General features: G+C 43.2%; 46 protein-coding genes and 1 tRNA gene. 18 read left to right on the top strand and 29 right to left on the bottom strand.

Features of this window, described 5'->3' with window-relative positions; all coding sequences use genetic code 11:
- Window positions 1-149 precede the first annotated feature (149 nt).
- Both PN499_RS07675 and PN499_RS07680 read left to right on the top strand, forming a co-directional pair.
- Window positions 150-518: a hypothetical protein gene (locus PN499_RS07675; RefSeq protein ID WP_272031145.1), complete on the top strand. Its 369-nt coding sequence runs from the start codon at window positions 150-152 to the stop codon at window positions 516-518.
- Between the two features lie 9 nt (window positions 519-527).
- The gene (locus tag PN499_RS07680; RefSeq protein ID WP_272031146.1) at window positions 528-1,223 is read left to right on the top strand and encodes a haloacid dehalogenase type II; all 696 of its coding nucleotides are present in this window, start codon (window positions 528-530) and stop codon (window positions 1,221-1,223) included.
- A gap of 103 nt (window positions 1,224-1,326) precedes the next feature.
- Here PN499_RS07680 and PN499_RS07685 read toward each other — a convergent pair whose 3' ends face one another.
- The 13 genes from PN499_RS07685 to PN499_RS07745 form a co-directional block, all read right to left on the bottom strand.
- Window positions 1,327-2,613 carry a sensor histidine kinase gene (locus PN499_RS07685; protein ID WP_272031147.1) on the bottom strand — a complete coding sequence of 429 codons (1,287 nt, stop codon included), beginning with the start codon at window positions 2,611-2,613 and terminating at the stop codon, window positions 1,327-1,329.
- A 31-nt stretch (window positions 2,614-2,644) separates the two neighbouring features.
- Window positions 2,645-4,450: a sensor histidine kinase gene (locus tag PN499_RS07690; RefSeq protein WP_272031148.1), complete on the bottom strand. Its 1,806-nt coding sequence runs from the start codon at window positions 4,448-4,450 to the stop codon at window positions 2,645-2,647.
- 123 nt (window positions 4,451-4,573) lie between these two features.
- Window positions 4,574-4,903, bottom strand: a complete 330-nt coding sequence (locus PN499_RS07695; RefSeq protein ID WP_272031150.1) for a hypothetical protein — start codon at window positions 4,901-4,903, stop codon at window positions 4,574-4,576.
- Between the two features lie 46 nt (window positions 4,904-4,949).
- Window positions 4,950-6,365 carry an RNA-guided endonuclease InsQ/TnpB family protein gene (locus PN499_RS07700; protein WP_272031194.1) on the bottom strand — a complete coding sequence of 472 codons (1,416 nt, stop codon included), beginning with the start codon at window positions 6,363-6,365 and terminating at the stop codon, window positions 4,950-4,952.
- 321 nt (window positions 6,366-6,686) lie between these two features.
- Window positions 6,687-8,138 carry an IctB family putative bicarbonate transporter gene (locus PN499_RS07705; protein WP_272031151.1) on the bottom strand — a complete coding sequence of 484 codons (1,452 nt, stop codon included), beginning with the start codon at window positions 8,136-8,138 and terminating at the stop codon, window positions 6,687-6,689.
- Between the two features lie 164 nt (window positions 8,139-8,302).
- A complete protein-coding gene (locus tag PN499_RS07710) occupies window positions 8,303-9,199 on the bottom strand; it encodes a sensor histidine kinase (protein ID WP_272031152.1) in 897 nt (298 codons plus the stop codon).
- Window positions 9,200-9,260: 61 nt separating this feature from the next.
- Window positions 9,261-10,676 (bottom strand): 1-acyl-sn-glycerol-3-phosphate acyltransferase, encoded by a 1,416-nt coding sequence (locus tag PN499_RS07715; protein WP_272031153.1) that lies wholly within the window; start codon window positions 10,674-10,676, stop codon window positions 9,261-9,263.
- A gap of 276 nt (window positions 10,677-10,952) precedes the next feature.
- Window positions 10,953-11,888: an alpha/beta hydrolase gene (locus PN499_RS07720; RefSeq protein WP_272031155.1), complete on the bottom strand. Its 936-nt coding sequence runs from the start codon at window positions 11,886-11,888 to the stop codon at window positions 10,953-10,955.
- A gap of 74 nt (window positions 11,889-11,962) precedes the next feature.
- A complete protein-coding gene (locus PN499_RS07725) occupies window positions 11,963-13,975 on the bottom strand; it encodes a ribonuclease catalytic domain-containing protein (protein WP_272031156.1) in 2,013 nt (670 codons plus the stop codon).
- 189 nt (window positions 13,976-14,164) lie between these two features.
- Window positions 14,165-14,380: a 30S ribosomal protein S18 gene (gene rpsR, locus PN499_RS07730; RefSeq protein ID WP_007358575.1), complete on the bottom strand. Its 216-nt coding sequence runs from the start codon at window positions 14,378-14,380 to the stop codon at window positions 14,165-14,167.
- A gap of 96 nt (window positions 14,381-14,476) precedes the next feature.
- On the bottom strand, window positions 14,477-14,665 hold the full coding sequence (gene rpmG / locus PN499_RS07735) for a 50S ribosomal protein L33 (protein ID WP_071592493.1): 189 nt from the start codon (window positions 14,663-14,665) through the stop codon (window positions 14,477-14,479).
- A gap of 182 nt (window positions 14,666-14,847) precedes the next feature.
- Entirely contained in the window at window positions 14,848-15,378 is a 531-nt protein-coding gene (locus PN499_RS07740) for an RDD family protein (RefSeq protein WP_272031158.1), read from the bottom strand.
- Window positions 15,375-15,503, bottom strand: a complete 129-nt coding sequence (locus PN499_RS07745; RefSeq protein WP_272031159.1) for a hypothetical protein — start codon at window positions 15,501-15,503, stop codon at window positions 15,375-15,377. The genes PN499_RS07740 and PN499_RS07745 overlap by 4 nt, the downstream gene beginning before the upstream one ends.
- A 61-nt stretch (window positions 15,504-15,564) precedes the next feature.
- Here PN499_RS07745 and PN499_RS07750 point away from each other — a divergent pair, with 61 nt between their 5' ends.
- From PN499_RS07750 to PN499_RS07760, 3 genes are read left to right on the top strand one after another with little or no spacing between them, the layout of a single operon-like run.
- Window positions 15,565-18,621 (top strand): tetratricopeptide repeat protein, encoded by a 3,057-nt coding sequence (locus tag PN499_RS07750; protein ID WP_272031161.1) that lies wholly within the window; start codon window positions 15,565-15,567, stop codon window positions 18,619-18,621.
- Between the two features lie 27 nt (window positions 18,622-18,648).
- Window positions 18,649-18,900: a hypothetical protein gene (locus PN499_RS07755; RefSeq protein WP_272031163.1), complete on the top strand. Its 252-nt coding sequence runs from the start codon at window positions 18,649-18,651 to the stop codon at window positions 18,898-18,900.
- Window positions 18,897-19,244 (top strand): type II toxin-antitoxin system PemK/MazF family toxin, encoded by a 348-nt coding sequence (locus tag PN499_RS07760; RefSeq protein ID WP_272031164.1) that lies wholly within the window; start codon window positions 18,897-18,899, stop codon window positions 19,242-19,244. Before PN499_RS07755 ends, PN499_RS07760 begins: the two co-directional genes overlap by 4 nt.
- Before the next feature lie 84 nt (window positions 19,245-19,328).
- On the opposite strand, the gene PN499_RS07765 is transcribed toward PN499_RS07760, so the two are convergent.
- On the bottom strand, window positions 19,329-19,571 hold the full coding sequence (locus PN499_RS07765) for a DUF7219 family protein (RefSeq protein ID WP_007358571.1): 243 nt from the start codon (window positions 19,569-19,571) through the stop codon (window positions 19,329-19,331).
- A 238-nt stretch (window positions 19,572-19,809) separates the two neighbouring features.
- Between PN499_RS07765 and PN499_RS07770 the strand changes: the two genes are divergently transcribed.
- The 4 genes from PN499_RS07770 (at window position 19,810) to PN499_RS07785 (ending at window position 23,287) form a co-directional block, all read left to right on the top strand.
- Complete coding sequence (locus PN499_RS07770) at window positions 19,810-20,664, top strand: SGNH/GDSL hydrolase family protein (protein WP_272031165.1); 855 nt, start codon at window positions 19,810-19,812, stop codon at window positions 20,662-20,664.
- 117 nt (window positions 20,665-20,781) lie between these two features.
- The gene (locus tag PN499_RS07775; RefSeq protein ID WP_272031167.1) at window positions 20,782-22,524 is read left to right on the top strand and encodes a pentapeptide repeat-containing protein; all 1,743 of its coding nucleotides are present in this window, start codon (window positions 20,782-20,784) and stop codon (window positions 22,522-22,524) included.
- Between the two features lie 159 nt (window positions 22,525-22,683).
- Entirely contained in the window at window positions 22,684-22,905 is a 222-nt protein-coding gene (vapB, locus tag PN499_RS07780; RefSeq protein WP_007358568.1) for a type II toxin-antitoxin system VapB family antitoxin, read from the top strand.
- A 1-nt stretch (window position 22,906) separates the two neighbouring features.
- Window positions 22,907-23,287: a type II toxin-antitoxin system VapC family toxin gene (locus tag PN499_RS07785; protein ID WP_007358567.1), complete on the top strand. Its 381-nt coding sequence runs from the start codon at window positions 22,907-22,909 to the stop codon at window positions 23,285-23,287.
- Between the two features lie 82 nt (window positions 23,288-23,369).
- Here the strand turns inward: PN499_RS07785 and ribE are convergent, their stop codons facing one another.
- Window positions 23,370-24,089, bottom strand: a complete 720-nt coding sequence (gene ribE / locus PN499_RS07790) for a riboflavin synthase (RefSeq protein WP_272031170.1) — start codon at window positions 24,087-24,089, stop codon at window positions 23,370-23,372.
- Window positions 24,090-24,222: 133 nt separating this feature from the next.
- On the opposite strand from ribE, the gene PN499_RS07795 reads away from it, so the two are divergent.
- The 3 genes from PN499_RS07795 to PN499_RS07805 all read left to right on the top strand — a co-directional run bounded on the left by PN499_RS07795 (window position 24,223) and on the right by PN499_RS07805 (window position 26,910).
- A complete protein-coding gene (locus PN499_RS07795) occupies window positions 24,223-24,729 on the top strand; it encodes a bifunctional nuclease family protein (protein WP_272031196.1) in 507 nt (168 codons plus the stop codon).
- 144 nt (window positions 24,730-24,873) lie between these two features.
- A complete protein-coding gene (locus tag PN499_RS07800; RefSeq protein WP_272031171.1) occupies window positions 24,874-25,995 on the top strand; it encodes an aldo/keto reductase in 1,122 nt (373 codons plus the stop codon).
- A gap of 417 nt (window positions 25,996-26,412) precedes the next feature.
- Window positions 26,413-26,910, top strand: a complete 498-nt coding sequence (locus tag PN499_RS07805; RefSeq protein WP_272031172.1) for a hypothetical protein — start codon at window positions 26,413-26,415, stop codon at window positions 26,908-26,910.
- A gap of 123 nt (window positions 26,911-27,033) precedes the next feature.
- Here PN499_RS07805 and PN499_RS07810 read toward each other — a convergent pair whose 3' ends face one another.
- Window positions 27,034-27,660: a 4Fe-4S single cluster domain-containing protein gene (locus PN499_RS07810; protein WP_272031173.1), complete on the bottom strand. Its 627-nt coding sequence runs from the start codon at window positions 27,658-27,660 to the stop codon at window positions 27,034-27,036.
- A 749-nt stretch (window positions 27,661-28,409) separates the two neighbouring features.
- On the bottom strand, window positions 28,410-29,573 hold the full coding sequence (locus PN499_RS07815) for a GuaB3 family IMP dehydrogenase-related protein (protein ID WP_272031174.1): 1,164 nt from the start codon (window positions 29,571-29,573) through the stop codon (window positions 28,410-28,412).
- An 86-nt stretch (window positions 29,574-29,659) separates the two neighbouring features.
- On the opposite strand from PN499_RS07815, the gene PN499_RS07820 reads away from it, so the two are divergent.
- The 3 genes from PN499_RS07820 (at window position 29,660) to PN499_RS07835 (ending at window position 36,411) form a co-directional block, all read left to right on the top strand.
- Entirely contained in the window at window positions 29,660-29,797 is a 138-nt protein-coding gene (locus PN499_RS07820) for a hypothetical protein (RefSeq protein ID WP_272031176.1), read from the top strand.
- A 130-nt stretch (window positions 29,798-29,927) separates the two neighbouring features.
- The gene (locus PN499_RS07830) at window positions 29,928-35,882 is read left to right on the top strand and encodes a trifunctional serine/threonine-protein kinase/ATP-binding protein/sensor histidine kinase (protein WP_272031177.1); all 5,955 of its coding nucleotides are present in this window, start codon (window positions 29,928-29,930) and stop codon (window positions 35,880-35,882) included.
- Between the two features lie 175 nt (window positions 35,883-36,057).
- Window positions 36,058-36,411, top strand: coding sequence for a VOC family protein (locus tag PN499_RS07835; protein ID WP_272031178.1), 354 nt, complete (start codon window positions 36,058-36,060; stop codon window positions 36,409-36,411).
- 3 nt (window positions 36,412-36,414) lie between these two features.
- Here the strand turns inward: PN499_RS07835 and PN499_RS07840 are convergent, their stop codons facing one another.
- Both PN499_RS07840 and PN499_RS07845 read right to left on the bottom strand, forming a co-directional pair.
- Complete coding sequence (locus PN499_RS07840; protein ID WP_272031180.1) at window positions 36,415-37,329, bottom strand: YihY/virulence factor BrkB family protein; 915 nt, start codon at window positions 37,327-37,329, stop codon at window positions 36,415-36,417.
- 363 nt (window positions 37,330-37,692) lie between these two features.
- Window positions 37,693-38,268 carry an alpha/beta hydrolase gene (locus PN499_RS07845; protein WP_272031181.1) on the bottom strand — a complete coding sequence of 192 codons (576 nt, stop codon included), beginning with the start codon at window positions 38,266-38,268 and terminating at the stop codon, window positions 37,693-37,695.
- A gap of 155 nt (window positions 38,269-38,423) precedes the next feature.
- Here PN499_RS07845 and PN499_RS07850 point away from each other — a divergent pair, with 155 nt between their 5' ends.
- On the top strand, window positions 38,424-39,449 hold the full coding sequence (locus PN499_RS07850) for a DUF1565 domain-containing protein (RefSeq protein WP_272031182.1): 1,026 nt from the start codon (window positions 38,424-38,426) through the stop codon (window positions 39,447-39,449).
- A 284-nt stretch (window positions 39,450-39,733) separates the two neighbouring features.
- Here the strand turns inward: PN499_RS07850 and PN499_RS07855 are convergent, their stop codons facing one another.
- A complete protein-coding gene (locus PN499_RS07855; RefSeq protein WP_272031198.1) occupies window positions 39,734-40,018 on the bottom strand; it encodes a DUF3493 domain-containing protein in 285 nt (94 codons plus the stop codon).
- A gap of 504 nt (window positions 40,019-40,522) precedes the next feature.
- On the opposite strand from PN499_RS07855, the gene PN499_RS07860 reads away from it, so the two are divergent.
- Window positions 40,523-41,809, top strand: coding sequence for a Glu/Leu/Phe/Val family dehydrogenase (locus PN499_RS07860; RefSeq protein ID WP_272031183.1), 1,287 nt, complete (start codon window positions 40,523-40,525; stop codon window positions 41,807-41,809).
- A gap of 121 nt (window positions 41,810-41,930) precedes the next feature.
- Here PN499_RS07860 and PN499_RS07865 read toward each other — a convergent pair whose 3' ends face one another.
- The 7 genes from PN499_RS07865 to PN499_RS07890 all read right to left on the bottom strand — a co-directional run bounded on the left by PN499_RS07865 (window position 41,931) and on the right by PN499_RS07890 (window position 52,675).
- Entirely contained in the window at window positions 41,931-43,049 is a 1,119-nt protein-coding gene (locus PN499_RS07865; protein ID WP_272031184.1) for a hypothetical protein, read from the bottom strand.
- Between the two features lie 87 nt (window positions 43,050-43,136).
- The gene (locus PN499_RS29655) at window positions 43,137-43,307 is read right to left on the bottom strand and encodes a GIY-YIG nuclease family protein (protein ID WP_417063869.1); all 171 of its coding nucleotides are present in this window, start codon (window positions 43,305-43,307) and stop codon (window positions 43,137-43,139) included.
- A gap of 85 nt (window positions 43,308-43,392) precedes the next feature.
- Window positions 43,393-47,799, bottom strand: coding sequence for a ribonucleoside-triphosphate reductase, adenosylcobalamin-dependent (gene nrdJ / locus PN499_RS07870; protein ID WP_272031185.1), 4,407 nt, complete (start codon window positions 47,797-47,799; stop codon window positions 43,393-43,395).
- 145 nt (window positions 47,800-47,944) lie between these two features.
- Entirely contained in the window at window positions 47,945-48,229 is a 285-nt protein-coding gene (locus tag PN499_RS07875) for a hypothetical protein (RefSeq protein WP_272031186.1), read from the bottom strand.
- Between the two features lie 231 nt (window positions 48,230-48,460).
- On the bottom strand, window positions 48,461-50,614 hold the full coding sequence (locus PN499_RS07880) for a DUF4394 domain-containing protein (protein ID WP_272031187.1): 2,154 nt from the start codon (window positions 50,612-50,614) through the stop codon (window positions 48,461-48,463).
- Window positions 50,615-50,730: 116 nt separating this feature from the next.
- The gene (locus PN499_RS07885; protein WP_272031188.1) at window positions 50,731-51,771 is read right to left on the bottom strand and encodes an ABC transporter permease; all 1,041 of its coding nucleotides are present in this window, start codon (window positions 51,769-51,771) and stop codon (window positions 50,731-50,733) included.
- A 391-nt stretch (window positions 51,772-52,162) separates the two neighbouring features.
- Complete coding sequence (locus PN499_RS07890; RefSeq protein WP_272031189.1) at window positions 52,163-52,675, bottom strand: adenine phosphoribosyltransferase; 513 nt, start codon at window positions 52,673-52,675, stop codon at window positions 52,163-52,165.
- Between the two features lie 286 nt (window positions 52,676-52,961).
- Between PN499_RS07890 and PN499_RS07895 the strand changes: the two genes are divergently transcribed.
- Window positions 52,962-53,084, top strand: coding sequence for a hypothetical protein (locus PN499_RS07895; protein ID WP_272031190.1), 123 nt, complete (start codon window positions 52,962-52,964; stop codon window positions 53,082-53,084).
- A 31-nt stretch (window positions 53,085-53,115) separates the two neighbouring features.
- Here the strand turns inward: PN499_RS07895 and PN499_RS07900 are convergent.
- Window positions 53,116-53,187 (bottom strand) — tRNA-Thr (locus PN499_RS07900).
- Between the two features lie 95 nt (window positions 53,188-53,282).
- Entirely contained in the window at window positions 53,283-55,427 is a 2,145-nt protein-coding gene (locus PN499_RS07905) for a serine/threonine protein kinase (RefSeq protein WP_272031192.1), read from the bottom strand.
- Window positions 55,428-55,541 lie beyond the last annotated feature (114 nt).

The following is a 55,541-nucleotide window of genomic DNA, read 5'->3' on the forward strand; positions in this document are numbered from 1 at the left end:
AGATGGGGAAGATGGGGAGGATGGGTGATTACCAATTACCAATTACCAATTACCAATTACCAATTACCAATTAGCCATTAGCCATTAGCCATTAGCCATTAGCCATTACCAATATCAGCGTGTATCTACATAAATAGCAAATGTATCAAATGGGAGTAATTGATAAAACAGTGACTCTGTTTCGTCCAGTCGGTCAAAAAGAGATGGAATTAATTCGGAAAAGTGGTTACACTTCCTTTCCGCCGCGTTTACCTTTCCAGCCTATTTTCTATCCCGTACTTTCTGAAGAATATGCCGTGCAAATTGCACGAGATTGGAATACAAAAGATGCAGCATCGGGATATATTGGTTATGTCACAACATTTCGAGTTCGTGCAAACTTTTTAAGTCGATATCCGGTACAAACTGTTGGCAGTTCAAGACATCAAGAATATTGGATTCCCGCAGAACAATTAGCAGAATTCAATCAAAATCTTATTGGATTGATTGAAGTTATTGGCAAATTCAGAGCATCATAGGAGGTAAAAATGCTAGATTTTAGTCAATTTGAAATCTTAAGTTTTGATTGCTACGGAACCCTCATTGATTGGGAAGGAGGGATACTGCCAGTATTGAAAAACCTACTGGAAACCCATAATATTAATCAGAGTGACAAGCAGATTCTGGAACTATTTGCAGAATTTGAGTCAGAATTAGAAAAGGACACAAATGGATATCTGAAATATCGGGAAGTTTTGCGACAAGTCGTGAAAAAAATTAGCGAACGGTTTAATTTTGATGTCACAGAAGCAGAATTAAACAGCCTTCCTGATTCCCTCAAAAATTGGCAACCTTTCCCCGATACCGTCGAAGCACTAAAAGCGCTAAAAAAGAGATTTCGTCTGGCGATTATCTCGAATACAGACGATGAATTATTTGCCGATACCGCCAAACATCTCCAAGTAGAATTCGACTGGATTATTACAGCAGAACAAGTCAAATCCTATAAACCATCACCGCGCAATTTTGAATTTGCGATTCAAAAAATGGGGATATCTCCCGATAAACTGCTGCACGTTGCTGAGAGCATTTATCATGATGTTATACCCGTAAAAGCAATGGGTTTATCAACAGTCTGGGTAAATCGGCGTGTTGGTAAAGAAGGATTTGGTGCAACTAAGGCTGCTAGTGGTAAAGCTGATTTAGAAGTGCCAGATTTGAAAACTTTAGTTTCGCTAATTTGAAGGTTTTTAACTAAAATACCCAATAGGAAAAACCCGACGATCGACACTTGTAATTGTAAAGTAAGAAGTAAGGCTTAATCTAATACATTACTGGAATATATTGCTACAAGGGGAGTTCGATCGCAAACTCAACTCCCTTTCCCGGTGTGGAGTGGCAGTAAATCTTACCGCCGTGTTTTTCAGTAATAATCTGATAACTAATTGAAAGTCCCAATCCCGTGCCTTTGCCAATAGGTTTAGTGGTAAAGAAAGGTTCAAATAGTTGATCGCAGAGATTTTCCTTAATACCGAAACCATTATCAGCAATATAGATAGCGATCGCCTGATTGTGTAATACTTGAGTACGAATCGAGATCGTACTGGGATCTTCACGCATCTCAGCAGCGCTACGCTTGCTATCTCGTTCTTCCAAAGCATCAATCGCATTGCTAAGAATGTTCATAAACACCTGATTTAGTTGGCTAGGATAGCATTTCACTAGCGGCAAATCTCCATAGTCCCGCACAATTTTAATCCCAAGATGATCTGGCTTGGCTTTGAGGCGATATTGCAAAATCAGCAGGGTACTTTCAATGCCTTCATGCAGATCGATCGCCTTGGCTGCCGATTCATCCAGACGGGAGAAATTTTGTAGGGAACGAACGAGCTGGCGGATGCGTTCGCTTCCTATATTTAAAGAATTGAGCAGCTTCATCAAGTCTTCTCGGAGATAGTCTATATCCTCCTCCTCCATCCATGCCTGCAATTTGGCATGGGGTTGAGGATGGCATTCCTGATACAAGTCCACAAAGTTAATCAGAGTTCGGATATATTCTTCAGCAGGAGCGAGATTGGCATGGATAAAATTTACGGGATTGTTGATTTCGTGTGCCACCCCTGCCACCAATTGACCAAGGGAAGACATCTTTTCACTTTGCACCAGATGCACTTGTGCCTGCTTCAGACTGTTTAGCGCTTGAGAAAGTTCGGTGGTACGATTTTCCAGTTTCTTTTGCGAGTCCCGCAGTTGCAGATGTACCCGGATGCGTGCTAGTGCTTCTTCATGCTGGATAGGCTTGGTAATATAATCTACTGCTCCCAGACTCAGCCCTTTAACCTTATCCATTGAGTCCGAAAGAGCCGTCATAAAAATTACAGGAATGTCGGAGGTGGCGGAGTCAGCTTTAAGCCGCTGACAGGTTTCAAACCCATCAATTCCTGGCATCATTACATCCAACAAAATAATATCAGGATGGTAAGACTGGAGCCGTTGTAGAGCCGATTCCCCACTTTTAGCGATCGCCACTCGATAACCAATCTCACTCAAAACATCAAATAACACTTGAATATTAGTGGGGTTATCATCCACAACCAGAATAGTTCCGGGTTGAGGTTTAGTATCAACAGACATGGCTAAATTCCTGTATCAAGTGAAATAGGGTCTACATATAGCTTTCTAACAAATTGATAATAGCTTCGTCATCGAACATTTGGCTTAATTCGAGTATTTTGTTAGTGAAAGTCGCATACTGAGGATTGAGTTGCTTGAGGCGGTTAGCTTCTTGCTGAATGTCAGCGATAAAGCCATCCTGGGCGGCGCGGTAGATTACTGCCAGTTCTTCCCGTGGTGGCACTACCCAAGCCTGTGAGTCCGAAACCGTAGCAGACAATTCCACCGTCTCCGGTGTTTGCCAATCCAATGCTGGGAGCAAGTCTATTTCAAACCAAAAAGTGCTGCCCCGATCTAGTACGCTCTCGACATGAATTTCGCCACCCATCATCAGCACAATTTCTTGACTGATGGCAAGTCCCAATCCAGTCCCTTCACTGTTGCGATCGCGTTTCCCGGCCTGCTCAAAGGGTAAAAAAATCATCGATAGTTTTTCGGGGGCAATACCCAGCCCCGTGTCTTTAATCTCGAAGCGAATCCGTTGGGCGGCATTAGGTTCGCTCAGGTCGCCAACGGGTTCAACTCGGAAGGTGACAGTGCCAAAATCGGTAAACTTAATAGCATTGCTGAGCAAATTTAGCAACACTTGTCGCAGTCGTTTGTCGTCGGCATGGACAGCCGCGAGTAGGTGATTAGAAGGCTGGTAATGAAACTCCAGGCCTTTTTGTTCGGCTTTGACCCGGCAAATATCGGCCGTGGAGGCGAGGAAGTTTGTCAAGTGGAAATCTTGGGGATAGAATTCCATCTTGTGTACTTCCAGCTTGGACAGATCCAAAATGTCATTGATTAAACTCAGCAAGTGGGAACTGCATTCGTAAATCACCCCTAATCCTTTCATCTGTTTATCGGTAGCGGGATCGCCCTGGAGAATCTGAGCATAGCCCAAGATGCCGTTGAGCGGAGTGCGAAGCTCGTGGTTCATGCTCGCGAGAAATTGGCTCTTAGCACGGTTGGCAACTTCTGCGGCTTCTTTGGCTTTTTGTAGTTCAGAGGTGCGTGCTTTTACCCGTTCTTCAAGTTCTACTTTGTTTTTTTCTAAAGCGGTGAAAGAGTCCTGCAATTGACCTGCCATCAGGTTAAAGGCTTGGGATACCTGCTGGATTTCGTCTTGGGTGCGAATATCTAAGCGGTAGGAGAGGTTGCCTCCTCCAATGGCTGTCGCTCCCTCCTGAAGCTGTTTTAAGGATTGAATGATGGGGCGAAAAATCAGCCAGAACTCGCCCAAGACGAGCGCGATCAGGAAGACGACAGTACCGTAGGAGATGTAGTTAGCGATCGCGCTTACCCTTAGTAACTCTTGCTCGGCTTGCTTCGCGTGTTGGCGGGACTCTCCTACCAATTTGTCTAGAAAAAAGTTCAGATCGCGCCCAAAGTCGTTGATGGTGCGGAAGTCCTTTTGCTTATCTCTCATTGTCGTGGGCGATTGCTGATTAATGGATGCCAGCAACTCGTCTTCCATCTCCTCAAAAACTTTACGCCGCTGACGGATATATTCAAGCTCTGAATTAGGTACCAGAGTTTCCAACTCGCCGAATATCGTATCTAATTCTGTATCCTCATCTTTTTCTTCGTCTTTGGTGAGATTTTGCAACAAAACCTGATCTTTCGTACTATCTATTTCCCTTTGGATCTGATGTTGTGCTTGGGTTGCTAGTTCAATCCGACGCTTTGCTTGGGTGTATTTCTCCAAGCTCATCTTCTCAGTCTGATTACGCCACAGGGTACTGCCACCAGAGAGGAAAGCGATCGCCCCTACGAGAACGGCAGAAACAAAGATGAATTTGGTTGAGATTTTCATATTCTGCTAAGAGTTGCTTTCATCTGAGCAAACTCTCTAGCCTTAAATAAAATAGTTTCCGGTTGAGTTTTAGCATCAACAGACATAGGTAATTTTTTTTCTGAGAGTAAGTAAATAAAAGACTTATATAGAGAGTTTTAACAAATTTAGAATAGCTTCGTCATCAAACATTTGGCTTAATTCAAGTATTTTGTTAGCGAAAGTAGCATACTCAGGATTGAGTTGCTTGAGGCGGTTAGCTTCTTGCTGAATATCAGCGATAAAACCATCCTGAGCCGCGCGGTAGATAACTGCCAGTTCTTCCCGTGGTGGCACTACCCAAGCCTGTGAGTCCGAAACCGTAGCAGAAAGTTCAACCATTTCCGGTGCTGTCTCGTAAATCCACTGCAACTCTAGGTGACGCTGCAATTCCCCCAACAGGGCGATCGCCACCGCACCAACCACCCCTCTCAATAGAGAAATACCATTGACACTCTCAGCGCTAAAGCGACTGAGATTCTTAAAGCATTACTACCTTAATATCCTTGTTGCCAAGGTTCCCAAACTCAGCACGTTTGCTCAAAGAGCGTACTGATGTCTTTTGGGCGTTTAGATGACAAGCACCAAGTTTCGCGGAGTCCCCACGTACTATTTCCAAAGCTCTATCTCTAATAGTTTTAGCAGCACCAATATCAGCGTGTTCGTGATAACCACACTCGACACAGATGAATTTTTCACCATCTCGATTTGATTTGTCGATATGCCCACAATTTCTGCATTCTTGGCTGGAGTGCTTGGGATTAACTTTAATTACGATTTTTCCTTGCTTTGCAGCCAGATACTCAATCTTGAAAATTAAATCACCCCAACTAGCATCAGAGATAGCGCGATTCAAACCTTTCTTTCTGGATTGTCCATTTTTCAGGAATCTCTCAGTTTTATCATCATTTTTGATTTTACATCTACGCATCATCCCAGAGATGTTTAAATCTTCTATGGCGATTACGTCAACATTACGAGACACTATTTTATTGGCGGTTTTCCATTGATGCGCCTGACGCTTATCGCTAATTTTCTGATGAAAACGCCCTACCTTAATAGCGGCTTTCTTGCGGTTTTTGCTGCCTTTGACTTTGCGGCCAACCCGCCTTTGCCTAATCTTCAGAGTGCATTTAGCCTTTTTGTTAGTCGAAAACTTAGGATTCTGAATTTGGTATCCATCAGAAAGGTGAACCAGCTTAGTAATACCTAAGTCGCACCCTATTATCTTTGGGCAATCGCCAAGATTTTTGGGACTATACTCAGGTACAGATTTATCCTCAATCCTGATAGAAATATACCAACCATTCTGTCGCTTCCTGACGGCGCAAGCCTTGAGGGTAAATCCATCAGGGATTGAGCGGGAGTTGTAAAACCGCATCCAGCCTAACTTGGGTAAGTAGATTTTATTGCCCTTGATTTTCACCCCCGTTGCATAAGTAAAAGAGGTAAAATTACTACGGTTCTTGAATTTAGGGAATCCCCTACCTTCAAAGAAGTTTTTGTAGGCAGTGTCTAAACGTTTAACATTTTGTTGCAGAACTGTTGAATCTACCCCTGCATACCAAGGTCTAGCTGTTTTCAGTTCTGGTAATACAGTGATTTGGATATCGCCAGCACTTCGACGTGGATTTCTAGTCTTACCGTCTTTGTCAAGCTTAGAATCTTTCCAAGGATTCCCGGTTGCACCACTTTTACTAACAAGACTTGTTAATGGACAAGCCTCGCCTTTAGTTATAATGTCGCAGTAGTCCCCTTGGATAAATTGTTGGTTGTATTGGGTGATTCTGTCGTTTAAGCACCAATTGTAATGGCTACGTAGCATATCGACCCAGTTTGACATCTTAAGACTTTGAGCTTGATTGGGGCGGAGTTTATAGACATAGTTCGTTAACAGTTTTCCTCACCTCCTTGTTTATATTTTAATGCTTCTCATCCTTTCAAATACGAAAAAATCAAAAAAGATTCACGGCGGTTAAAACCGCCCGTGCCGCTTTCATCTCAGGTCTAAAGACTCGCTCGTTTTTCGCTTACCGAATGCCTTTTATAAAGCTACTAACCAGTTTATGAGAAATTTTCATGGCAATAGTGGTTTAGTGCAAGAAACCGGGTTTCTGGTTTTAGTCTACGCGCGAATCGTCAAGGATTCTGGTTGAGAAACCCGGTTTCTACAATAGCTAGGGAGAATCCCACTTTTACAAATTTGCACCCACCCTGCTTACTCACCTGTACTCAAACTTGGCCGCCGAATCACCCCATAATAACTAGCAATAATTGCCACCATCAGCCACCAAAGCGTATTAACTTCCGGGCGATACCAGACAGTATCGACAAAACCGTGAGCCATCATACCAGCTAAAGTTGCGATCGCAGCCATCAACCAAAATCCCTCACTCGATTTTAAATTGGAGATTGGGAGATTTTGATTAACAACTTCACCCTGTGAAATAGACTCAATCGGTTGTCCATCCCGTAGGCTTTTGATTTGTACAAATCCCTGACTAAATGTCACCACCAGCAACCACAGAAAAGTTATTAAACCAATGAAACCACTTTCTACAGTAATTTCCAGCAGCACAGAATAGGCACTCAAAGCACTATAGCGCGGTCGCATATAAAGGGGATAAATTTTGTTAAAAGCCACATTCCCAGGGCCAATCCCCAATATAGGGCGATCGCGAATCATTTGAATTACAGCAGTCCAAACATTAATACGGAAATTATTGCTACTATCCCCGCGTCCCACAAAAATACTGGTAACGCGATCGCGTAGAGGTTCTACTAATAGCAACCCCAAAATCAACACAAAAGCGAAACTGCCCAACCCCGCAGGTAGCGCCCAAGTGCGCCAGAAACGCGGCATCCTAGGACTAAACCAATACCAGATCAAAATCGAAAACACCACCATCAGAATCACGCAGCCAATCCAAGCCCCCCGGCTATCAGTGAAGCGCAAACAAGCACCATTAACTAACAGCATCGTCACTGCCAGAGCTTTCGGCCCCCACCCTTTCCAGACGAAAATTGCCGCAAAACTTAAAGCAATTGCAGGTAATAAATATGCACCCAAAAGGTTAGGATTGCCCAAATAACTGTAGGCCCGCGTTAAATTTGCCTGAGTCGAGGTGGGGTCATTCCAAGTTGCCAATGGAGGAACCTTATCTATCCACTGTCGTATCCCGTAAAAACTAACAATGAGGGCAGTATGCAAATAAAGTGCAATTAACCATCCTCGTAGTTTAGGCGATCGCAACACCCTAGCCATCAACGCAAAAAACACCAAATAAAGCGTCAGCTTACCCCAACCCACAAACGCCGCCGCCTTCACCGGTGACATTGCCGTTGCTACCGTTACCACACTCCAGTACAACAAAACCAGCAAATGAATAGGCGTAAAAACAATCACCTGCCGATCGGAAAGTGTCATTAATACCCAAAAAGCACCACCAGCAACTAATAGTAAACCTATTAACGCATTGCCCACAAAAGGAGCCAAAGCAAAAACCAGGGAAAGTAAAACAAAACCCAGAGGTTCTGCCCACTGCATCAACCAGCTACTCTGCCGCCAACTCCCCAAAGATCCACAAGTCAAACTATATAAATAGCTTGCACTCCGCCACTGGTAAAGTGGCAAATTAAAAAGCGTCAACTGCTGCCAAACTGAGTTCATTTTTAATTTGTTAGTTGTTTCTAATTGGTAATTGGTAATTGGTAATTGGTAATTGGTTAATTTTTCTTACCTGATTCAGTGTCCGAAAACTAACAACTAACATAACAACTAACAGTTAACAGTTAACAGTTAACAACTAACAGTTAACAGTTAACAGTTAACAGTTAACCTTCCAACAATTCCATTGCATTTAAACCGGGTAGTGCCAACATATATCGATATCCAGAATCTGGCGAACCTTGAATTGATAGTTGGCCCCCTTGGATCTCCACCAATTGACAACAGAGCAATAATCCCAGACGTTCCCGTGCCCCGTAGCCAGCTAGCTGCGGTGTCCTATCTGCCTCGTCAGCCGCAACTATGGCTGCCAATTCAGAAAACGAGAGTGCCAGACGACTCAATCCCTGCGTAGGTAGCGATCGCGCTTGCTCATCCATCAGAGGCTCATTATTACCAGACTTCCCTTCTGAATAGTTGGCTCTTGCACCGTTTAATAAGTAGTCGGAGTAGAGTTTAGCATGGGGAAGGCTATCTCCTAACCAAGGGTGAAAAACCCAAACTGCAATATTAATTCCCTCTTCTTTGCGAGACAGGTGAATCCGAATCATGCTACCTGCCCCAGTAGACTGAATCACACTAAATACTAAGTGGTGTAGCATTTGCTGGACTTTATCTTTATCCAGCAACCAGAGCCGAGGGCCGGGGCTGATGGAGAGAGAAATTTCTTGCTCTTGCCGAGAAACCACCTGCGATAGAGAGCCTACAACCTGCTGACATAAAGTTTCAATATCGACAGCCGAACGTTTGAGCTGTGAAGGACTGTCGTCCAGTTCTGCGAGCCCAACAATTTCTTCCACGAGCGATCGCAACTGCTTGCTACTGTTTTGAATGATATCGAGGTATTCCTTTTGTTTGGTAGTCAGCGGGCCGTAAATTTCTTGGTTGAGAACACTCGCCATGCCGACAACTGAAGTGAGCGGAGTTAGCAATTCCTGCGCCAAGTAAGTCAGCAATTTTACTTTAATAGAGTTATTAGACAGATCTGCGGGTTGGTTAATCATTAGTCATTATTCAATGTTCGCTGCTCATTTGCTGAGCTTCTAGAGGTATCGCAAAAGACTGTTAAGATTGAATCATTCCTTCTAGAGCTACTTGCAAATCTTGAGTTAGCTCTGCTACTGCTACTCTGCGACTTGCTTGATAGCTATCCCAACGGTCTGAAACTGATATCGGTTGCCCTACTGTCATTTTCACCCGCTGTTTCCCTAACTGAGGTCTACTAAAAGGACTTCCACCTTTGATTCTAGTTACTACATCCCATAGTAGTAAAGTTGTTTCTGCAAAACGCTCTGCCGTCGGGTTTTCTTGTACGTATTTCCCTGTCACGGCGACAAAGCTTTCTACCAGTCTCATGTGCCACATCCGCAAGTTTGCTTCTTCGGCGATGCGGTCTGCCAATCCTCTTTCTAGGGGTGACAAATCGGCAACGTCTTTAATATCTTCTCGGTAAATATAATCCCAGCCTGCCTGCTCTAAACGGCGACACCGATCTATTAAACTCCCCTTCGGCTTGATGTTAAAATACTGTTCTGCTACTTGCAGGGAAATATTTAGAAGGTTAAAAAGTCGCTGCATTAAAACTTCGTTAGCTGAGTCAGCCATTGCTTCGGGAATTGGAAAAGATATCAGGTCGGGCGTATTTTTCGGTAAGGTTTGATGGTAAAATCTAGTATAAAATTCTTCCATCATTGCCAGTAAATGACCGCCCAATCGGATTAAGCGTGGGTAAAGAGAATTTTGATTTGAATCATTTAATTCTCCCATATTTACTCGATCTATAGTCGGTAAACCGCAATCAATTTCTAATTGAGTTAAAAGTTTTTGTAATGGTTCCCAAGGAGCCTCTGCATAACGATACTGAATACCTACGGGGATGATGAAAACTTGTTCCGTTCGTCCAGCTTTGTACAGATCTTCTACGCACCAAAATCCCATTTGGGCAATGCCCGGTTCTAGGGGGCTGACTATTTGATTGTGCCCGTTAGTTGCTCCTTCTGGGGCGGCTGCAATTGGGAAGCGGCTGTTGGCAAATAATTCGCGGGCGGAACGCAATCCCGCTCTGTCTATTTTACCCCGAATTATGGGCGTACCGCCTAATCTGGAATAGAGCCAGCCTACGGTGTCACCCGCCCAGAGAGGAATGCCGCGATCGTAGATAAAGTGAGAATGTAGGGGATATTTCAGCGTTATCCCCTCTTTTCTAGCTACTTGGGGTAGTATTTTCCAAAACAGTTGTGCCAAACAGAAAGGATCGTCTGTATTCGGATGACGAAATGCGACTAAAAAACGGACTTTACTATCTTGAAATTGCTCGAACAGATGGGCGAGAGTTTTGACATTCTCGGCTTCTATTTGGCTAATGGGTGTCCGCACTTTCAGCCACCAAGGAAGAAGTTGTTGGCATCCCCAGAGCACTAGGGGGTTAAAGTCAGGAGGTATAAATTCTAGAGGCCGCTGAACGTGCGTAGAGTTGGGCATTTTTAAATTACTGCTAATTTTTAGTTGTTAGTTAGTAGTTGATGGTTAGTGGTTGGTATAGCAATCCTAAATCATTTGTGAATTTCTTACTCCCTCCCCTTAGCAAGGGGAGGGTTGGGGTGGGGTAAAAAATTTACGATTCATTTAGGATTGCTATAGTTAATAATTAGTATAGCAAATTACAAGGCAGTTAGAATATTAAGATCGAATCTATCGGCAGTCCACTCCGACTGGGTTGTGACGCTGCCACAATCGCTATCTACTTTAACATCTCATCTAAATTCCTTTGAGAAACCGATCGATACTCCGTTTCCAATGTTCTTTATCAACTGTAACCAGTAAATTATGACCACTATTAGGAAAAATAACCAGTTGCTTGGAACCATGTAAGTTTTGAAAGATTCGATCGATCTCTGCCACAGTAGTCCATTTGTCGAGCTTTCCATGCAATAGCAAAGTAGGGCATTTAACTTTGCTGGCATAAGTTACTGGATTGTGGGTAAAACCATTAAATCCATGTTGAATGCTTCCCCAAAAGACAAGCATTTCAGCCATTGGAAATGTTGGAACTCTGATTTCTCTTAATCGACTTCTAACAGCATTTAGAAGACGCGCAAAGGGAAGCTCAAGAATTACAGCATCGGGATTAACCTGTTCGAGGGCTACTGCTTTAAGGATTGCCGCACTACCCATCGACACACCATAAAGTACCAATGGACGCTTAAAGTTTGAGCGTTGAGCATAACTCATTGTCAGAGCAACGTCTTTGGCTTCCCGTACACCTAGCGTTGTTGTATTGCCGCTAGAACCTCCTACCCCTCGAAAATCAACAAGTAAGGTGTCATAGCCTAAACTATGAAACACTTGGGTTGGGGCTAAAAGTTGTTTAGCTTTACTGCCTGCATTACCAGGAAATAATAAGACAGTTCCACCAGATACAGAACTTTGAGCAGGAATGAACCAAGTCTCTAGCCACTCATTTTGACTGATTGGGATGCGTTGTGTTATATATTCAAGTCCAATGTTAGTAGGGAGTTTAGAACTGGTAGGTCTAGGAAGCCCCAATCCCAACTGCCCAGGGGAACTAAAGTGTGTCAGAACGTAAGCACCAGTATAAGACAAAACATTGAGAACGAAGAAAACAGCCACTACGAGCTGGCAAAGATGCTTTCTGCTTTTTCTTCCCAGTTCGATCTTTGTCAAGGGCTGCATTCAATCTCACCTCACTGACCTGCTCAAATGCCTAGTATCAGCTTAAAGATAACTGATTAGCAGTTACCATTGGCTCAGATAGAAGCAACCGGATTAGAAATCATTTCTTGAAACTGAATGGCATCCGATCGCGGATCGCAGTGGGTAACTTTCACTTCTAAGCGATCGCCTATTTCCACAGGCCGACTAAATCGCATTGCCAACTCTAAGCCTAATTCTTCTAACAACACTAAGCCCACATTCGTATCTTCCCGCAACCAACGTAACATCATTGCTTGCCACACTTCCCCAGCATGGCGACGCAAATATTCCAACCCCCAATAACGGTTAGTTTGGCGTTCTACATTTGATGCTTCTTTCACCGCCGGACTGAGGCTCATAATCATTTCTAGCATCTGTTCTGCCGAAAACGGCGGGGTTTCTCCCCGCAGGTGGGCTTTGATCTGGAAATGAGCCAGCAAGTCCATATAGCGGCGGATGGGAGATGTCACCTGAGTATAAGCTTCTAAGCCTAAACCCGCGTGTCGCGCTGGCATCAAACTCATCTCGCTACGTGGCATACAGCGGCGTACTGCACAGGCGCGGGCCGGCCCAGCGGGTAATAACAGTAATTCTTCATCTGGGGGGAGTTCGGGTTGTGGCTGATGGCGATAGGGTAGGACTAGGTTGTGAGTTTGGCCGTATTGTGCAGCGACTTCTCCGGTTAAAATCATCATCTCTGCTACGAGTTCCCGCGCGGGGGAGTCATCTAAGACGTGAACGCTAACATCGTCACCAGAGACTTTAATGACGGATTCTGGCATATAGATGCTGATTGCGCCTTGGGTTTGTCTCCATCCGTGTCGCAATTTTGCCCAAGCTGCGATCGCGCTAATTTCTGGTTCGGCCGCGATCGCCAGATGTAGCATCTCATCTACATCTTCGTAAGTCAGGCGATAAGTGGGCTTAATTAAGGTGATGTGAATGCTGTAATCCTGTATTGCCCCCGTTTCGTCCAAAATCACTCGGAAACTCAGGGAGGGGCAAACTTGCCCTTGTACGAGGCTCATGGGCCCTGTTGCCAGCTCTGGCGGGAACATTGGCACCATGCCCGTAGGCAGATAAACTGTAGTAGTGCGCTTTCTAGCTTCTAAATCGAGATCGTCACCAGGAGAGAGCAAGCTAGTGGGATCGGCAATGTGTATCCAAAGCTGCTGCTGACCATTTTCCAAAAATTCTAAGCTTAGACCGTCATCGATCTCCGTTGTGCTTTCGTCGTCAATGGTGTAAACCTTGAGGTGAGTCAAATCGAGGCGATCTGATTCAACGTCAGGCGGGGGATTTTCGAGGCGAGAACAAGCCAATTCCAGTACCTTTGCAGAAAAGTGGGTCGGGATCTGGCTGCGCCGCAAAAATAAGTTTTCGTGGAGACTCCAAAGACCGAGATCGACGAGCAGTTGAAAAGCGGCTTCGGGGGTTTCCGAGCGTCCCAAGCTGGCTAATGTTTCTAAGGCGGGGGTGCGGTGTGTTGCTTCCTCTCCGAGTAGAGCCAAGCGTTCTAAGGCATCGAGGCGGGTGCGATCGCTCTGCTGCCACTCTACCTCATCCCCTGCGAGTCTGGCCTTGACCCGTTCCCAAAATCCATGCAATTCTAGCTGTCGCTGCCTTTCAACTTCTTGCTGATGTTTAATTTCAGCGACCATCGCCATTGAACGCGGCTCGTAGCGATCGCCTTTTTGTTTGAAATAAAGCTTATCTACCGACAACAAATAATATGCCGCGTAGCATTGAGGTGGAGTTGCTTCTGAAAACAGCAGCATTGCCAAACCTGGAGGATCTACGGTTTCCCCATCCTCAACCAACAATTCCCAAGCGACTTCTAAACTCGTTGGGTCTGAATAATTCTCCACTTCCTTGAGGAATGTGGGAATTTGGGTGGGTTTGTAAGTTTCCCCAACTACCTCATAGCTAATTTGCTTAGGCGGTATGCTGTGGGATTGACTATTTTCGTCTACCACTACCCAGTTTTTTTTACCATCAGGACGATCTGCTACGGCAAGTCGCCGCTCGCCGTGCAGTCGAAATTCAATTAAAGTTCCCTTCTCCACAAGCTGTTGCCAACGAAGCGTGCTATTTTGCGGACTATCTGCAAGTTAAAGTGCGCTTTGGCAAGTTTAATTAACTACCGCTATGCCGATGGCTTTCGCAGGAGGCTTGCGCTTTACGCCAATCGCCCTTGACTGGATCGAGTCTAGCAGATTTGTCGATCCACGCCTATAGCTTTTTTTGGAGTTTTTCTAGCCTTCTTGGTTGACGAAGGGCATCAAAGCTAGAATTCTGGCTCTTTTAATGCCTGTGGTCAAGTCTCGCTGCTGTTTAGCAGTCAATCCTGTGATCCGGCGGGGTAAAATTTTCCCGCGTTCAGTTACAAATTTGCGGAGTAAATCGACATCTTTATAGTCGATGGGATCTCCTGGCTTAATTGGCGAAACACGGCGGCGAAAATATGTCATGGTAATTGATAGTTGGTAGTTAGTAATTGGGAAATGCTAATTGCTAATTGCTATTAGCTGTTAACAGTTAACCGTTAACAGTTAACCGTTAACAAATTACTTAATTTCCTTATGGACTGTGTGCTTGTTACAATGGGTGCAGAACTTTTTGAGTTCTAGTCTTGCCGTCGTGTTACGACGGTTCTTAGTGCTAGTGTACCTGGACACGCCATTTGAGCGCTTGTTTGAGTTAGTTCGGCACTCGGTACATTCTAATGTAATGATGATTCGGACACCTTTAGCCATAATTCTAAAAAGATTTGGACTAATTGACACTCCCCAGTCTAACGACACGGGAATTTTACAGGACAACCTTTTTGGGATAAATCCACAAAAAACTTGATTCTTAAAGCCTGAGTCTCACAGCTACTACCCACTCGCTCAGAGGTACTGAGTCGGTCAGGCTACTATTCAGACACAATTTCCTATCATCTCACATTGCGCTGTATTTGGTCAAGCATTTTTCTAAGTTTAATGTCAAGGGAGTAGCCCCGGCGGGTTCCAACGATGATGGTTTGGGCGAAGCGATCGTGAAAGGCTTGCTGGTATCTCTCCGTGTCGGCTAAGGCTACGCTACAGTCTAGGGCTAGGGGTAGGATCAGTAATAGGACGGCGGCGTTGCGGCTGGTTAGACCGGTAAATGCGATCGCAGCCAGGGCGGCCCCAATGCCAAGTATACCCTCGCGCTTGACTAATTCTTGGATGGTGGGAGTTCTGTTAAAGCGGGTATCGATTACTCTCATGTCTAAGGCCCAGTGGCCAAGGCTTTGATCTTGATTTCTGACGGCGAGGAAGACTCGCATCAGCAGCCAAAGGATGATGAAGAATAGGAGTTGGACGAACCAATTAGTACCGAGAATTAGGCTAATTAAGGATACGATCGCCCAGTCGATAGCGAAGGCGAAGGCCCGGCGATTAATTGGGACTTTTGGGGGGAGGGGCACTAAGTCTGAGCTCATGGCGGGAGAATGGGGCTGATTACTTTATCTATTTTGGCATCTGATTCTTTGGTTAAGGTGAAAAAGTGGACGCGACTTACCCACAAAGTAATTCTGTCATTGCCAACGTAACGTAATTCTGTCATTGCCAACGTAGTGAAGCAATCTCTTGTTATAATTTTAATTAGCATTTGAGCTATACTTACTATGAGCATTGATGATGAAGAGTTGAATAGCGAATTTTCTAGTGAAGATCGCAAACTGGAACTTTTCACTGATAGATATGAGTTTACTAAGTTATTTGCTGAATACTTAAACGACGATCCGCCGCGCCAAAAAATCTTGTATTTTCATGGAGATGGTGGTAACGGTAAGTCATTACTACTAAAATTTTTGCGAATTAAATGCTGTAAGCGATTTTCGCGGCAAAAGTGGCAGGAACTTAAGGCAATTCCCGATGATAGAGTTGCCGAAGTTGCCGACTATATCCAAAAAGCTAAACTAAGTCAAGATTGCACTACCATACCAGCAATTTTGCACGATTTTGGAATGCCGCCATTTAAAGAAGATCGGCCGCAAGATCCTTTTTATGGGTTGTTGATGCTGCGGCGAAATTTGGGAGAAGTTACGGCAAAATATAAATTCAAGTTTCCTGTTTATGATTTTGCTTGCTTTTGGTATTTGCTCAATAAGGGAGAATCGCAAGAAACACTTGAGCGGCTGTTTCCCGATGACTTAGCGAGTGTATTGACTCCTGTGATTGACTTTTTTGCAGAAGCTCCAGTTGTCGCACAAGCAGTGGCTATCCTCAAACTTAGAGATAAACTTGGAGGGAAAGAGCGACTGGTTGCTCTACTCCGAAAACAGTTGAAAGTTACCAAAGAACAAGCGGATGAAATTTGCAAGAAAGATATTGATACTGAATTAATTAATGAATTGCCGAAATGGTTTGCTCAAGATTTGAAGGCAGCAATGGCAGGAAAAAATAAGCCTGAACGTCTTGTATTATTTTTTGATACCCATGAGAAGTTTTGGGATGAGAAGCGACATTTTCAGGGAGAAAAGTTGTTCTTTCAGGATGAGTGGCTGCGGCGCTTACTGAGAGGTTTGCCACTAGAATTAGGTGTGGTGGTGCTAGTAGCGGGACGCGATCATCCGATTGAGCAACGGGAGTGGACAAAACCTGAATTTCCAATTCCTGACAAATATTTAGACCCGCAATTGGTTTGGCATCTTTCGCCTAATGATGCAAAACATTATCTGCAAAAAGCCGGAATTGAGCAGGCGGATTTGGTAGCAGCTTTGATTAAGTATGCCAGCGTTAACCCTGATGAAAAGTCAGGGGAGTGGCAGGTACACCCGTTTTATCTCGGCTTATGTGCTGATGTCGTGCTAACAGAAAAGAGTAAGGGAATAGAGTTACAGGCGGCAGATTTTGCGAGTATCCCAAAACTGGAGGATAAGGCTAGGGAATTGATAGATCGCTTGTTGCGAGATGTGGATAGGGAAGTGAAATATGCGGTTCACTCGCTGAGTGCTTGCCGTGCTTTTAATCAAGAGTTGTACTTGAAATTGGGAAGAGGTTGTGGCTTCCAGGCTAGTGCTGCTAATTTTAAAATTCTGACTAGCTTTTCGTTTGTGTGGCGCGATCGACAACGAGGTGAAAAATGGTATCGCATCCATGAGTTGCTGCGTCGATTGGATTATGAAAGGGACAATTCTACAACTCGCGAAGCTCATCAAACTTTGGAGGCACACTATCGAGAATTAGGAAATGTGGCAGAGGGAATTTATCATGCTAATCGCTTGGATTGGGAGCGGGGTGTGAATGAATGGGGAGAAGTCTTTAATGATGCGTTGCAGGGGAGCCGTTATGAGTTATGCCGCACGTTGCTAGAAATTAGGGGTGAGTTGTACATTAAAAGTGATTTTCTATTAGGCTACATTTCTCAAGTGGAGGGAAATTACTTGGCTCATTTGGCTCAATATCGAGAAGCGGAACAGGAATATTTAGAAGCTGTTGCGGCTTATAATTGCCAACTCAGTCTTACTCCTGATCATACGGCTACCCTCAGCAATAAAGGAAATGTGTTGCAAAGTTTGGGTCAGTTACAGGCACAGTTGAGCGAATTTGATGCGGCTAAAAAATCTTACTCAGAGGCGATCGCTACCTTGAATTCAGCTTTGAATCTTACACCGGATGATAACTACGCTCTTAACAACAAAGGGATAGCACTGCGAACACTGGGTGAGTTACAGGCACAGTTGAGTGAGTTTGAAGAGGCTAAAAAATCTTACTCAGAGGCGATCGCTGCTTTTAATTCAGCTTTGAATCTGATACCGGGTGATATCAAGGCTTTCAACAACAAAGGGAATGCGCTTGTAAGACTTGGTGATTTACAGACGCATTTGAGCGAATTTGATGTGGCTAAAAAATCTTACTTAGAGGCGATCGCTACCTTGAATTCAGCTTTGCATCTGGTACCAGATTCCATCAACCCTCTCAAAAATAAAGGGACGGCGCTTCTAAGTCTGGGTGAGTTACAGGCACAATTGAGCGATTTTGAGGTGGCTAAACAATTTTATTTAGAGGCGATCACTACCTTGAATTCAGCTTTTAATCTAGCACCGAATGATACCTATGCTCTCAATAACAAAGGGGTAACGTTAAGAAATTTGGGTGAGTTACAGGCAAAGTTGAGCGAGTTTGAAGAGGCTAAGCAATCTTACTCAGAGGCGATCGTTGCCTTGAATTCATGTTTGAATCTGGCTCCGAATTATATCAATGCTTTCAACAACAAAGGGACGGTGCTTCTACGTCTGGGTGAGTTACAGGCACAATTGAGCGATTTTGAGGTGGCTAAACAATCTTACTCAGAGGCGATCGCTGCTTTTAATTCAGCTTTGAATGTGGCACCGGATATCAATGCTTTCAGCAACAAAGGGACAGTGCTTGTACGTCTGGGTGAGTTACAGACAAAGTTGAGCGATTTTGATATGGCTAAACAATCTTACTCAGAGGCGATCGCTGCCTATAATTCAGCTTTAAATCTGGCACCGGATTCTATCTACGCTCTCAACAACAAAGGGAATGCGCTGATAAATCTTGGTAACTTGCAAGTAAATTTATCCCAGCAAGAGGAGGCGAAGGAGAGTTACCAAGCGGCGCTGGAGGCATTTAATCGCTCCTTGGCGATCGCGCCTAATAATGAGTATATTCGCAATCAGCGCGATCGCCTGCAACAATTTCTGGATAATTTGTAATCATCCAAAAAACAAGAGGGAAGCAAAATGATTTCACAAACTTTACTAGATATTGAACGTTCAATTCTTTCTCTGTCCATCGAGGAACAACTTTGGCTTCTGGAACGCATCGCTCATCAAGTGCGAGAAAGAACTTACACAGCCAATAAATTTGGTGATGCTAAATATATGGAGGAACAAATAGCAGCGATGGCATTAGATCCAGATATTCAAGTTGAAATTGCTGCTATCAATCAAGATTTTATTGTTACAGAAATGGATGGTTTAGAAGGGCTATGAGCATTCAGAGAGGGGAAATTTATTTTGTCAATCTTAACCCAGTTCAGGGAAGGGAGCAAGCTGGAATGCGACCTGTTTTGGTGCTTTCCATTAACGCTATTAACCAGTTACCTTTAGTTGTTACTGTAGTTGTAGGAACTAAAGGAACTAACATTCACCAAGAATATCCAACAAATGTGCGTGTTTCTCCGTCTGAAAGTGGCTTGCCAATAGAAACAGTTTTCCTCTGTTTTCAGATTCGCTCTTTGGATAAAGAGCGATTTTCTAGGGATTCAGTAGGGCAACTTTCAGCAGAAAAGATGCTAGAAGTTGAAGCGGCGATTCGCTACTGTTTTGGTTTATAAAAGTAAAGTTTTAAAGCGCATCCCTAGACAGTCTTTAAGTTGACACCAATGAACAGTCTAGTTTTCCTCCAGTGCTACAAGCTTTCAAGCCGCAAACGGATGTTCACCAACGCCTAACTCTTTTTTCGACTTTTCTAACTTTTCCCAAAGTAACTCAATCTCAGAAATTGCCTGAGCTAGAGGAATCTTCCCATTAGTAGCCAAAGCACTGATGTAACTCACTCGATGAGCAAACTCTTGCAAATTCGCATCAAAAACTAAATTCTCTGGCTTGACATCGCCGTAGTAACGACACTTAGGATATAGAAAGCTTGAATTATTAAGCATTTTTATAATCTCCTTTAAAGTTCATTTTTTACCCTTGTTTCTAATATAAAGTAGAATTTATCGAGCGTGAGTGATGAGAATGCTATATAAATATGAGCTGAAGCATCAACATAAGTGATAACTGTCATTGATAAATGTGACAATAATCACAATTGATCGGGATTCACCACAGAGGAAACAAATAGTTATACTTACTGAAGTTAAAAGTATTTCAACTCTTCACTTAAGACTGTCACAGATGCCTGTAAATGCGCGATCGCCCCATCCCAAACGTCCACTATCTCAGCTTTTGATCTTACTAGCCCTAGCAGCATTTACTGCTGTTGCCGCCATCCATTTCTACCCAGATTTAACTACCGTGTTCCAAACCCCTCAATCGATCGCCACACTACCGCCAGAAATAGAGAATATACTCAAAGGTAAGCGCAAAATCGTCACGGTTGGCGACAGCATTACGGAAGCGGGAAAGTATACAGGTGGGTATGTCTGGCTGTTACAAAATTATTTAAACGCTCTCTACCCTAGTCAAAAAATTGAGATCGTTAACGCCGGGATCTCAGGTAACAAGTCTACAGATATGCAGGCACGTTTCCAAAAAGATGCGATCGCTAAAAATCCCGATTTAATTACTATCAATGTCGGCGTTAACGATGTTTGGCTGGCATTTTTTGACTTCCGCACCAACCAAGTCCACCCCGAAGGCAACCTCCCAGCAGGTGTACCATTAGCAGTGTACCGCCAAAAACTCACCGAAATGGTGCGATCGGCTCAAGCCGCAGGTATTCGAGTTGCCTTGCTCTCTCCCACCCCAATTAGAGAAGTGCTGCATGGCCCTGAAAATCGCCGCTTACCAGAGTATATGGCTGTGATGCGTCAGATCGCGATCGAGAATAACTGCCTGTATATTGACCTCAACTCGCCCTTCCGGGAAGTGCTAATCGCCTTTCAGAAACACGCAGGGCGATCGCTTAACCTATTAACAAGGGACGGCGTACATCCCAACCAAGCTGGTAACCGCATTATTGCCTACACGATTCTGCGGGGATTAGGCATTTCAGATAAAGATATTCAAAGCGTACAAGTAAAATATTAAAAGGGAAGAGATAAGGGAAAATAGAAGATGCAGAAATGGGGAAAATAGCAAAATTTCCCTCTTCTTTCTTCCTTCTTCCTTCTTCCCTCTTCCTTCTTCCTTCCCCATCTCTGCTGTATGCAAACGCAAGAGTTTCTAGAGCGGTATCAACAGGGAGAGCGCAACTTTGCTCACATTGACCTTAGCGGTGCGAGTTTAAGCGGGGCCAACCTGCGGGAAATTGACCTCACAGGCGCTAACCTCACAGGTGCAAATCTCAGTTGGGCATTTTTGAGCCACGCTAAATTAGTAGGCGCTTGCTTACGGCGGGCAGATCTCCGCAGTGCGATGCTCACCAGTGCTAATCTTAATCAGTCAATATTGAGCGGCGCAAATCTTACTAAAGTAGATTTACGACTCGCTTATTTACAAGAAGCAGACCTGAATTGGGCAATATTTCAAGAAGCCGATCTTAGCGGCGCTGACCTTCAAAGAGCTAAATCCGATCAAATTAATCTCGAAAAGGCAAAACTGGACGGGGCGCGATTAATGGGTGCGGAATTAATGGAGGCAAATCTTAACCGTGCCAGTCTTGCAGGAGCTAATTTAACTGGTGCTAATTTGCGAGAAGCACACTTAGCAGAGGCTAATTTGCGAGAGGCTATTTTAAAAGGTGCTAATTTGATTGAAGCTGACCTCAATGGTGTGATTTTACGGTCAGCAAATTTGACTGAGGCTGATATGCACCGAGTAATTTTAACCGGGGCAGATTTAACAGAAGCGGTGCTTAATGGTGCTGATTTAAGTCGGGCTAATTTGACTGGTGCTTATTTATTAAAAGCGAGTTTTAAGAAAGCACATTTACTCCGCTCTAACCTCCAAGAAGTTTATTTACTGTGGGCAGATTTGACAGAGGCGAATTTGCGCGGTGCGGATTTACGCAAGGCAGATTTGAGTGGTGCTTATCTCAGCGATGCAATATTAAGCGAAGCGGATTTAAGGGATGCTCTATTGATTGAGGCCCATCTAATTCGCACGAATTTGGAAGGGGCGCAGCTAACGGGATGCTGTATTCATAATTGGCATACTGAGGAGGTTAATTTCTCAAAGGTTGAGTGTAGATATGTTTTTAATCAGTTTAATTATACTACTAAAAGTCCTAGTAATCGTTATCCTGTGGGTCGGGATTTTGAGCCTGGAGAATTTGGCAATCAGGATAGAGAAAATAGTTCTATAATCGAGGTGTTTTTTCCTGAGTTTCCTAATTGGGAAGCTTTGGTCTTTACGGTGGCTCAGGTGGAATTGGAAAGTCGGGAACTTAAACTGAATATCCAATTTTTTGAATCTGCTGACGATCGGCATTTACTGAGGTTAAGCGCGAATAATTTGGTTAATGCAAAAATTTTAGCTGAGCATATTTTACAGCTTTATCCTGAGATGTTACAGCGAGTTTTAAGTCGGCGGATAGAGATTTTGGAATTGCTCAATCTTGCTGTTGTAGTTAAGGATAAATCTAGACCAATCGAAGAAACGACGATGCCAGTTTCACCGTCACCTCAGCAACAGGAACTCACGGATAAACGGCGAGAGATATATAAAGAGATATCGCGTCAAATTAAGTTTATTGTGATGACTCAAACTCCTGATAAATTTGTGGAAAGTGTGGAGCGGTTGTTGGATTATTTGAAGCTACAAGGGGTTTCAACTGAGGATATTCAAAAGAAGGTTGTAGGTCAAGTTATTTTACAGCGGGCTAAGCAAGATCGGGGGTTTTTAGAGCAATTAATTCGGTGGGAAAAAACGGCTTCCGAACACGCTCGGTTTTCGATGGTGGGTGAGGCGGTAAGGTTAGCGATCGCACTTGTTTGGGAGCAGGAATAAGTAATTAAAAATTAAAAATTAAAAATTAAAAAATTAATTTGTAAATAAAACCCGATTCCCTAATCATAGCTACGCTTTACCCACCACATCCAAGTCCCTTTTCGTAGCAAGTATAGTATAATTGGTAAATATGATAAGGGCAAAATTTGTACAGAAATTATGACTATCGATTTACAGATTTTTCAAACTGTAATCAAGATGCCAGAATCTCTCAAACAAGAGATATTGCATTATGCAAAATATTTACTTGAGAAACACGCAAAAACTGAATCATCTCAAGAACAATTTGAACAACCTCATGGTTATGGTAGTTGGGCAGGTCAAATCGTTATGTCTGATGACTTCGATGAACCCCTGGAAGATTTAAAGGAATATATGTAACATGGAATCCCTTTTAGATACTCATGTCTTTCTGTGGTATTTGCTTGGCGATCCGAATCTAAGTAGTAAAGCAAAAGAAGCGATCGATACTAAAACGGATTTGTATTTTAGTATTGCCAGCCTTTGGGAAATATCCATTAAAATCAATGTTGGTAAGCTTCAACTAAATCGGTCATTTGAATACCTGCCAAAGGAATTGCAATACATTAACGCTCAAATTCTACCAATTACATCTAAAGATACTGAGATTTACGCACTTCTTCCTCTCCATCACCGAGATCCTTTCGATCGCATTCTGATAGCACAGGCGATGAATCATTCGCTGGTTTTGATTAGTCGCGATGAGGCTTTTGATGCTTATCCAATTCAGCGGGTTTGGTGATAAGAAGGCAAAATTGTATACTAGCGATCGCTCCCCCCTCATAAAGCTAGAATCACTCAATATTTCCGCTTACTTAACACTGCTAAATAAAACCATTTTCAGCTAAAAAATCAGGCGTAATTTCCCCCATACTGGTAACAGCAGTTTCTTCCCAGGCTGAACTAGAATCAGAAGATAACATAGAGCTACTACGAATAAATTTCGCTACATATTTACCCAAGATATCTGCTTCAATATTTACCCAACTCCCCGGTTTCAAATCCCGCAGATTAGTTTCACTATAACTATGGGGAATTACAGCCACTTCAAACCAGTTGCCGACTGCATCGCAATCTGCCACAGTTAAGCTGATGCCGTTGACGGCGATACTGCCTTTGGGAACTATGTAGGGAGCAATTTGGCGCTGCCAAACCGAGGCTGCTGCTGGCGGCGCTGTAAACCGCATCTCCCAAGCATTTGCAGTTGCTACTGACTCGACTAAACTGCCGATCCCGTCTACATGACCCGTGACAAAATGACCGCCGAGCTTGCTGCCGGCGCGGAGAGAGGTTTCAATATTAACGCAGGCGTTGGGTTTGAGGCCGAGAGTGCTGCGGCTGAGAGTTTCTGGGGAGGCGATCGCGACAAAACCTTGAGACAAAATTTCCACCGCCGTCAGACATACACCATCGATCGCCACGCTATCCCCAATGGTCAAATCCCGCAAAATCGCGTCTGTATTGCCCGACACACAGGACACTTGCAAGCGATCGCTTCCCAAAGCCTGAAGCGTCCCCAATCCCTGAATTAATCCTGTAAACACCACAACCCCCCGCTATTCGATCTTTAAGCACAATCCGTTGTCGATTCAGGCAAAGATCGAGGCATACTGGAATTTAGGTCATGTCGGTGCCCCGATTCTCCACCGCCTTACAGTATCCCATGAGGCCGATCCGATGATTGAAATGAAAGTCGCAGGAATTGCCTTGGATGCAGCCACGCGCAGTCCTATTGTCCTGTTGAGAGACGCTACGGAGCGGCGGGCCTTGCCTATTTATATCGGTCAGGAGCAGGCAAAGGCAATAATTAGCGCTCTGGAAAGCCAAAAGCCTCCTCGACCCCTTACTCACGATCTCCTGGTCAACTTCCTAGAGGCGTGGAATCTGACTCTGGAGCGAATAGTAATTCACTCCCTGCAAGATAACACCTTCTATGCCGTCCTGATCGTCCGCTCTGGAGAAGTCAAAAAAGAGATTGATGCTCGCCCTAGCGATGCGATCGCCCTCGCACTTCGCACCAATAGCCCCATTTGGGTAATGGAAGAAGTGATCGCCGATGCCTCTATCCCCGTGGATCGAGACGCTGACGAAGCCGAACGCAGAGCTTTCCGAGAATTTATCTCCAACCTCCGCCCGGAGGATTTAATTCAAAGAGGAGGATCGATCGGCGGAGAATTTTCCTAACAGGCAACAGGCTTGAGGCAAGCGGCCAAAAGCAAGACAGTTATCAGTTATCAGTTATGAGTTACAGCAGTAAATCATTGTCCTGAAGCCAAGAAAAGCCTTTTGTGCCTCTGCCTCTATCCTGTAATCCTAAAAGTCTGATTTATGCGTTATCGAAGGTTTGGGAAAACAAATCTGCACTTGTCTGTTTTTTCTCTAGGCACAATGCGCTATCTGGCTTCGGAGGAAATTGCCATAGCCACTGTCGAGCGTGCAGTCTCTATGGGAATTAATCATCTAGAAACAGCTCAGGGTTATGGGAAAAGTGAGGAATATCTCGGTGCGGCTATTCGCGCTGGATTACCAAGAGAACGCGATCGCCTTCACATTACCACGAAAATTTCCCCCACTTCCAATACCGATACAATGGAGCGCTCTATCGATGAATCTCTAAAACGATTAAATCTAGATTATCTCGACTGTTTAGCAATTCACGGCATCAATACTTGGGAACATTTAGACTGGGTACATACTTTTCTCCCAACTTTTAAAGCTGCTCTCACTGATGGCAGAGTAAGGCACATTGGGTTTTCTACTCACGGCCCTTTAGAGTTAATTTTAGCTACCATCAATACAAATTATTTTGAATTTGTCAACCTACATTATTACTACTTTTTTCAGCGGAATAGGCCCGCGATCGAGTTAGCCTCCGAAAAAGATATGGGCCTGTTCATTATTTCTCCTGCTGATAAAGGAGGAAGACTTTACACCCCGCCCGAAAGCCTTAAAGAATTATGTTTGCCCTTTTCCCCACTAGAATTAAACTATAGGTTTTTACTAAGTGACCATCGGATTACTACGCTCAGTGTTGGCCCGGCTAACCCAACTGAATTAGAATTGCCTCTGAAATGCTGCGATCGCAATTATCCCCTAACATCCGCAGAAATTGCCATCTTTGATCGTTTAGAAACTCAAGCCGCAGCGAGTTTAGGAACAGATAAATGCAGTCAGTGTTATGCCTGCTTACCCTGTCCAGAAAATATTAATATTCCTGAAATATTACGTTTGCGTAATCTCGCTGTTGCCTATAATATGATAGACTTTGGTAAATACCGTTATGGAATGTTTGAAAATGCCGGACATTGGTTTCCAGGTGTTAAGGGAAATCGATGTACAGATTGCGGCGAATGTCTACCTCGTTGTCCAGAAAATCTAGATATTCCAGCTTTATTAAAGGATACTCACCAAAGGTTATCTGGTACTAGCGGCCGTCGGCTTTGGGATTAATTAACTGTTATGTTAGTGGTTAGTTGTTGGTTGTTAGTTGTTACTGGTTAGTTGTTGGTTGTTATTGGTTTCTTAGGACTTACGCAGGGAGTCCCAGAAACCGGGTTTTTGGGAGAATCTGTGGGTCATAACGAAATATTTTCGTAAAAAACCCGGTTTCTTTGGTTGGGTGCGTAAGTCCTATTGCTGTCATTGCGAGCCAAGCGAAGCAATCCCAAACCCTTACTATATCGTTAAAATGCTAAGTATTGTCTATGCTATTGTTAGCTAATCAAAGCAAAATTACGATCGCAAAGTTAACCTTTAGCAACCTGAAGCAATCTCAGTCTAAGGCGATTGCTTCGCTCCGCTCCCAATGACAATTAACAACTAACAACTAACAACTAACAATTAACAACTAACAATTAACAACTAACAATGAAAATATTAAACCTATTTTTGCTAATTAACTTTTCCTTTTTTCTTCCCAGTTTACTAGGGGAAAAAACTGCGATCGCATTTGCTCAACAGTCAACCTGTCCAACTACAAGTTGGTATCAATTACCATCACCTCCTTTATCTCAAACAGAGCTAAGTATCCCCAGCCTTTGGTTAACCAAACAACAATTTGGTGGGAAACTATTAGACAACTGGTTTGTTGAATCTAATAATAATTGGGTAATTTTGATAGTTAACCGACAACTCTGGAGCTTATTGGATTATTTAGAGCGTTACCAATTTGTCAATCAATTCGGTACAGCGGCGAGAGATTACGGTTATAACGTTCGCGTTTGTAACCCTCAAGGAGAAGCTTTAGCAATCTACTCTTGCAAATTCTCGACCGCTCAAAATAATTCTTCTACTCAACTAGAATGTAACCTAGAACTAGATTCTTTATCTAATGGTGGACTGCGCGGTAAACCAAGACGATTTTAATTACCCCTCTTCTGTCACTCTAGGAATAAGAAAATAAAAATTCACTCTTAACTTTGTCGAAAACTATATTCAATTCAAGTCCTATTTCCATACAAATTCCCAACCTAGAGTGACAGAAAAGGGTTACTCTGACAAATCGATCTGACCGCGATATCCTGTAATAATACGGCTGCCATCTTTGAGAACGTGAATTTCAATTTGGTCGCTTGCCCAAGTTAAGCGATCGCTCAACTCAGGGTTGAAAACATGGACTTGCTGATTGCTAGAAGAAACCAGAGAATCTGGACGATTAACTGCCAAAGATTCTATATAAGGCCCATCAATTAAGATATCGAGTTGTGCTAATAAATCTTCAACGCCAGCCGGAGCATAGGGCGAGTGTAGTTGCTCTAGGGTAAAGCCTGTAAACGACATGACGTTTAGTCCAGCCGCTTTGACTTGACGGGCCAGTTGCGCTAAGGCTGGTGCTTGCCAGAAAGGTTCTCCCCCGGAGAAGGTCACGCCTTCATGACGAGGGTTACTCAAAATTTTATGAGCTAATGTCTCAATTGACATGAGTTGATTCATCTCAAATGACCAGGAAGCAGTATTAAAGCATCCGGGACATTCCCGCAGACATCCCTGTACCCAGATTACAGCACGACATCCAGGCCCATTAACTTCTGACTCATCGACATATCCCATGATGTTGAGATATCCAGCAGGAATGTCAATGAGTTCTAGATAAGGATTGACTTTTATTTGTGTCATGCTGCGACTCCTTTAGTTAATTTATGAACCAAGCTTGGCGATTTAGCAGCGGTTGTCTGCTCACAATTTCTCTATGCGCTTTGAAATGGAGCTACTTAAGAAAGTATCTTAAAAAGATGAGGAACTTGTGAGGAGAGCGATCGCAATTTGTCGAGGTAAAATGTTGTGCTTGTCAGCATTAAGACTCAATCTTTGGGATTGAAGTGATGGAAGGATTTGCCGGGGGGAGACTTTAGTTCCCTGTATTCTTTGCTATCCGTGATGCGATCGCCTGACTAATTACTCGATATCCTAGATATACCAGCCTTCTTGACAGTTTCTTGGCCGTTAGGACATTCTGTTTTCCTTCCACCCTTGATTCTATTCCCTTCTTCCCTAGCCCCTAGAATCGGAGCATCGGAACATCGTAGCCCTTTTTCCCCTAGTCCCTAGCCCCTTCTTCCCCTGGCCCCTAGTCCCTTCTTCCCCTGGCCCCTAACTTTCTGCCTCAACATAGCCGCGTTCATCTATAAAAATCTGTAAAAAAGGAACCGCCCGAACAGTAGTCCGGGCGGAGTGTGGTGTGAGGAGTGAACGGAAACTAAATGGTCTCCGCTTTCTATATTGTGGCATCTCCTTCTGGATAATTGCAGGGATTTTTGTAATTTGCTAGACTACTTAACAATTTTTTGACCCACCCCCTCTAAAAAGGGGTGAGCTTGCGCTGTTACAAAAATCTTTTAAAGCTATGCTGGTAGGACTTAAGGAATCTACTTACCCATACCTAACTGCTGAGCTTTTTGATAGACCTTGCCCTCCGTTAGCAGTGAAGGAGCGATTACCACTTCCACTTGCTGCATTTCCTTAAGATTCTTAGCCCCCAATGTACCCATGCTAGTTTTCAGAGCACCGAGTAAATTGTGAGTACCGTCATCTAGCAGTGCGGGCCCGCGCAAAATTTGCTCTAAAGTCCCAGTTGTACCAACACGGATACGAGTTCCGCGAGGTAAAACAGGGCTAGGAGTCGCCATTCCCCAGTGATAGCCGCTGCCAGGAGCTTCTGCGGCTCTGGCAAAGGGGGAACCGATCATTACGCCGTCGGCACCGCAGGCGATGCACTTACAGATATCGCCGCCAGTAATTAAGCCGCCGTCAGCAATGACAGTGACATACTTGCCAGTTTCTTGATAGTAATCGTCCCGCGCCGCCGCACAATCTGCTACGGCTGTAGCTTGGGGTACGCCAACGCCTAAAACACCGCGAGATGTGCAAGCTGCACCGGGCCCAATACCTACGAGAATGCCAGCCGCGCCAGTTTTCATCAAATTTAGGGCGACTTCGTAGGTGACGCAATTGCCTAAGATGACTGGAATAGGCATCTGTTGGCAAAACTGAGTCAGATCCAGAGGCGTTACCGATTCAGGGGAAAGGTAAGCGGTGGAGACGACTGTTGCTTGTACGAAAAATAAATCGGCTCCAGCTAGGGCAACGGCTGAGCCGTATTTGCTTGCGCCTGCGGGGGTAGCGCTGACGGCGGCAATTCCTCCCTGAGATTTAATTTCTTGAATACGTTGCTGGATTAATTCTGGCTTGATGGGCTCTGCGTAGAGTTCCTGCATCAGGCGGACAAATTCATCTTTGCCGACGGAGGCGATGCGCTCTAATATTGGCTGGGGATCGGCATAGCGGGTTTGGATGCCTTCTAGGTTGAGTACGCCTAGCGCTCCCTGCTGAGATAGGAGTACGGCCATGCGGACATCTACTACTCCGTCCATAGCACTGGCGATGATGGGGATTTCGCGATCGATGCCCCCGATCTGCCAGTGGGTGTCTGCCAAAATTGGATCGAGGGTGCGCTGTCCGGGGACTAGCGCGATTTCGTCAATGCCGTAAGCTCTGCGAGCTGTTTTGCCGCGCCCTATTGATATTTCCACTCTTCTGTACCGTTCCCAAGACTATTAAGTTTAGGGTATCAAATTATTGCGGGGGTTTTGCGGTTTGGGGGGAGGTGGGGGAGGCGATGCCTGCGGCTGGCTACGCCTTGGCGCTTATTGTCAGTTTAGAAACAGATCGGGGGGCGATCGCTATAAATTTCGCTCGATGGAGTGAGTACCAAGTTGGCGATCGCTCATCATTGAACAATAAAATAGTTCTATAACTTGTAGAGTGGGCGATCCCCTTAGAAGCTTTGGGTTTGGAACCGGATTTACAAAAACAAATTTTACGGGTGCTACCTTCGGAATCTGTTGATACTTATTTAACTATTCTTTAAGAGAGGAAACTAGGTTATGAATACGATCGCAAATCTGTCGGGCTATGACGTTACAGAAGAACTATATTCAGGCTCTAGAACCTTAGTCTATCGCGGCTTACGACAAAGCGACCAAAAACCTGTAGTAATTAAGCTACTACGGAACGAATACCCCAAATTTAACGAACTCGTCCAGTTTCGCAACCAATATACACTTGCCAAAAATCTCGACCTCCCTAGTATTGTTAAACCTCTTGACTTAATACCTTATAAAAACACCTATGCTTTAGTAATGGAAGACTTTGGCGGTATTTCATTATTAGAATATCTGCGCCAAAAAACAGCAGCACCAAAATCAGAATCATCTAATATTTTATCTTTGGCAGATTTTTTTGACATCGCTATCCAGCTTGCTAACAGCCTTGATGGACTAACTCACCAGCGCGTGATTCACAAAGATATTAAACCTGCGAATATTCTGATTAATCCCGATACCAAACAAGTCAAACTAATAGACTTTAGCATTTCTTCCCTGCTGCCTAGAGAAACTCAAGAAATTCAAAATCCTAACGTTTTAGAAGGCACGATCGCCTATTTATCACCAGAACAAACTGGACGTATGAATCGGGGTATTGACTACCGCACTGACTTCTATTCTCTAGGTGTGACATTTTATGAACTACTCACTGGCCAGTTACCCTTTATATCGAACGATCCGATGGAGTTAGTCCATTGTCACATCGCTAAGATTCCCCCAAAAGTTCACACTTTAAATCCAGCTATTCCCCCATTTCTGTCTTTAATTGTCAGTAAACTGCTCGCAAAAAATGCAGAAGACCGCTATCAAAGTGCTTTCGGATTAAAGCACGATCTAGAAATTTGTCAATCGCAATGGCAAGAAACAGGGACAATCTCCACTTTTGAAATCGGACAACGGGATCTGACAAATCGCTTCTTAATTCCAGAGAAACTCTACGGACGAGAACAGGAAGTTAACACTCTCCTTAATGCCTTTGAACGAGTCAGCCAAGGCAGCACAGAAATGATGCTAGTGGCAGGTTTTTCAGGAATTGGTAAAACCGTAGTGGTGAATGAAGTTCATAAACCCATTGTTCGTCAGCGCGGTTATTTTATTAAAGGCAAATATGACCAATTTCAGCGGAATATTCCCTTTTCGGCTTTTGTGCAAGCATTTCGGAATTTGATGGGGCAATTGCTATCAGAATCGGATGCTCAGTTACAAACTTGGAAAACCAAAATTCTGTCAGTAGTTGGAGACAATGGGCAAGTCTTAATCGAAGTAATTCCTGAATTAGAACGCATCATTGGTACTCAACCCATCGCACCAGAACTATCAGGAAGTTCAGCACAAAATCGCTTCAATCTGCTCATGCAGAAATTTGTGCAAGTATTTACCACAGCAGAACATCCCTTAGCGATCTTTTTGGACGATCTACAATGGTCAGATTCCGCATCACTAAAGTTACTACAACTGTTGATGCAAGAGGCAGGACATCTGCTAGTATTGGGTGCTTATCGGGATAATGAAGTATCTCCTGCTCATCCATTTATGTTGACGGTGGATGAAATCCAAAAAGCAGGAGCAACCGTGAATAAGATTACCTTAGCTCCCTTACAAGAAGATGACCTGAATCAATTAATTTCAGATACCCTCAGTTGCGAACCTGAGATGGCTAGACCTTTACAAAAACTGGTTAATCAAAAAACCAAAGGTAATCCATTTTTTGCTACTCAATTCCTGAAGGCTTTACATGATGATGGGCAAATTACCTTTAACTGGGATCTAAGGCATTGGCAGTGCGATCTTGCCCAAATTAAAGCCTTGGCACTCACTGATGATGTAGTAGAATTCATGGCACTACAATTACAGAAGTTGCCAATAGAAACTCAGAAGGTACTCAAACTTGCCGCTTGTATTGGATCGCAATTTGATTTAAATACTTTGGCAGTAGTCAGCGAAGAATTACCCGATCGAACTGCATCATCGTTGTGGAAAGCATTACAAGAGGGACTTATTCTCCCGCTTTCTGATGTCTATAAATTCTTCACTCAAACCGAGACTCCATCTCTGACTCAATCTAGTACCAATGCTACTTATAAATTTTTACACGATCGCGTCCAACAAGCCGCTTATTCCCTGATTCCAGAGTCGGAACGAGCGATCGCTCATTACCAAATTGGGCAATTAATCCTGCAACAAATTTCTCCCGCAGCCAGAGAAGAGCGCATTTTTGAACTGGTGAATCAGTTGAACTATGGCACGTCACTGATTGTCGAACAAGCGGAACGAGACGAACTTGCTAAACTCAACCTGGCTGCTGCTCGCAAAGCCAGGGCCGCAACAGCCTATCAAGCTGCCCATGCCTATGCAATAGTAGGGTTAGAAATGCTGGGAACAGATGCTTGGCAGCGGCACTATGACATCACCCTAGCCTTTCATGAATTAGCCGCTGATGTGGCTTCATTGCTGGGTGATTTTGAGCAGATGAATCAATGGATTGAGCTAGTAATACACCATACTAAAACACCATTGGAGCGGGTACAAGTTTACCAAGTTAAGATCCAGTCTTTGAATTCCCGGAATGAATTTGTAGAAGCGATCGCAACGGGAATTTCCGTTCTCAAACTATTGGGCGTTAACCTCCCAGATATTCCCACTCCTGAGAATATTCAGCAAGCACGAGAGGAAATATCGACATTAATTGGCGATCGCTCTATTGAGGAGTTGGTTTATCTTCCGAAGATGAAAGATGTTCAACAGCTTGCAATTATGCAAGTTGCTTCTAGCATGATGTCTGCTTGTTACTTAACTCTCTCCCCACTCTATCCCTTAATAGTTGCCCTACAGGTAAAGCGCTCTATTCAATTTGGCAATAGTTTATTTTCTCCTTCTAGCTATGGAAGTTATGCCTTTCAACTCAGGCTCCTATGGCAAGATATGGAAGTAGTTCAACAGTTTGGAAAATTGGCATATTCCCTTGCCCTAGAGCCAGAAGCTAAAACGATGCGATCGCCAACATCTGTTCTGATTGGGGGATATATTCACCACTGCACCGCGCCTTTAAGAGAAACGCTACCGATGCTTCAGGAAGGCTATCAAGCAGGTTTAGAAACGGGGAATCTGGAATTCGTTGTCTATAATGTTCAAATGTTTTCTTTGAATGCCTTATGGTCTGGGCAACCACTGCCTGAAGTTGAATCTCAAATTCGTGCCTATCATCAGCATTTACAGGATCTAAAACTGGTAACAGCCGGCAAACCGCACTTAATTTACTGGGAAACAGCGCTTATATTGCTGGGCAAATCAGAGGATGAGCTTCTCTTCCGTCAAGCATCTTACGAGGAAACATTGGTTGCCGAAGTAAAAGTATCCAATGATATCTATCGTTTAAGTGTCTTTTACCTACACAGATTTATATTGAACTTCTGGCTTGAAGATTTGGATCGGGCTAACCAGGATGCAGCTCAAGCTAGACAAAATTTGATGGGATTTATGGGAACAATTGGTGAACCAATTTTTTACTTTTATGATTCACTGACAGTATTGGCAAAGATATTTGTATCAACTCCTGAGCAAAGTATTCAACTACAGCGCGTGCAGGAAAATCAAGCAATATTGCAGCAATGGATACACCATGCTCCCATTAACCATAAACATAAGTGGCAATTGGTCGAAGCAGAGCGATACCGTATATCGGGGCAATATAAAGAAGCCATAGAATACTATGACCTGGCTATTCAGGGCGCTCAAGAAAATAACTATCTTCAAGAAGAAGCCCTCGCCAACGAACTCGCTGCCAAGTTTTATCTGAATTGGGGCAAGGAGAAAGTAGCTCAAGCCTATACGATCGAGGCGTATTACTGTTATGCACGTTGGGGGGCGAAAGCTAAAATAGACGATTTGGAAAAACGTTATCCCCAACTCCTGATTCCTATTCTTCAGACAGCTCGTTTTTCTGCTTCCTCTCAAGAAACTATCGAGCTGGAAACGATGACTTCTACTCGCACTTCTAGCAGCCCTTCTGAAGTTCTAGATTTAGCGACTCTGCTCAAAGCCTCTCAAACTATTTCTGGAGAAATTGAACTGGATCAACTCTTGACTACTCTCTTACAAATAGTAAGTAAAAATGCTGGGGCGGATAAGTGTGTTTTACTTCTCAAACAAGACATGGACTTACAGGTAGCAGCGATAGTAACAGGGGGAGATGAACCGCAGATATTACCATCAATACCTTTAGAATTAAGTCAGGATGTAGCGATTAGTTTGGTGAATACTGTCAAGCGAAGTTTAACACCTTTGGTGCTGGTCGATGCCAGAGTAAGTTCTCAATTTGCTGGGGATAGTTATATTGCACAGAATCAACCTAAAAGCGTGCTTTGTATTCCAATTGTTAATCAACGGAAGTTGATTGGGATTTTATATCTGGAAAATAATGTGACGGTTGGTGCCTTTACGAGCGCACGGGTTAAAGTGTTGAAATTGGTTTGTACTCAAGCGGCGATTTCGCTCGAAAATGCTCGCCTTTACCAAGAATCTCAAGCCAACTCTCAACAGCTAGAAAAAGCTCTTAAACAACAAAAGACATTGTTTAAGGTCGTTACTCAGATGCGAGAGTCTTTAGATTTAGATACAATCTTCTGTACAGTTAGCAAAAATATTCGTCACATTCTCAATGCGGATCGGGTGGGAATCTATCAATTTGATCTAGGATCGGTCTACCAGTGCGGCGAGTTTATCGCGGAAGATGTATTACCACAATTTAAATCTGCTCTCACGGTAAAAATTCAAGATCATTGCTTTGGAGAGAAGTATGCAGAGCTTTATAAACAGGGAAGAAATTATGTGCTGAATGACTTAGAAACTGCCGATGTAATAGAGTGTCATCGAGCAATTTTACAGGAATTTAATGTGAGAGCATCGCTGGTTGTACCTATTATGCAAGAGGATGAACTTTGGGGATTACTTTGCATTCATCAATGCGATCGAGCTCGTAACTGGCAACCAACTGAGATTCAGTTTATTGAACAAATTGCTGGACAAATGGGGATTGCACTCAAACAGACGGAATTACTAAATAGAACTCGTCAACAGGCTACCCAGCTAGAACAAACACTTCATTATCTTCAGCAAACTCAACTTCAGTTAGTACAAAATGAAAAAATGTCAGCATTGGGGAATTTAGTGTCGGGTATTGCTCATGAAATTAATAACCCGGTTGGTTTCCTGGCTGGCAATATTAAACCTGCGTTAGATTACATCAATGATTTGTTTGGATTGCTGGATTTATATGAACAAGAAAATCTTAATTCTAATCCAGCAATTAAAGAGGAAATAGAAAACATCGATCTTGACTATATTCGCGAAGATTTACCTAAGTTAGTAGGTTCGATGTGTGAAGGGGTGAAGCGGATTAAAGACATTAGTATTAGTCTGCGGACATTCTCGCGGGCTGATAGCTATCGTCCCGTTGCTTGTAATATCCACGATGGTATTGATAGCACTGTGATGATTCTCAAACATCGTCTCAAGGCAAACGAAACTCGCCCAGAGATTGAAGTTATCAAAAAATATGGCGAGTTACCCCCAATAGAGTGCTATGCAGGACAACTTAATCAAGTATTTATGAATCTGCTAGGTAATGCGATTGATGCTTTAGAAGAAACAAATCAATCTCGAAGTTTTACGGAGATTAAAGCCGCTCCTAACCAAGTGATAATTGCAACAGAATTATCCGAAAATCGACAATCGGTAGTGATTCGGATTCGCGATAATGGTCGGGGTATTAGCGATGAGGTAAAACCAAGGATTTTTGACCATTTGTTTACTACTAAAGATGTGGGCAAAGGCACGGGATTGGGTTTGGCGATCGCGCGTCAAATTGTGGTGGAAAAACATGGAGGCCAATTGATGTGTAATTCTACTCTGGGGGTGGGTACTGAATTTGTAATATCACTGCCTTTGAAAAATTAGGGCAATTATGCTATGATAGTTAGATTACATCCTCATGCTCAATCAAGATTGATAGAGCGTGGAGTCACTGAAACAGAAGTAATTCCTACTGTTCATTGCTAAAGCCTGCTTACTATTCCCTTCTTCCCCTAGCCCTAGCTATTAGCTTGCCTAACAACAATAAACCTTACTCAAGATGAAACTGAAACGATTAGGCCACGTCGCCATTTGTGTCAAAGATATTGACAAAGCCGCTGAGTTCTACCAAAACTTAGGAATGGAATTAGCCTGGAAAGATGCAGATTGGGCCTACCTGAAAGCTGGTGATGATGGACTGGCTTTATTGAGTCCTAGTTACAACCAAGCAGGGCCGCATTTTGGGTTCGTGTTTCGCGATCGCGCTGAAATGGAAGCCGCCTACAACCAACTCAAAGCCGACGGTATCCCAGCCACCCACATCCACGAACACCGCGACGGTACAGCCTCTTTCTACGCACGCGATCCAGACGGTAATGGCTTCGAGTACCTCTACGAACCGGGTTCAATTTAAATATTAAAAATGTCCCCCAGACTGAGATATTGGCGTTTGGTCGCCGCTTTCTAGCTGAGCTTTTCGCCTTGCTAACATTCGAGAGCCGTATCTGTTAGTCCAAACCTGGGTAAATTCAGCGCCTAAAAATAGAATTTGGGCTGAGTAATTAATCCAAAGCAAAAGTATTACAAACGATCCAGCAGCACCATAGGTCGATCCGATGCCGCTGCTACCCAAATATATCCCAATTAATGACTTACCGATGGTAAATAGCACTGAGGTAATCGCGGCTCCCACCCAAACATCATTCCAAACCAGTTTAACATCAGGTAAAAATTTATAAATCAAGGCAAAAAGCACTGTCACCACGCTAAAAGAGATACCGAAATCAATCAGTTGCCAGATGCCAACGGGGATATGCAGTAACCCATTTAACCACTGATTTACTGCTGTTAATACTGCGCTAATTACTAAAGAAACTAAAAGTAGAAAGCCAATACTGAGAATCATGGCAAAAGATAATATCCGGTCTTGGAGAAAACCTAACCACCCGCGTCCCGGTGGTGGTTCAACATTCCAAATCATGTTAAGAGCTTCTTTCAGATTAGTAAATACGTTAGTTGCCCCCCACAAAAGTGTAGCCACACCAATGATAGTGGCGATAATTCCCGACTGGCGATGGGAAGCATTAGCTACAAGTTGCTGGATGATTTCTGCACCGTCTTGGCCAACTAGACTTTGAAGTTGTCCTACAAGTTGACCTTGAGCGGCCTCTTGGCCAAAGACTAATCCCGCGACTGCAATTACGATGATTAGCAATGGCGCTAGGGAAAACACTGTATAAAATGCTAAAGCTGCCGCTAAGGTAGGGGCTTTATCTTTTTGCCATTCTTTAAAAGTTTCTTTAATTAGGGATATGATTCTTTTCAATTTCACGGGATGAAGTTCCTTAAATTTATACAGGAATTATGCAAATCTATTCGTAACCATTGATTTTTAGTCGATGGTGGGTAACTTCTATAAGAGTTTGCTTCTTGAATTTTACTAAAGAGAGATTTTTTTTCGCCTCTGCCGTCGGATAGATATACTGATTAGTAATGTTTAACTAATTACGAACACTGATTTTAAGGATTACGCGGATTACACGGACGATCTTCTAATACGAACACTGATTTTAAGGATTGCACGGATTGCAGGGACGATCTTCTAATCTGTGTAATCTGAAAAGCTGCCTAATCCATGTAATCTCAATTATTAATTACTAAATATCCTTGTTCCATCGCCCAGGATTAAAAAATACTACAATCTTGGCAAACGGATTTTATTTAGTAGATCTTGTAATTGCTCAGTTGCACCGTTCAATTGTTCTGCCAAAGATGCAATTTTTCCATAAGCCTCAACTAAGCGATCGCCCTCAACATGAACTTCATCCGTTGGATAATTTTTAATCATTTCCATCACAGTAATCTCATTATCCTGACTCGCGGATAAGACTAAAGCCGATCGCAAAGCCTCCCGATCCGCACCCTGTGAAGGAGGATGAATTACCTGACCAACCTCATCTAAAATCATTTTCCCAGGTTGACTATTTAGCGCTTGTTCTAAAAATCCTTTATTCACCTTGACAGGCTTTTTCAAAGCGCGGCGCACTGTCTCTGGGTTTTTATTCGCCTTTCCCAAAAGCATCTCTAATGCAGGTGACATTTGCCCAGTTTTTGTAAAATTCTCCAGCTCGCTCACGGGGATAGTCATTTGAATAATCGTGTATTTGAGTACCACTTTTTCAGCAGCAGCCGCAGGATTGCTGTAGAAGGCAATTCCTACACCTACTGCTAAAAATAATGTGCATCTATGTGCCAAATTTTTTAAGTGCATAGTTCATCCTCAAATCTATTGTTACTGTAACTATAGCTAATTAGCAGTTGATTTATTAGCATTCTGTAATTTTAACCAGATTTAAGATTTGGGCTTATGTAGTCAATAAATAATGTCCCCAGCAAACCCAAAATCATAAATCAGGAATTACCATCATGAGCAATCAGCTTTCTCGCTTTAATCCCTTTACCATCCTCAACCATTTTAGCCAGCAGTCTGCGGCCGCCGCTGTTGCTTTGCTAGTTGGTTCTTTGGGTGCTACAGCACTTCCAACTTGGGCAAATTCCCCCCAAAGAACGTCACAAGTGCGAACGATTTATGTCGATCCAGCTAGGGGAAGCGATCGCGCTAATGCTGGTAATCCAGCCGTGCCCTACCGTACTATCACTTATGCTCTTCAGCAAAGCAATTCTAACACTTTAATTCAACTAGCTCCAGGCAACTATAGCGCCCAAACGGGGGAAAGTTTTCCTCTAATAATCAAACCTAATGTAACTCTGCGCGGCGATGAAGTTAATAAAGGTAAGTCGGTACGAATTATTGGCGGCGCTAACTTTATCAGTCCGAGTTTTGCTAGACAAAATGTGGCAATTAGAGCTGAAAATGGCAGCCAAATCAGCGGTGTCACTGTTACTAATCCCAATACTCGCGGTACGGGTCTGTGGGTTGAGTCTGGCAGTCCGGTTGTTGCTAATTCTACCTTTTTTAATAGCCAACGTGAAGGTATTTTTATTACGGGTAGCAGCAGCCCTAAAATTAGCAATAATGTCTTTACTCAGAATAATGGTAATGGGATTTCTGCGGTGCGGTTTTCTCAAGGTGAAATCCGAGGAAATTTATTTCAAAATACAGGATTTGGGATTGCTATTAATGACTCTGCATCGCCTTTGGTTGCAGAAAATCGGATTATTGAAAATCGGGATGGAATACTAATTTCTCACTCGGCGCGGCCAGTACTCCGTAGCAATTTGATTGAAAATAATGTGCGGGATGGTGTGGTGGCGATCGCTAAATCTCAACCTGATTTGGGCACCGCAGCTAGTCCCGGCAAAAATATCATCCGGGGTAATCGGCGTTACGACCTCTACAATGCCACTCGTACTAATACCATTTTCGCGATCGGCAATCAACTCACCAAAAACCGGACTTCGGGCCCGATCGACCTGACTGCCAGCCGATAGAAGTTGCAGAACTCACTTAAATTAATGAGCGCCAGTCTTCCTATAGGTGGAGGCTGGCGCTCATCTTAATATATTATGTTATTTTTAGGGTCTTTATGAAAGCTGACCCCAATTGAACCGATTAAAAGGGATTTATGGTTAGAGCCTTTAATTTGGCTGGCTCTAATTTAACTATACTGATATTGACATAAACTTATCAGGGATCAAGATTTTCGTAATAATTTCTTTATATTCTGAACTTTCATTGCTTCAGATGTCCTTGTGTCAAGATTTGTAGCGTTTCGTTACTTTGACTTGGAGGAACGGCGCGATCGCTGCTCTAGGCGAAACAGCCACACCATCAGAGCCACAACTCCGACTTGCAGAGCAAAATTGGGGATCGCTGAGCCCACTTCCCGACCGGCCATGAGCTGACCCAGAAAAACCAGGCCGCCGATGAAACCAGAAGCACCGCAAGCGACGTACACAAACTGTCGTAGAGTTCGGTAGGGAGCCACTATCTCTGCTTTTAAGCGCTGGTATTGTTCTGGACTGATTTGACGGGGAGTTTTCGAGCGATCGTCTGGCATTTGTTCGCAGAGGTAATAGATGATTGACAACCCACGATGTAAAAAGGTGAGGATTTTTCCACAACTTATAATTTAGTCGATAAATGGTTACGGTAGTTCTATTAATGTATTTGTAATTTTTATAGGATTTAATAAAACTTTACATTCTACCCGCATTGTGAATGGGTGCAGTAGATGTGGCGATCGTTCTTTTGGTAAGTAAACTAAATTGAAAATGGGGGCGATCGCTTTTCAATTTGTGTCACCATAGAGTAGCAGCTAAGGTTGCAAATTATATACAAAAATTGACATAACTTGGCAGGAAAATCGCTAAATCCGGTCGAGCTTGTGTTTTAATTAAATAAAAGAGGAAAAAATATTAAGTAGACGGATATTAATTAAACCTATTGTTTAATTAATATCTAACTTGTGGCTTTTTAGTAGTTAACTATTAACAATTAGCCTTCTTCCCTCTTCCTTCTTCCTTCTTCCCTCTTCCCTCTTCCTTCTTCCTTCTTCCTTCCTATGTCAGATTCATTATTTGCTGATGCCAGCCGCAGATTAGAGCAGGCCTTGAAATATGTTTCGCTTTCAGAAGATACAACTGAACGCCTCAAATATCCTAAATCTACTTTAATCGTATCAATTCCAGTGCGGATGGATAACGGTTCCTTGCGAATTTTCCAAGGCTACCGCGTTCGCTACGATGACACCAGAGGCCCGACGAAAGGGGGAATACGTTATCATCCCAAAGTTTCTCTGGATGAAGTGCAATCATTAGCCTTTTGGATGACATTCAAATGTGCAGTTTTAAACCTACCTTTTGGGGGTGCTAAGGGAGGGATTACCCTAAATCCCAAAGAATTATCAAAGATGGAATTAGAACGATTAAGTCGGGGTTATATAGATGCGATCGCAGATTTTATCGGCCCCGATGTCGATATTCCCGCACCGGATGTTTATACCAACCCGATGATTATGGGTTGGATGGCTGACCAATATAATATCATTAACCGCAAACTTTGTCCAGCAGTTGTTACTGGTAAACCTGTCACCATTGGGGGGAGTTTGGGCCGAGATACGGCGACAGCAATGGGAGCTTTTTTTGTAATTGAAACCTTATTACCTAAATTTGATTTAGTACCACAAAATACAACGGTGGCGGTGCAAGGTTTTGGTAATGCCGGTGCAGAAATCGCCGAATTACTCTCGAAGGCTGGCTATAAAGTAGTTGCTGTTAGCGATTCCCAAGGGGGAATTTATGCCAAAAAAGGGCTAGATATTCCCAGCATTCGACAATTCAAAGAATCTAACCGCAGTATCAAAGCCGTTTATTGCGAAGGTTCGGTTTGTAACATTGTCGAACATGAAGTTTTGACGAATGAAGAACTTTTAGCTTTAGATGTTGATGTGTTAGTTCCTGCGGCATTGGAAAATCAAATTACCGAGGCGAATGTGCATGATATTAAGGCTAAGTTTATCTTTGAAGTAGCTAATGGGCCTACGACTTCTGCTGCGGATAAGATTTTAGCCGCTAAGGGAATTTGGGTAATTCCAGATATTCTGGTGAATGCTGGTGGGGTGACGGTGAGTTATTTTGAATGGGTACAGAATCGCAGCGGACTTTATTGGACATTGGAGGAAGTAAATCAGCGGTTGAAGTTGAAAATGATTGACGAAACTGAGGTAATTTGGAAAATTGCTCAGGAGTTGTCAATTTCGATGCGGACTGCTGCTTATGTACATGGGTTAAATCGCTTGGGAGAGGCGATGAATGCCAAAGGAACTAGGGATTATTATGTCAATGGTTGAGCGTTAAGCAGGACTGATGCACGTCGAGGCAGAAACCGGGTTTCTTTGTAGATATCTCGTTTAGAATCTTAGATTTTTCCTAGAAACCCACTTTCTTTAGGTAAGTCCTGCTTTAATTTTTCTAGTCAATTTTACGACAACTCCAACCCTTGTGAGATTGGCCTTTACCTTGAGCTATTTTACTCATGTGGCCTTGATCTAAGCCATGTTCTCTACAAAATTTGGCGAGGTTTGTAATTTTCTCTTCTTTACCATCTGGACTAATCACAACCCAACTATTGGATTTTATTTGACGCAGTTTCTCACCTTGACTTATAGGCATGACCTTTTTCTTAATTTTTTCTGGTTTTTCTATAACCAGTGTATCTGATTTACTGAATTTTTCTGAAATTATGGTAGGAATAGGACGATCGGTGCGGTAACAATAATAACCTTTATGTTGCTTAAACTTTCCTTGAGCAACTTTAACCATGCAGCCTGAGTCTAATTTGTGTGCTTTACAAAAACTGTTGAGATTACTGACAGGTAATTCTTCGCCATCGGGTGTAATAATCAGCCATTCTTTCTGCTGGGTAAGAGTTTTTATTGGCATTGACGAGTCTGAATAACCACATAGCCACCCTTTATAATTATTTAACTTCCCTTTGGCAATTTGAATCATTGCACTGTCATTCAAACCGTGATTTTTGCAAAACTGCCTGAGATTATTGATTTCAAAAATTTCTGCATCGGGGCTAACAATAATCCACTCTTTAGTTGACTGAACGATTTTGAGTGGTTTTGGCGAATCTACATACTGGCAAGTCCAACCTTTATAGGTACTACGATTTCCACTAGCAACTGAGTACATAGCTGCTAAATCCAAACCCATTTGTTCGCAAAAAAGCTTTAAGTTGGTAACTTTTTGACTGTTGCCATCAGTGTCTGTCACAACATAATTTTTGAAGCGTTTACTAGGGCGATCTTGATGTTTTGGCGTGTAAGCATACTGACACTTCCACCCGCGATGTGTAAGGGTTTTTCCAGATGCAACGTTAACCATAGATGTTCGGCGCAAGCCATTTTCTCTGCAAAAGGCAGAAAGATTTCTAACAAAAAAAATTTCTTCTTGAGGCGAAATTACTATCCAGTCTTTTGTTTTTGAAGGTTGAGCAACTAAAAACTCAGAGTTCACAAAAATATTAGCTGTTGTACTAGCATTATATCCAAATTGGGGATCGTAAGATTGGAGACTGTCCATCCAAAATTGCTCTCTTTCTACTAAAATAGTTGGTTCATTAACTAACTCTATGATTTTAAACTCAAAATTTTCTACTCCGTATTTTTTTCAAGCATTTTGCAGATGTTTACTATGATGCTTGCTCCTTGATAATAAGTTTTTATGGTCACACCATCGCCGCTCTATATCAATTGAACTTCCCACATAAACTTTACTGTCAAGAGTATTTTGAATGAGATAAATACCACTCAAACTCTTATTCTTGCTTAATAAATCCATAGGTGTAGTGAAAAATAAAAGCAGTGGGCAAAGTTCAAAAACTAGCACACTGCTTTTAATTATAAGACAAAAGCCAAAAAATAATTTAACGGTTAGAAGTTGGTTTTTGTTCGGGGAAAGTACATTTATCTGAATCACAACCAGCGGGACCAACTTCTAGCAATTCACCGCGATCGTAGCGGAGCAAAGCTGTAAGAAAATTATCCGTATGTCGCCGCAAGATAACCTCCTTTATAAGCTGTTCATACTGTTCCTTGGTGATTGGTTCAAAGGGCAAGCGAGGAAATGATTGGTGGTCATCAAATCGCGCTAGGAGAGCTACAGAAATGTATCCTTCATCATTTTGAATAGCTTCGTAGATGCGCTGTCCTAAAGGCTCAACTTCATCGGCTCTTAGTTCTACAGTTGCCGAAGTGTTATGGGTTGTCCAATGACACTGGACATTTAAGTAGAAATCCATTTGTGTTAATGCAGAAAACTTGCCAATCTCAATTTTATCTGCTCCTGGTAAATCGGCCCAAGGTACAGCAACGGGAATTTCGATCAACCATTCTGTGCAACGTGGATCGAAGGCATCATTCAGCAAATTACCATTTTCATCTTTGTCAGATTGAGACGGAATGACATTGTAGCCATAGTCAATACAAGCTAATGCTACGGGGTCATTTTTGCGGAAAGTAATCCGGCGAATAAAACGCTGTGCTTTCGGAGGATGCCAACCCGGAGATGCACCTGTGAGCAAACTTTTTGTTCCTGAAGGTTGAACGGTTGTACAACGATTTGGACGTTTGAGGGAATGGCGATCGCAGTAATCCCAAACGGCTTGATTTACTATTTCTCGCCAACGAGTTAAATACTCTTTTTCCCCCTTTTTAAAGGCGATTCCTTGCTCAGTTTCTGGTCGTCCTTGTTCCCACCAGCGCAGCCAATCAACGCCGAAAGCATGGACAAAGAAATCGAACAAACCTGTAAAAGACACGCCTACAATTGGGTCTAAGTCGCGACTGTAGTTGTAGCGGGGTTCGACAAATTTGTGATTGAGAAGTGTAGCAACTGATAATCCAGCGGCGGTGAAGGCTTCTTCTTGTTCTTTGCGGTTTTTGGGATCAATTTGATTGAGATGGATCTCAGCGAGATTACAATTTCCAGTTAAAGTATTACCAAAAACTCCCTTGTGATACTCTGGTTCATTAAAGCAGTAAGTATCGTGTAAATCAGGTAATTCTTCAACATTTCTTACAATCTGCCATTTGCCTTTAGATTTAGCACTACTTCCTTTACTAACATCTAAACGCTGACAAGGAATATCAGCACAATCAGTAATTTGTAAGTAATACAAATCCCGACTTCTGATGCCATAATTAGTGATCGATCCCTTATGGGCAAAAAGATTGATTGATGAACGAATGCCACATTTTGTTAGAAGTAATTGAACTCTGTAAGCTCGCTTGTAATCAGAGATATAAATCCTGATACCGTTGCCACTTGTATTCGAGCCGTCTGTATCAGCTAGGCCAGCAATAAAATGCAGTATTGCTTGACGATTCCAACTGGCAATTACATTCAATGCTTCTGCATTAGTTTTTAATGCTTTCAGCAATTCTCCAGAAAAACCTAAATCTGTCACATCGGTAAAAGCAGGCAAATAGCTATATGTTCTTTCCGGTGACTTATTTCCTGATACTACTAAAGCTGCCTTCTTTTGGTAAAGTCTAATTTTGGCATTGTCATTTTGATCTGTAGTTCCATCTCCTACAGCTACTCCTAAAGTATAGGCGTAACTAGGATCTACATTCAAACCATCTTCATACTTAATTGTGAAAGGCTCTGTGTGAATGGCATAGTGACTAACATCCATCAAATCTTTGGTTTGAACTTCTTTGTACACTTTACCAAAGCGATCTTTGACAAAGAATCTATGATATTCTGTGGCATCTAGGTAAGAGCCATCTCCAAATTGCACTCGATATAGTTTACGCTGGCTACCTGTTTTAAATGGTGTAACTTGGCTCCATTTTTGACCATTCCATATCTCAATTTCTAAGTCGATAACATCTTTGATTGGGTGAATTCCATCTCTAGTAATGAGTAGAGTTTCACCACTGACACAGTGAAAATTTGCGCCAATAATTTCCCCACAATTGTGAGCCACAAATCCATTAGCATCAAACTGAGAAACCCCTGGTACGGTGCAGTCATAAACTGCTTCTTCTCCATCAGAGATAATTGCAGTAATCTCAACCGAAAATCTCTCACGGTTAAACTTGCGTTTATACCCAGATAGTAGGCTTGCTAGTAACTGTGATTTTTCTGGCTCTTGGAACCCAATTACTTGTTGAAATACATAGATATTGTCATTAGCAATGACCAACTCATGGGATGCCTTGCAGAAATATTCCGCCAAGTTTTTCTGGCTATCAGGCAACATTCTAAATCCTTCTGTTCTGCGATTTTGATATATTGTCGAGCCAATACCTAAACGCAACAGCATCCTTTGTACAGCTTCTAAAACAGGCAAATTGCTTTGAGATAGCCGAACACTAATTCCTTTTTCTTGAGTTCCTTGAACGCTTCCATCAGCATCAAATAAGCCTCTGAGGAATCCACGAGAAAAGTCATAACTTGCCTGCTCAACTTCAGGCGTAATTACTTTGGAATGATGCTCCAAACCAAATGTCTTAGCAAGACGAGCTAAACTTGATGAGCTAACCTCATAGTATTTGTTGTTGGGATGATAAATTCCTTGCAAATCTTTGGTGTATTGAGGAGGTTTAGGCAGGTTATTCACCAGTGTTAAGGCATACTCTTTCATTTCTATTTGAGTATCGCCCCAATACCTCAATTTAGCTTGATAGGTGTGATTGGCTTGATTGACAGAAAAACAGCCATCTCCTAGTAAACTACCCAAGAGCCATCCTTCATCAAAACTACCAACACCATCCCAAGATTGAAGATTACGATGATTGTGAATTAGAATGCGATCGCCAATTTTAAGATCGCCAACCTCACACCATTCAGAATACTGCTTTTTTTGGGTTTGTGCTGTTACTTTCAAAACTTGATGGTTTTTTGTCAACCTTAAGCTATAACCCTCTTTGGTTTGCACTTTAACCACTGGTTTAACTCCAGTGAAAAAGAAGCCTTCTGGGGTAGTGCTGAAAAGTTCTCCATTGACATAGACAGCTTGCTGCACTCCAATTAAGTCTTTGACTTGTCTTGCACCATACTCAGTATGAACCCAAGTATCAGCCGTAACACATGGGTTCAAACCCACACGGGCTAACCGATGCTCTAATTCATCAGCGTTAATATTAGGAGCATTTTCTTGAAACCACTCTTTAGCCTTGCCATCGTTATATGCTTTCAAAAATTCTACTTTCATTGTAGAAGTTGATAGCAAATCGTAGTTAGCTCTGGCTACTGCTTCACCGGCCCATTGAATTGCACCTTCACCAGAATAATACTGTTTTCTAACAGCATCCAGACATTCTTGCAGTGTAGGTTTAGAGTGAAAAACACGGGTATGGTTTGCCATTCTTAAAGCATCACGCTCTGGATCTATTCGCCAATTCCCTTGCTCATCTTGTTGCCAGAGGTTATCTTTAGCATTAGCAAATAATCCATCTTCACTATTTCCTTGCCTCATACCGGCCGATCTTCTGATATTTCCAGCAACAATTGTCACCGCTGCTTCATCAATCAATAAACAGCATTCAACAGAATTTAATTGCCGTCCTAAAGCCTTATTCAAAATAGCCGCACAGCGATGATAAAGTTCTGCCAATTTCACCGGATTAGCGACACCGCCAAAGCCTTTTAATGGTTCTCCCACTGGGCGGACATCGCTCAAGTCGATGACAACTTGCACATCGGTTGAAAATCTTTCATCAGTTGACAATTCCAGCAAACTTTGATAAGATTTAACCCAACCTTGGCGAGAGTCTCCTACATAGATGGTTGCCTGATTTCCCTCTACTTTGACTTCGGTTTCTTCCCGCCGCAATTGAGCGGGAGTAGCGCCAATTTCTCCCTGCAATTCAACTAATAAACGATTCCTAATTGGCGGTAGTTGGTTAATATATTTAGGTTCGAGAACCGCCCCAGTACCGCAGCCCATCATTGCTAAATCCATCAATAGCCCAAAGGCCCGCCAGTCAGCGATATTTGTGGATGAACAATTATAGGCCCCGGAAAAATTCTCTGGTGCTTCAATCCACTCGCTACCCCCCACCCACAGCCATCTACCGGAGGTGAGGGCCTTAAGTTGGCTTTGCATCCGGTGTAGGAGATCCGCTTCTTCGGGGGTGAGATTGCCGAGTTTGGCTAAGCCGCGAACCGTGCGATCGCACACTTCCTCCCACGTCTCCCGCCCGTTTTCTGTGCGACGGCTATAAGTCCTGAAAAACACCGGATTGGCCGCAGGTGCAGTTTCCGGGAAGGTGTGCTTTTTCTGGGTGTCGTTTTGACTCGTCCGCTCAAGTTCTCGAACCATAGTTATAGTCTGACCGTCTTGGAACAATTCAATAGACTATGACTATACGCCATGTCAGATATAGGGTCAAATAGTTGACAAAATCCACAAGTTGCGCTATATATGGGTCATAAGCTCAACAGTGCTATTGAGAAAAGCGATCGCCTTAACGCACAGACAAAAACTCAATCCTCGGCAATAATGGGTCTTGAACAATGCCCACACCGTTAAATCCCCAACGCTTGAGCAAGCTTTGTAATTGAGAACCGGCAATAGATTCGACTCCAAAGCGATCGGCTACATCTGCACCATATTTATTTAGATAGCTGAGAGCTTCAAAGTCTTCGCGAAACATTAACAAATAACTCTCATCTGTGTCTTGATTGGGATGAGCAGTTAGATATTTACCATCAGAACGAGAAAGTAATAAGTAGAAAACTTGGGAAAACATTTTGTTTTTTGCTCAAAATATAACAGAAGGAAGAGGGAAGAAAGAAGAAGGAAGAAGGAAGAGGGAAGAGGGAAAATGCAACAAAAATATGCTTCGGCGGTTGAAACCGCTACTAAACAAACAAAGTCCGCCTGCGCGGACTGAAAAACGGGCATTGAAGCCCGATTTAGTATTAGCTATTAGCTATTAACTATTAGCTAATAGCAATTAGCCATTAGCCATTAGCGAACATTAAATCAAAGTCAATGCCAAACCTTTGACGGAAGTTCCATTGCCAATTTGACCGATCGCCGTAGCCGCGCCTGTTGTCAAATTAATATTATACAGACTTGACACACCTCCGACTTCAAGGGCAGCGATCGCATTCCCATTGGGACTAATATCAAAGCCAAGTATGCGAGAAGCATCAACACCCAAGGAACCAACAGTATTCAGCACACCATCATTAGGCGGAACTTGCCTTACCAGAACATCTAAACCACTGTCGATCGCATACAGTGTAGTTGACGTAGCCCCGGCAAAGTTATTAGTATAGGCTGCGGCCACCGCCGTAGGATTTGCCCCAGCGTTGATATCGCCAGCAGCGTAAACTAAATTTCTGTCGAATTGGACACCTCCAATCAGCGTATCAAAGTCTACAACTGCCCCTGTTTCCTGGTTCAGCCGCCCATTTTGATCTGCCTCATTAATAACCCGAATGCGATCGACAGTCGGATTGAAATCGAAACCAGTCGCCCCAATTGTAAGAGTTGGATTCAAAGGTGCTGTTCCCACCGCAGTTGCTACGCCACTCGCTTGATCGATCGCATACAACCGATTGCTGCTACCCAAACCGTAAAGTACACCCGTAGCAGGGCGGAAATCAATCCCTAGCAAGCTTTCTCCTGGCAGTAACCCCGTAACAGCAACATCGCTGAGGACTGCTTGCGGTGCTGCTGCATTAAAGCCGATAATTCTTTCAGCTCCATCTCTACCTGTAACTGCATAGGCTGTAGGCAAAGGCAATGCTAAACCAACGATCGCTTCCCCAGTGGTAATTTGACCTAACGCCGTAGCTTGACCTGTGGTCAAATTGATATTGTACAGACTGGAAACGCCGCCAACATTCAGGGCTGCATAACCCGACTCCTGACCGCCAACGCTTCTAATATCAAATCCCAGGACGCTAGAAGCGTCAACACCCAACGATCCAACGGTATTGAGTACGCCATCATTCGGTGGAACTTGCCGCACCAGAACGTCTAAATTGCTATCGATCGCATACAGTGTGGTTGACGTAGCCCCGGCAAAGTTATTAGTATAAGCTGCGCCTACCGCCGACGGATTTGCCCCAGAGTTGCGATCGCCACTAGCATAAGCCAAACTTCCGTCTAGTTGAATACCATCGGTAGTCGTGTTGAAATCCACAACTCCCCCAGTATCAGGATTTAGCCGCGCATTTTGATCCGCCTCATTTATAGCCCGAATGCGATCGACAGTGGGATTAAAATCAAAACCAGTAGCCCCAGATGTCAAAGTGGGATTAAAGGGTGCTGTTCCCACCGCAGTCGCCGCCCCACTGATGGGGTCAATCCTGTACAAGCGATTGCTGCTACCCAAACCAAAGAGTTGACCGTTAGCAGGGCGGAAATCAATCCCCACCAAGCTTTCCCCAGATTGTAACCCCGTCACTGACACATCCCTAAGCGTGATTCCCGGAGCAAAAGTATTAAACCCTACAATCCTATTACTTGCAGTCAGCGCATAGGCAGTAATCGAAGGCCCCGGCGGAGGACTAGGAACAACGCTGGAGTTATTAGTAGTGAAATCTGCCGCAGAAATTAAACTCCGGTTAACCCCTGCAAGGACAGCAAGGAATTCTCCAGTTACTCGGTCTTGAATAAAGGTATTATTACCTGCGTCCACCAAGTTGAGGTCAGCAAAGGTCAACCCTCCACTCAAACCAATCAGATCCAAATTATCTGTAAAGTCATTGATAACATCCGCATCTGCCAGACTTAAACCACCGCTAGTTAGTGAAGGGCTAGCATCAGCGTAACGGGTAAGAACAAATACGTCAGCCCCCTCTCCACCAGTAAGATTATCAGCACCTCTGTCGCCAAATAAAACATCGCTACCAGAGTTACCTGCCAGCAAATCGTTGCCTCTACCACCATAGATAGAGTCGTTATCTTCATTGCCATTGACAGTATCGTTGTCTAGATCCCCAAATAGAGAGTCACTACCGAAGTTTCCATCTATAGAGTCGTTTCCCTTACCGCCATAAATAGAATCGTTACCAGAGTTGCCAGAAATTGCGTCATTCTCTTGCAACCCAAAGATTCTGTCCTCTTCTGGTAAACCTCCGATGCTATCAGCTTGAGGGGTACCGATAATTTCTGCCATAGTGCAATCCCGATCTAAAGTTAAAGATGATATGGAATAATATTAACAGGGGATCGATTGCAAAAGGCAGCAAAAATTAAATTCAAAGATTGAATTTAATTTTACTATTCAGCTTATTACTTAAGATTTTCTAGGCGGATACGAGGGTCAACTACCTTAAGGAGTAGATCTGCTAATAAGTTACCCACAATCAACATTACAGCACCCATCATCAAGCTTGCCATCACTAAATACAAGTCTTGATTAGTAACAGCGTCTAAGGTAAGTTTACCTAGACCTGGCCAGTTGAAAAAAAGTTCCGCAATAAATGCACCGCTTAACAAGCTAGCAAACTCAAATCCTAGAAGTGTAATCAGAGGATTAATCGCATTCCGTAAAGCGTGAACGTAAATCACTCGATTTTCTGGCAAACCTTTAGCCCGCGCAGTTTGGATGTAATCTTGTCGCAGCACGTCCAACAATTGCCCCCGCATTAGTCTTTGCAAACCCGCGAAGCTGGTGATACTTAAAGCTACAGTTGGTAAAATTAAATGCCAGCAATAATCGATGATTTTGCCCCAAAAAGATAAATCTTCATGGTCAATACTTGTCATCCCGCCTACAGGAAAAAGAGGGGAAGTGTTCTGTGCTAGAAATAGCAAAAGTAGAGCTGTAATAAAGCTGGGGAATCCTTGACCAGTGTAGCTAATTACTTGTAAAAATCTGTCGGTAGAGCGATTTTGGTTAACAGCAGCGATAATTCCCAAAGGAATGGCGATCGCCCAAGTTACAATTAAAGAACCGATCGCCATTACTAGAGTTGCTGGTACTCGTTCCCATAACAAATCAGCGACATCTCGCCCATAAACAAAACTTTTGCCAAAATTTCCCTGAGTGAGGATTTGCAAAAGCCAGCGCCAATATTGCTCAAACCAAGATTTATCTAAGCCAAATTGTTGTGCTAGTTGCTTAACAGTTTCTGGTGCAATTTTGGGATTTTGATACAAGGTGTCTAAGTAATCCCCTGGAGCTAGTTGAATAATCGTAAAACAGAGGGCAGATGTCAGAAACAGTGTCAAAATTGCCTGCAACAGCCGCTTAACTATATAAGCAAATGTCTCGCTGGCAAACAGTGAATTGAAGAGTCGTAAATTACGGTTTAATTTGATAGAAGTCATTGTTAGTTGTTAGTTGTTAGTTGTTAGTTGTTAGTTGTTAGTTGTTCGTAGTATAGCCTTTCTAAAAAAGGTGAGGTAGGAATTTTGACATGGAAAGCTTGAAAATACAGGGTTTCTGTATACCTCATTTATCTGAGAACCGCTATAAATAAAGCTAGTTAGCAACTATTAACTGTCATCAGGAAATTTCTTTCATCGAGAAGTTCCTGTCATTGCGAGTGAAGCGAAGCAATCTCAAGCCTTTGCGATTGCTTCGCTTCGCTCGCAATGACATATATTATGCTCGTAATTACATAGTTAATTTTAATCATGTCCACCTAATTAACAATTAACAATTAACAATTAACAACTAACAATTAACAACTAACAACTAACAACTAACAATTAACAATTAATACTCAACTAATGTCACAATTGGCACATCTGGTAACTTTTCTCTACCGCCTAAATCTTTTAATTCGATGATAAAGGCAAAACCTACAATTTCACACTGCGCTTGCTGTAATAACTGAGCTGTAGCGACCGCTGTTCCTCCAGTGGCCATTAGATCGTCTACAACTAACACGCGACTGCCTGGTTCAATAGCGTCTTGGTGTATTTCCAAGCGATCGGTACCGTACTCTAACTCATACTCAACAAAATTAATTTCTGCTGGCAGCTTACCGCGTTTGCGGACGGGAATAAAGCCAATACCCAATTTATAAGCTAGAGGTACGCCAAAGAGAAAGCCCCGCGATTCCATACCAACGATATAATCAGCGGACAGCCCAGAACACTTTTCGGTTAAAGTGTCAAGGGTGTAGCGTAGTCCTTCGCGATCGCGCAGGAGAGTAGTAATATCTCGAAACAGAATCCCTGGTTTAGGAAAATCTGGGATGTCGCGAATTAAAGATTTGAGATCCATAAGGTTGAGGATAAGCGTTGAGATTGCAACGGTAGGCTTTCTGGCACTTTCGGGCTTTCTAGTTCAGGAATTGGCTTTAAATGAGCAGGAGAACTGATTGAGCCTTCTAGTGCCGTCCGATGGGAAGCATCAAAAATCTTACACTAGATTAGGGTCGAGTTTCTTCTCAATGTTCATTGACGGTTCAAAAATCCCCCTTACCTTAGCATCAAAGCTACTTCCCGATCTGCTCCTTGTGCAATCTCTAAATCAACTTCTTGGTTATACCAATATTCAACAATTAAGCATGATATTGAAAACACTTATCCTGTTGAGATCGTATTCAAAAGTTAGCTGTACCATAACAGGAATGCTGGGCGATCGTGCTTATATTAATCGCGATCGCATCCGTCAGGCCATAGTAAGCTGAAAGCCTTACATAGACTAGCTTGAACTAAAAAAGCTGGCGATCGGATTTGAACCCATGACCGGCTGATTACAAATCAGCTGCTCTACCACTGAGCTACGCCAGCACTTCGATTTACAATCATAACACAACTTTTCTCAGATCCGCAAGCACTAAAAAAAATTCTTTTCCCCTTTCCACAACAGCGCCCCCCCAATTGCCTTAATCGCAGCGCCAAATCTTAATCGTCTCATCACCGCTACCACTGACGAGCAGCTTACCATCCCGTGCGATCGCCACCGAATAAACCGTCCCCGAATGTCCCGTCAGAGTATTCATCAGTTGCCCAGTCGCCACATTCCAAATCTTAATCGTATTATCATCACTGCCGCTAGCCAGAGTCAACCCATCAGGACTAATCGCCACCGAATTACCTCTACCTACATAATTTCTCAAAATGTGTGGCGCATTACCCCTGCTAGAATTGCCAACATCATTACCTTTACGTTGATTATTACTCAGAATTCGCATCAGCCTGCCCGTTGGCAAATTCCGCAGCTTAATCGTGTAATCATTTCTCACACTCACAAGCGTTTGTCCATCAGGACTAATCGCAATAGAATTCACTCCCAAATTTAACCCAGAAAGAGTACGCTGTAACTCTCCAGTTTCCACATCCCAAACCTTGCTCGTCGCGTCAGAACTTCCACTCGCCAAAACTTGACCATCAGGGCTAAAAACCACCGCATTCACATCATCTAAATGCCCCGTCAAAGTCCGCAGCAATTCGCCACTCTCTAAATGCCAAAGCTTAATTGTATAGTCACTACCACCGCAGCTAGCTACGAGCTGCCCATCGGGGCTAATAGCAACAGAATTAACCCCAATAGAATGGCCAGGGAGAGTGCCAAGTAACTCACCGCTATGGAGATTCCAAAGTTTAATAGTCTCATCAGAACTACCACTAACAAGAAGCTCTCCATCAGAGCTAATAGCTACCGAATTTACCCGATCGGAATGCCCAGTTAAAGTGCTTGTTAACTCCCCCGTTTCTAAGTTCCAGAGCTTAATAGTTCTGTCCCAACTCCCACTAGCAAGAATCAGCCCATCTGGACTAATAGCAATTGAATTTACAAAAGATGAATGTCCAGGCAAAGTGCAAACGCATTGCCATGTTTTAGTTTTAACTTTTTTAGATGCTACTTGTTCTTGGCGCTTGTACTCAGCCTCAGCTTGTTCTCTGCGCTTGCGCTCCGCTTCTCCTAAAATATCGCGCTGAAGCTTAGCCCTATTTTCCCGATCTGCCAGCCGTCGCAACTCCACTTCGCAAGCAGCTCTTTGCTGTCGCTGAATCACTTTCAGACTTTCAATATAAGGTTCAACCCATTCTTGATCGAACCATTCTTGAACGAATTCTGATTTTAAATAATAAAGTTGTGGCTCATAGTTAAAATCGATAGTAAGGTAATATAAATCTGCCAAAAATCCCGCTAACAACTTATGTATGGAAACAATTATTTGCCTAATAATTCGCAGACATACTTTTTCATCTGTACCATCTACTCCTAACTGTTCATAAACTTTTTCCCAGTTCCAAGGCTGAATCGATACCAAGGAAACTGTTTGATTTACCATGCCCCAAAAACCAACATGAAAATTCACTTCATAGTCGCTAATATCGCTATAAAGAATAGCTGTCGGCACTGGGCCTAAAATTGTCTGCAACCGCTCCACATCAATATCAGAAATTGGCTGCTTGAAATAGTCACCGTAAAACTGAACTGGACAAGTTTCGCTATGTTGAGGATAATGCTGGCTTAGAAAGGATCTTAACTTAGCCGGTAACTCGATATTCAAGTTATGGCGGAAAGAATCTGGGCAATCTTTGCTAATCTTAGCGGGAGAAACTAACAGCAATAATCGGTGCTGTTGCTGCTGCAAAATTTGCTCTGTTTCCTGTCTACTCAAGTTTGAAAACCAGGTGTCTCGATCCCAAATAATTTGAATCTCACTCAGCTTTACCTTAATTGCCTCTGCTTGCAACTCCCGCATTAGTTCCCGGCACAATCTACTAATTTCTCGCCTGTCTCTTAGTTCTTCTTCTCTGAGCTGATTACCGCGTTCTTTTTCTACACTTGTAATCTCCCTTAATTCTTGTTCCCGACGCTCTTGCCGTTCTAGAAATTGAATTTGCGCTTGAATCCAGCGCCGATCTTTTTTGACTTGGTGACGAAGGGCTTGGACTCCCGATGAGCCTTCCGAAAAAGACTGGCTGGTAATCGTTGCTCCCAATCGATCTCCCAAACTCTGCGCGATCGGCTTCAATAGGTCAACTAGGGTATCTGAGACAGGGCGGGGTAAAGACATAAAAATTAAATTTTTTTGCTCAAAATCGTTCCCGTTACTTGTCCGCAGAGAGAGTTACTATAGCCCCGCAGGACTAGAGGCAGTTTAATTGATAGTTTTTGTAGTGTTTTATTG

The organism is Kamptonema animale CS-326 (genome assembly GCF_028330895.1).
Classification (GTDB): Bacteria; Cyanobacteriota; Cyanobacteriia; order Cyanobacteriales; family Microcoleaceae; genus Kamptonema; species Kamptonema formosum.

What these genes read in the sequence shown, in the direction of transcription:
- PN499_RS07675 (WP_272031145.1), top strand. Translation starts at nt 150, where the DNA reads ATGGGAGTAATTGATAAAACAGTGACTCTGTTTCGTCCAGTCGGTCAA.
- PN499_RS07680 (WP_272031146.1), top strand. Translation starts at nt 528, where the DNA reads ATGCTAGATTTTAGTCAATTTGAAATCTTAAGTTTTGATTGCTACGGA.
- PN499_RS07685 (WP_272031147.1), bottom strand. Translation starts at nt 2,613, where the DNA reads ATGTCTGTTGATACTAAACCTCAACCCGGAACTATTCTGGTTGTGGAT.
- PN499_RS07690 (WP_272031148.1), bottom strand. Translation starts at nt 4,450, where the DNA reads ATGAAAATCTCAACCAAATTCATCTTTGTTTCTGCCGTTCTCGTAGGG.
- PN499_RS07705 (WP_272031151.1), bottom strand. Translation starts at nt 8,138, where the DNA reads ATGAACTCAGTTTGGCAGCAGTTGACGCTTTTTAATTTGCCACTTTAC.
- PN499_RS07710 (WP_272031152.1), bottom strand. Translation starts at nt 9,199, where the DNA reads ATGATTAACCAACCCGCAGATCTGTCTAATAACTCTATTAAAGTAAAA.
- PN499_RS07715 (WP_272031153.1), bottom strand. Translation starts at nt 10,676, where the DNA reads ATGCCCAACTCTACGCACGTTCAGCGGCCTCTAGAATTTATACCTCCT.
- PN499_RS07720 (WP_272031155.1), bottom strand. Translation starts at nt 11,888, where the DNA reads ATGCAGCCCTTGACAAAGATCGAACTGGGAAGAAAAAGCAGAAAGCAT.
- rpsR (WP_007358575.1), bottom strand. Translation starts at nt 14,380, where the DNA reads ATGACATATTTTCGCCGCCGTGTTTCGCCAATTAAGCCAGGAGATCCC.
- rpmG (WP_071592493.1), bottom strand. Translation starts at nt 14,665, where the DNA reads ATGGCTAAAGGTGTCCGAATCATCATTACATTAGAATGTACCGAGTGC.
- PN499_RS07740 (WP_272031158.1), bottom strand. Translation starts at nt 15,378, where the DNA reads ATGAGCTCAGACTTAGTGCCCCTCCCCCCAAAAGTCCCAATTAATCGC.
- PN499_RS07745 (WP_272031159.1), bottom strand. Translation starts at nt 15,503, where the DNA reads ATGACAGAATTACGTTACGTTGGCAATGACAGAATTACTTTGTGGGTA.
- PN499_RS07750 (WP_272031161.1), top strand. Translation starts at nt 15,565, where the DNA reads ATGAGCATTGATGATGAAGAGTTGAATAGCGAATTTTCTAGTGAAGAT.
- PN499_RS07755 (WP_272031163.1), top strand. Translation starts at nt 18,649, where the DNA reads ATGATTTCACAAACTTTACTAGATATTGAACGTTCAATTCTTTCTCTG.
- PN499_RS07760 (WP_272031164.1), top strand. Translation starts at nt 18,897, where the DNA reads ATGAGCATTCAGAGAGGGGAAATTTATTTTGTCAATCTTAACCCAGTT.
- PN499_RS07765 (WP_007358571.1), bottom strand. Translation starts at nt 19,571, where the DNA reads ATGCTTAATAATTCAAGCTTTCTATATCCTAAGTGTCGTTACTACGGC.
- PN499_RS07770 (WP_272031165.1), top strand. Translation starts at nt 19,810, where the DNA reads ATGCCTGTAAATGCGCGATCGCCCCATCCCAAACGTCCACTATCTCAG.
- PN499_RS07775 (WP_272031167.1), top strand. Translation starts at nt 20,782, where the DNA reads ATGCAAACGCAAGAGTTTCTAGAGCGGTATCAACAGGGAGAGCGCAAC.
- vapB (WP_007358568.1), top strand. Translation starts at nt 22,684, where the DNA reads ATGACTATCGATTTACAGATTTTTCAAACTGTAATCAAGATGCCAGAA.
- PN499_RS07785 (WP_007358567.1), top strand. Translation starts at nt 22,907, where the DNA reads ATGGAATCCCTTTTAGATACTCATGTCTTTCTGTGGTATTTGCTTGGC.
- PN499_RS07795 (WP_272031196.1), top strand. Translation starts at nt 24,223, where the DNA reads ATGATTGAAATGAAAGTCGCAGGAATTGCCTTGGATGCAGCCACGCGC.
- PN499_RS07800 (WP_272031171.1), top strand. Translation starts at nt 24,874, where the DNA reads ATGCGTTATCGAAGGTTTGGGAAAACAAATCTGCACTTGTCTGTTTTT.
- PN499_RS07805 (WP_272031172.1), top strand. Translation starts at nt 26,413, where the DNA reads ATGAAAATATTAAACCTATTTTTGCTAATTAACTTTTCCTTTTTTCTT.
- PN499_RS07810 (WP_272031173.1), bottom strand. Translation starts at nt 27,660, where the DNA reads ATGACACAAATAAAAGTCAATCCTTATCTAGAACTCATTGACATTCCT.
- PN499_RS07820 (WP_272031176.1), top strand. Translation starts at nt 29,660, where the DNA reads ATGCCTGCGGCTGGCTACGCCTTGGCGCTTATTGTCAGTTTAGAAACA.
- PN499_RS07830 (WP_272031177.1), top strand. Translation starts at nt 29,928, where the DNA reads ATGAATACGATCGCAAATCTGTCGGGCTATGACGTTACAGAAGAACTA.
- PN499_RS07835 (WP_272031178.1), top strand. Translation starts at nt 36,058, where the DNA reads ATGAAACTGAAACGATTAGGCCACGTCGCCATTTGTGTCAAAGATATT.
- PN499_RS07845 (WP_272031181.1), bottom strand. Translation starts at nt 38,268, where the DNA reads ATGCACTTAAAAAATTTGGCACATAGATGCACATTATTTTTAGCAGTA.
- PN499_RS07850 (WP_272031182.1), top strand. Translation starts at nt 38,424, where the DNA reads ATGAGCAATCAGCTTTCTCGCTTTAATCCCTTTACCATCCTCAACCAT.
- PN499_RS07855 (WP_272031198.1), bottom strand. Translation starts at nt 40,018, where the DNA reads ATGCCAGACGATCGCTCGAAAACTCCCCGTCAAATCAGTCCAGAACAA.
- PN499_RS07860 (WP_272031183.1), top strand. Translation starts at nt 40,523, where the DNA reads ATGTCAGATTCATTATTTGCTGATGCCAGCCGCAGATTAGAGCAGGCC.
- PN499_RS07865 (WP_272031184.1), bottom strand. Translation starts at nt 43,049, where the DNA reads ATGGACAGTCTCCAATCTTACGATCCCCAATTTGGATATAATGCTAGT.
- PN499_RS29655 (WP_417063869.1), bottom strand. Translation starts at nt 43,307, where the DNA reads ATGGATTTATTAAGCAAGAATAAGAGTTTGAGTGGTATTTATCTCATT.
- nrdJ (WP_272031185.1), bottom strand. Translation starts at nt 47,799, where the DNA reads ATGGTTCGAGAACTTGAGCGGACGAGTCAAAACGACACCCAGAAAAAG.
- PN499_RS07875 (WP_272031186.1), bottom strand. Translation starts at nt 48,229, where the DNA reads ATGTTTTCCCAAGTTTTCTACTTATTACTTTCTCGTTCTGATGGTAAA.
- PN499_RS07880 (WP_272031187.1), bottom strand. Translation starts at nt 50,614, where the DNA reads ATGGCAGAAATTATCGGTACCCCTCAAGCTGATAGCATCGGAGGTTTA.
- PN499_RS07885 (WP_272031188.1), bottom strand. Translation starts at nt 51,771, where the DNA reads ATGACTTCTATCAAATTAAACCGTAATTTACGACTCTTCAATTCACTG.
- PN499_RS07890 (WP_272031189.1), bottom strand. Translation starts at nt 52,675, where the DNA reads ATGGATCTCAAATCTTTAATTCGCGACATCCCAGATTTTCCTAAACCA.
- PN499_RS07895 (WP_272031190.1), top strand. Translation starts at nt 52,962, where the DNA reads ATGATATTGAAAACACTTATCCTGTTGAGATCGTATTCAAAAGTTAGC.
- PN499_RS07905 (WP_272031192.1), bottom strand. Translation starts at nt 55,427, where the DNA reads ATGTCTTTACCCCGCCCTGTCTCAGATACCCTAGTTGACCTATTGAAG.